This is a genomic window from Streptomyces sp. NPDC043854 (assembly GCF_056436005.1).
Genome location: NZ_JBWKDK010000016.1, coordinates 55,147 through 110,078 on the forward strand (window position 1 = coordinate 55,147; position 54,932 = coordinate 110,078).

General features: G+C 70.3%; 55 protein-coding genes and 5 pseudogenes (1 of these 60 running past the window's edge). 29 read left to right on the forward strand and 31 right to left on the reverse strand.

Features of this window, described 5'->3' with window-relative positions:
* Positions 1–38 precede the first annotated feature (38 nt).
* Positions 39–350 (forward strand): annotated as a pseudogene (locus AC068A_RS16660) (TetR-like C-terminal domain-containing protein); the annotation flags it as partial.
* Between the two features lie 132 nt (positions 351–482).
* Here the strand turns inward: AC068A_RS16660 and AC068A_RS16665 are convergent.
* The gene (locus AC068A_RS16665; protein WP_478585488.1) at positions 483–2,021 is read right to left on the reverse strand and encodes a YVTN family beta-propeller repeat protein; all 1,539 of its coding nucleotides are present in this window, start codon (positions 2,019–2,021) and stop codon (positions 483–485) included.
* Positions 2,022–2,542: 521 nt separating this feature from the next.
* Here AC068A_RS16665 and AC068A_RS16670 point away from each other — a divergent pair.
* Positions 2,543–3,028 (forward strand): TetR/AcrR family transcriptional regulator, encoded by a 486-nt coding sequence (locus tag AC068A_RS16670; protein WP_478585490.1) that lies wholly within the window; start codon positions 2,543–2,545, stop codon positions 3,026–3,028.
* Position 3,029: 1 nt separating this feature from the next.
* Positions 3,030–3,395, forward strand: a complete 366-nt coding sequence (locus AC068A_RS16675; protein ID WP_478585491.1) for a hypothetical protein — start codon at positions 3,030–3,032, stop codon at positions 3,393–3,395.
* Positions 3,396–3,414: 19 nt separating this feature from the next.
* On the opposite strand, the gene AC068A_RS16680 is transcribed toward AC068A_RS16675, so the two are convergent.
* The 3 genes from AC068A_RS16680 to AC068A_RS16690 form a co-directional block, all read right to left on the reverse strand.
* The gene (locus tag AC068A_RS16680; protein ID WP_478585493.1) at positions 3,415–3,507 is read right to left on the reverse strand and encodes a TOBE domain-containing protein; all 93 of its coding nucleotides are present in this window, start codon (positions 3,505–3,507) and stop codon (positions 3,415–3,417) included.
* A gap of 163 nt (positions 3,508–3,670) precedes the next feature.
* On the reverse strand, positions 3,671–3,913 hold the full coding sequence (locus AC068A_RS16685; protein ID WP_478585494.1) for a hypothetical protein: 243 nt from the start codon (positions 3,911–3,913) through the stop codon (positions 3,671–3,673).
* A 97-nt stretch (positions 3,914–4,010) separates the two neighbouring features.
* Positions 4,011–6,002 carry a heavy metal translocating P-type ATPase gene (locus AC068A_RS16690; protein ID WP_478585496.1) on the reverse strand — a complete coding sequence of 664 codons (1,992 nt, stop codon included), beginning with the start codon at positions 6,000–6,002 and terminating at the stop codon, positions 4,011–4,013.
* Between the two features lie 96 nt (positions 6,003–6,098).
* On the opposite strand from AC068A_RS16690, the gene AC068A_RS16695 reads away from it, so the two are divergent.
* Positions 6,099–6,464 carry an ArsR/SmtB family transcription factor gene (locus tag AC068A_RS16695; protein WP_478585673.1) on the forward strand — a complete coding sequence of 122 codons (366 nt, stop codon included), beginning with the start codon at positions 6,099–6,101 and terminating at the stop codon, positions 6,462–6,464.
* Between the two features lie 6 nt (positions 6,465–6,470).
* Here AC068A_RS16695 and AC068A_RS16700 read toward each other — a convergent pair whose 3' ends face one another.
* The 4 genes from AC068A_RS16700 to AC068A_RS16715 all read right to left on the reverse strand — a co-directional run bounded on the left by AC068A_RS16700 (position 6,471) and on the right by AC068A_RS16715 (position 11,441).
* Positions 6,471–7,907: an ABC transporter ATP-binding protein gene (locus AC068A_RS16700; protein ID WP_478585498.1), complete on the reverse strand. Its 1,437-nt coding sequence runs from the start codon at positions 7,905–7,907 to the stop codon at positions 6,471–6,473.
* A 119-nt stretch (positions 7,908–8,026) separates the two neighbouring features.
* The gene (locus AC068A_RS16705) at positions 8,027–8,887 is read right to left on the reverse strand and encodes an ABC transporter permease (protein ID WP_478585500.1); all 861 of its coding nucleotides are present in this window, start codon (positions 8,885–8,887) and stop codon (positions 8,027–8,029) included.
* Positions 8,884–9,870, reverse strand: a complete 987-nt coding sequence (locus AC068A_RS16710) for an ABC transporter permease (RefSeq protein WP_478585502.1) — start codon at positions 9,868–9,870, stop codon at positions 8,884–8,886. The genes AC068A_RS16705 and AC068A_RS16710 overlap by 4 nt, the downstream gene beginning before the upstream one ends.
* Before the next feature lie 23 nt (positions 9,871–9,893).
* Positions 9,894–11,441, reverse strand: a complete 1,548-nt coding sequence (locus AC068A_RS16715; RefSeq protein ID WP_478585503.1) for an ABC transporter substrate-binding protein — start codon at positions 11,439–11,441, stop codon at positions 9,894–9,896.
* Between the two features lie 322 nt (positions 11,442–11,763).
* Here AC068A_RS16715 and AC068A_RS16720 point away from each other — a divergent pair, with 322 nt between their 5' ends.
* The 11 genes from AC068A_RS16720 (at position 11,764) to AC068A_RS16770 (ending at position 20,181) form a co-directional block, all read left to right on the forward strand.
* Positions 11,764–12,759 carry a TauD/TfdA family dioxygenase gene (locus AC068A_RS16720; RefSeq protein ID WP_478585505.1) on the forward strand — a complete coding sequence of 332 codons (996 nt, stop codon included), beginning with the start codon at positions 11,764–11,766 and terminating at the stop codon, positions 12,757–12,759.
* Positions 12,760–12,792: 33 nt separating this feature from the next.
* Positions 12,793–13,818, forward strand: coding sequence for an ornithine cyclodeaminase family protein (locus AC068A_RS16725; RefSeq protein ID WP_478585507.1), 1,026 nt, complete (start codon positions 12,793–12,795; stop codon positions 13,816–13,818).
* Entirely contained in the window at positions 13,809–15,185 is a 1,377-nt protein-coding gene (locus AC068A_RS16730) for a Y4yA family PLP-dependent enzyme (protein WP_478585509.1), read from the forward strand. Before AC068A_RS16725 ends, AC068A_RS16730 begins: the two co-directional genes overlap by 10 nt.
* Before the next feature lie 44 nt (positions 15,186–15,229).
* Entirely contained in the window at positions 15,230–16,258 is a 1,029-nt protein-coding gene (locus AC068A_RS16735) for a cysteine synthase family protein (RefSeq protein WP_478585510.1), read from the forward strand.
* Positions 16,259–16,261: 3 nt separating this feature from the next.
* Positions 16,262–17,671, forward strand: a complete 1,410-nt coding sequence (locus AC068A_RS16740) for an MATE family efflux transporter (protein ID WP_478585512.1) — start codon at positions 16,262–16,264, stop codon at positions 17,669–17,671.
* 85 nt (positions 17,672–17,756) lie between these two features.
* Positions 17,757–18,320, forward strand: coding sequence for a hypothetical protein (locus tag AC068A_RS16745; RefSeq protein ID WP_478585514.1), 564 nt, complete (start codon positions 17,757–17,759; stop codon positions 18,318–18,320).
* 102 nt (positions 18,321–18,422) lie between these two features.
* Positions 18,423–18,740, forward strand: a complete 318-nt coding sequence (locus AC068A_RS16750) for an alpha/beta fold hydrolase (RefSeq protein ID WP_478585516.1) — start codon at positions 18,423–18,425, stop codon at positions 18,738–18,740.
* Positions 18,707–19,042 carry a hypothetical protein gene (locus AC068A_RS16755; RefSeq protein ID WP_478585518.1) on the forward strand — a complete coding sequence of 112 codons (336 nt, stop codon included), beginning with the start codon at positions 18,707–18,709 and terminating at the stop codon, positions 19,040–19,042. The genes AC068A_RS16750 and AC068A_RS16755 overlap by 34 nt, the downstream gene beginning before the upstream one ends.
* 5 nt (positions 19,043–19,047) lie before the next feature.
* On the forward strand, positions 19,048–19,164 hold the full coding sequence (locus AC068A_RS16760; RefSeq protein WP_478585520.1) for a MerR family transcriptional regulator: 117 nt from the start codon (positions 19,048–19,050) through the stop codon (positions 19,162–19,164).
* 20 nt (positions 19,165–19,184) lie between these two features.
* Positions 19,185–19,661 (forward strand): RidA family protein, encoded by a 477-nt coding sequence (locus AC068A_RS16765; RefSeq protein ID WP_478585522.1) that lies wholly within the window; start codon positions 19,185–19,187, stop codon positions 19,659–19,661.
* A 328-nt stretch (positions 19,662–19,989) separates the two neighbouring features.
* The gene (locus AC068A_RS16770; protein WP_478585524.1) at positions 19,990–20,181 is read left to right on the forward strand and encodes a hypothetical protein; all 192 of its coding nucleotides are present in this window, start codon (positions 19,990–19,992) and stop codon (positions 20,179–20,181) included.
* A gap of 128 nt (positions 20,182–20,309) precedes the next feature.
* Here AC068A_RS16770 and efeU read toward each other — a convergent pair whose 3' ends face one another.
* The 3 genes from efeU to efeO are packed head-to-tail and all read right to left on the reverse strand — an operon-like array spanning position 20,310 to position 23,724.
* A complete protein-coding gene (gene efeU / locus AC068A_RS16775; protein WP_478585526.1) occupies positions 20,310–21,185 on the reverse strand; it encodes an iron uptake transporter permease EfeU in 876 nt (291 codons plus the stop codon).
* Positions 21,186–21,204: 19 nt separating this feature from the next.
* Positions 21,205–22,548: an iron uptake transporter deferrochelatase/peroxidase subunit gene (gene efeB / locus AC068A_RS16780; protein WP_478585528.1), complete on the reverse strand. Its 1,344-nt coding sequence runs from the start codon at positions 22,546–22,548 to the stop codon at positions 21,205–21,207.
* Positions 22,549–22,563: 15 nt separating this feature from the next.
* Entirely contained in the window at positions 22,564–23,724 is a 1,161-nt protein-coding gene (gene efeO, locus AC068A_RS16785; protein ID WP_478585530.1) for an iron uptake system protein EfeO, read from the reverse strand.
* Between the two features lie 416 nt (positions 23,725–24,140).
* On the opposite strand from efeO, the gene AC068A_RS16790 reads away from it, so the two are divergent.
* Complete coding sequence (locus AC068A_RS16790; RefSeq protein ID WP_478585532.1) at positions 24,141–24,779, forward strand: hypothetical protein; 639 nt, start codon at positions 24,141–24,143, stop codon at positions 24,777–24,779.
* A gap of 61 nt (positions 24,780–24,840) precedes the next feature.
* Here the strand turns inward: AC068A_RS16790 and AC068A_RS16795 are convergent, their stop codons facing one another.
* The 4 genes from AC068A_RS16795 to AC068A_RS16810 all read right to left on the reverse strand — a co-directional run bounded on the left by AC068A_RS16795 (position 24,841) and on the right by AC068A_RS16810 (position 26,863).
* Positions 24,841–25,053, reverse strand: coding sequence for a DUF4287 domain-containing protein (locus tag AC068A_RS16795; protein WP_478585534.1), 213 nt, complete (start codon positions 25,051–25,053; stop codon positions 24,841–24,843).
* Positions 25,050–25,790, reverse strand: a complete 741-nt coding sequence (locus AC068A_RS16800; RefSeq protein WP_478585536.1) for a DUF998 domain-containing protein — start codon at positions 25,788–25,790, stop codon at positions 25,050–25,052. The genes AC068A_RS16795 and AC068A_RS16800 overlap by 4 nt, the downstream gene beginning before the upstream one ends.
* 175 nt (positions 25,791–25,965) lie before the next feature.
* Entirely contained in the window at positions 25,966–26,217 is a 252-nt protein-coding gene (locus AC068A_RS16805) for a hypothetical protein (protein ID WP_478585537.1), read from the reverse strand.
* A 250-nt stretch (positions 26,218–26,467) separates the two neighbouring features.
* Positions 26,468–26,863, reverse strand: a complete 396-nt coding sequence (locus AC068A_RS16810) for a RidA family protein (protein WP_478585539.1) — start codon at positions 26,861–26,863, stop codon at positions 26,468–26,470.
* Between the two features lie 117 nt (positions 26,864–26,980).
* On the opposite strand from AC068A_RS16810, the gene AC068A_RS16815 reads away from it, so the two are divergent.
* Entirely contained in the window at positions 26,981–27,952 is a 972-nt protein-coding gene (locus tag AC068A_RS16815; RefSeq protein WP_478585541.1) for a helix-turn-helix transcriptional regulator, read from the forward strand.
* A 153-nt stretch (positions 27,953–28,105) separates the two neighbouring features.
* Here AC068A_RS16815 and AC068A_RS16820 read toward each other — a convergent pair whose 3' ends face one another.
* From AC068A_RS16820 to AC068A_RS16835, 4 genes are all read right to left on the reverse strand, one after another.
* Complete coding sequence (locus AC068A_RS16820) at positions 28,106–28,942, reverse strand: alpha/beta fold hydrolase (protein ID WP_478585543.1); 837 nt, start codon at positions 28,940–28,942, stop codon at positions 28,106–28,108.
* 9 nt (positions 28,943–28,951) lie between these two features.
* Positions 28,952–29,272 (reverse strand): hypothetical protein, encoded by a 321-nt coding sequence (locus AC068A_RS16825; protein WP_478585545.1) that lies wholly within the window; start codon positions 29,270–29,272, stop codon positions 28,952–28,954.
* A 147-nt stretch (positions 29,273–29,419) separates the two neighbouring features.
* Positions 29,420–29,815, reverse strand: coding sequence for an SRPBCC family protein (locus AC068A_RS16830; protein ID WP_478585547.1), 396 nt, complete (start codon positions 29,813–29,815; stop codon positions 29,420–29,422).
* Between the two features lie 5 nt (positions 29,816–29,820).
* Positions 29,821–30,423: a CGNR zinc finger domain-containing protein gene (locus AC068A_RS16835; protein WP_478585549.1), complete on the reverse strand. Its 603-nt coding sequence runs from the start codon at positions 30,421–30,423 to the stop codon at positions 29,821–29,823.
* A gap of 21 nt (positions 30,424–30,444) precedes the next feature.
* On the opposite strand from AC068A_RS16835, the gene AC068A_RS16840 reads away from it, so the two are divergent.
* Positions 30,445–30,897 carry a VOC family protein gene (locus AC068A_RS16840; RefSeq protein WP_478585551.1) on the forward strand — a complete coding sequence of 151 codons (453 nt, stop codon included), beginning with the start codon at positions 30,445–30,447 and terminating at the stop codon, positions 30,895–30,897.
* 10 nt (positions 30,898–30,907) lie between these two features.
* Here the strand turns inward: AC068A_RS16840 and AC068A_RS16845 are convergent.
* Positions 30,908–32,148, reverse strand: a pseudogene (locus AC068A_RS16845) (RNA-guided endonuclease InsQ/TnpB family protein).
* A 27-nt stretch (positions 32,149–32,175) separates the two neighbouring features.
* Between AC068A_RS16845 and tnpA the strand changes: the two are divergent.
* The 4 genes and pseudogenes from tnpA to AC068A_RS16865 all read left to right on the forward strand — a co-directional run.
* Positions 32,176–32,604, forward strand: coding sequence for an IS200/IS605 family transposase (gene tnpA, locus AC068A_RS16850; RefSeq protein WP_478585553.1), 429 nt, complete (start codon positions 32,176–32,178; stop codon positions 32,602–32,604).
* A 239-nt stretch (positions 32,605–32,843) separates the two neighbouring features.
* Entirely contained in the window at positions 32,844–33,497 is a 654-nt protein-coding gene (locus AC068A_RS16855; protein ID WP_478585555.1) for a DedA family protein, read from the forward strand.
* Between the two features lie 355 nt (positions 33,498–33,852).
* A pseudogene (locus AC068A_RS16860) lies at positions 33,853–34,380 on the forward strand (histidine kinase); the annotation flags it as partial.
* A 193-nt stretch (positions 34,381–34,573) separates the two neighbouring features.
* Positions 34,574–34,864 (forward strand): annotated as a pseudogene (locus tag AC068A_RS16865) (response regulator transcription factor); the annotation flags it as partial.
* 193 nt (positions 34,865–35,057) lie between these two features.
* Here AC068A_RS16865 and AC068A_RS16870 read toward each other — a convergent pair.
* Entirely contained in the window at positions 35,058–36,182 is a 1,125-nt protein-coding gene (locus AC068A_RS16870; RefSeq protein ID WP_478585557.1) for a DUF6183 family protein, read from the reverse strand.
* Positions 36,183–36,237: 55 nt separating this feature from the next.
* Between AC068A_RS16870 and AC068A_RS16875 the strand changes: the two are divergent.
* A pseudogene (locus AC068A_RS16875) lies at positions 36,238–36,342 on the forward strand (IS21-like element helper ATPase IstB); the annotation flags it as partial.
* A gap of 68 nt (positions 36,343–36,410) precedes the next feature.
* Here the strand turns inward: AC068A_RS16875 and AC068A_RS16880 are convergent.
* A complete protein-coding gene (locus AC068A_RS16880) occupies positions 36,411–36,857 on the reverse strand; it encodes a DUF6228 family protein (protein WP_478585559.1) in 447 nt (148 codons plus the stop codon).
* A gap of 360 nt (positions 36,858–37,217) precedes the next feature.
* Positions 37,218–37,781 (reverse strand): Imm21 family immunity protein, encoded by a 564-nt coding sequence (locus AC068A_RS16885; RefSeq protein WP_478585561.1) that lies wholly within the window; start codon positions 37,779–37,781, stop codon positions 37,218–37,220.
* An 875-nt stretch (positions 37,782–38,656) separates the two neighbouring features.
* Here AC068A_RS16885 and AC068A_RS16890 point away from each other — a divergent pair.
* Both AC068A_RS16890 and AC068A_RS16895 read left to right on the forward strand, forming a co-directional pair.
* Complete coding sequence (locus tag AC068A_RS16890; protein ID WP_478585563.1) at positions 38,657–39,814, forward strand: globin domain-containing protein; 1,158 nt, start codon at positions 38,657–38,659, stop codon at positions 39,812–39,814.
* Positions 39,815–39,850: 36 nt separating this feature from the next.
* Positions 39,851–40,471 (forward strand): pyridoxamine 5'-phosphate oxidase family protein, encoded by a 621-nt coding sequence (locus tag AC068A_RS16895; RefSeq protein ID WP_478585565.1) that lies wholly within the window; start codon positions 39,851–39,853, stop codon positions 40,469–40,471.
* Between the two features lie 51 nt (positions 40,472–40,522).
* Here AC068A_RS16895 and AC068A_RS16900 read toward each other — a convergent pair whose 3' ends face one another.
* The 7 genes from AC068A_RS16900 to AC068A_RS16930 form a co-directional block, all read right to left on the reverse strand.
* The gene (locus AC068A_RS16900; protein WP_478585567.1) at positions 40,523–41,173 is read right to left on the reverse strand and encodes an HAD family hydrolase; all 651 of its coding nucleotides are present in this window, start codon (positions 41,171–41,173) and stop codon (positions 40,523–40,525) included.
* A gap of 238 nt (positions 41,174–41,411) precedes the next feature.
* The gene (locus AC068A_RS16905) at positions 41,412–42,428 is read right to left on the reverse strand and encodes a DMT family transporter (RefSeq protein WP_478585569.1); all 1,017 of its coding nucleotides are present in this window, start codon (positions 42,426–42,428) and stop codon (positions 41,412–41,414) included.
* A 9-nt stretch (positions 42,429–42,437) separates the two neighbouring features.
* Entirely contained in the window at positions 42,438–44,924 is a 2,487-nt protein-coding gene (locus AC068A_RS16910) for a penicillin acylase family protein (RefSeq protein ID WP_478585571.1), read from the reverse strand.
* A 1-nt stretch (position 44,925) separates the two neighbouring features.
* Positions 44,926–46,416, reverse strand: coding sequence for a pyridoxal phosphate-dependent decarboxylase family protein (locus tag AC068A_RS16915; RefSeq protein ID WP_478585573.1), 1,491 nt, complete (start codon positions 46,414–46,416; stop codon positions 44,926–44,928).
* A 91-nt stretch (positions 46,417–46,507) separates the two neighbouring features.
* Positions 46,508–48,346, reverse strand: a complete 1,839-nt coding sequence (locus tag AC068A_RS16920) for an NAD(P)/FAD-dependent oxidoreductase (protein WP_478585575.1) — start codon at positions 48,344–48,346, stop codon at positions 46,508–46,510.
* A 108-nt stretch (positions 48,347–48,454) separates the two neighbouring features.
* Positions 48,455–49,198 (reverse strand): GNAT family N-acetyltransferase, encoded by a 744-nt coding sequence (locus tag AC068A_RS16925; RefSeq protein ID WP_478585577.1) that lies wholly within the window; start codon positions 49,196–49,198, stop codon positions 48,455–48,457.
* Positions 49,195–49,926 carry a gamma-glutamyl-gamma-aminobutyrate hydrolase family protein gene (locus AC068A_RS16930; protein ID WP_478585579.1) on the reverse strand — a complete coding sequence of 244 codons (732 nt, stop codon included), beginning with the start codon at positions 49,924–49,926 and terminating at the stop codon, positions 49,195–49,197. The genes AC068A_RS16925 and AC068A_RS16930 overlap by 4 nt, the downstream gene beginning before the upstream one ends.
* 571 nt (positions 49,927–50,497) lie before the next feature.
* Between AC068A_RS16930 and AC068A_RS16935 the strand changes: the two genes are divergently transcribed.
* The 3 genes from AC068A_RS16935 to AC068A_RS16945 are packed head-to-tail and all read left to right on the forward strand — an operon-like array spanning position 50,498 to position 53,747.
* On the forward strand, positions 50,498–51,577 hold the full coding sequence (locus AC068A_RS16935) for a lysine-2,3-aminomutase-like protein (protein WP_478585581.1): 1,080 nt from the start codon (positions 50,498–50,500) through the stop codon (positions 51,575–51,577).
* A 23-nt stretch (positions 51,578–51,600) separates the two neighbouring features.
* Positions 51,601–52,857: a preATP grasp domain-containing protein gene (locus AC068A_RS16940; RefSeq protein WP_478585583.1), complete on the forward strand. Its 1,257-nt coding sequence runs from the start codon at positions 51,601–51,603 to the stop codon at positions 52,855–52,857.
* On the forward strand, positions 52,854–53,747 hold the full coding sequence (locus AC068A_RS16945; protein ID WP_478585585.1) for a DMT family transporter: 894 nt from the start codon (positions 52,854–52,856) through the stop codon (positions 53,745–53,747). Before AC068A_RS16940 ends, AC068A_RS16945 begins: the two co-directional genes overlap by 4 nt.
* 143 nt (positions 53,748–53,890) lie before the next feature.
* On the opposite strand, the gene AC068A_RS16950 is transcribed toward AC068A_RS16945, so the two are convergent.
* Positions 53,891–54,445: a DNA-binding protein gene (locus tag AC068A_RS16950; RefSeq protein WP_478585587.1), complete on the reverse strand. Its 555-nt coding sequence runs from the start codon at positions 54,443–54,445 to the stop codon at positions 53,891–53,893.
* Positions 54,446–54,598: 153 nt separating this feature from the next.
* On the opposite strand from AC068A_RS16950, the gene AC068A_RS16955 reads away from it, so the two are divergent.
* On the forward strand, positions 54,599–54,932 hold the 5' portion of the coding sequence (locus AC068A_RS16955) for a hypothetical protein (protein ID WP_478585589.1). Its footprint extends 77 nt past the window's final position; 334 of the gene's 411 nt are visible here — the first part of the coding sequence; its start codon is at positions 54,599–54,601; the stop codon falls past the right edge of the window.

The window sequence follows — 54,932 nt, forward strand, 5'->3', positions numbered from 1 at the left end:
CCGCCCCGTGTGGGTGCGGGGCTGCCGGTGGGTGAGCACTCGCGTCCGTCGCCCTCGAGGGCGCGGCCGAGATGGCTGTGGCGGTGCGTGCCGCGGCCTCCAGCGCGAACAGCCCGCGTGAGCGGGTCACCGCCCTCGCCCGTGCCTACCTCGACTTCGCCGAACGCAACCCGGCGGTCGACGATGCCTGGTTCCAGCTCTACGGCGGCCTGGCGTTCGCGGACGAGGACACCCCGGAACCTCTCAAGGATGCCTTCGCCGCGCTGCTGGAGAGCCTGGGCGAGGTCGCCGGGGACGGCGTCGACCCGGGGCTGTTCACCGAGGTGTTCTGGGCGGCCCTGCACGGGCTGTGAGGTCGAAGGTGTCGAACCCAGCCTCGGTACGGCGGGTCGGGTGCTCGAAATTGACGTACCCGTTCCTCACGCCCCGCTGCTGAACAAGGCTCCGGGCCGAGGGTCGGTGACCGTCGGCCCGGAGGGGTCTTACCTGCTGTGGGCGCCCGCGGGGTCGGGAATCCGAGGGTGCCTACGACGTCGCCCGCGAGTGCGGGCCGACAGCCGCAAGGGTGCGGGGCCGGGCCCGGTCGTAGGAGGGGTGCCCAGGCCTGCCGCCATCCTCCTTCTTGAGGCAGGCGTGGCGGTGGATGGCTGGTAGGTGTCGTCGCCGGCGAAGGTGGCGGTGTAGCAGGTGTCCTTGGGCTGCTTGCCGGGGACCTCGCAGGTGGCTTTGCCCTGTGCGTCGGTGGTGTCGGTGCACAGGGTGATCGGCGGGGTGGCGTCGGTGGTGAAGGTGATGGTCTTGCCTTCCAGGGGCTGGTCCTCGGCGGTGAGTCGAGCGGTCAGCTTGACGCCCCTGCCGCCCCGGATGTCTCGCTCCCCCTCCCCCTCCCCCTTCCCCTTCCCGTTCCCCTTGGACTCCGCCTTCAGCGTCAGCCGGGTCGGGATGACTGGTTGGGCCTCCGGCGGAATGATCGCCACGCCCTGGGGTGAGTCGCCGACGATGGCGGTGGCGACGACGGTGTTGGTGGCGGTGTCGATCACCGACACATTGTCCGAGCCGGAGTTGGGGACGTAGACGCGGGCGCCGTCCGGGGTGACAGCCGCATCAAGGGGTCTGATGCCGATGCCGACGGTGACGGTGGCGATGACCGTGTTGGTGGCGGTGTCGATCACCGACACGCTGTTCGAGGTGCTGTTCGCGACGTAGACGCGGGAGCTGTCCGCAGTGGCGGCCAAGCCGAAGGGCCTGTCGCCGACGATGACGGTCGCGATGATGGTGTTGGTGGCAGTGTCGATCACCGACACGCTGTCAGCGCTGATGTTCGTGACGTAGGCGCGGGAGCCGTTCGGGGTGACCACCACACCCTCGGGTCCGTCGCCGCCGATGATGGTGGTGACGACGGTGTTGGTGGCGGTGTCGATCACCGACACCGTGTCCGCAGAGCGGTTGGTGACGTAGGCGCGGGAGCCGTTCGGGGTGATCGCCACACCCTCGGGTCCGTCGCCGACGATGACGGTGTCGATGACGGTGTTGGTGGCGGTGTCGATCACCGCCACGCTGTCCGTCTGGAAGACGGTCACGTAGACGCGGGAGCCGTCCGGGGACACCGCCACCCCCACGGGTTCGTCGCCGACGCCGATGGTGATGGTGGCGACGACGGTGTTGGTGGCGGTGTCGATCACCGACACCGTGCCGGCGTCGAGGTTGGTGACGTAGACGCGGGAGCCATCCGGGGTGACTGCCAAGCGGAAGGGGAAGTCGCCGACGGTGACGGTGCCGACGACCGTGTTGGTGGCGGTGTCGATCACCGACACCGTGTCGTCGAAGCCGTTGGCGACGTAGGCGAAGGGTCCGGGTTGCGCGGCGGCGGGGGTGGCGAGGGTGATCGGGACGGCCAGGCCGGCCAGCACCGCCAAGCCCGCCATCCATGCCCGCAGCAGCACCCGCCACGAACCCCCGCCCCCGCGACTTCGCCCCGTACGTCCCTGCTCCGATGCCCCCCGTACCGCGACATCCGACATGAAGACCTCCTGCAGCGCACCACACCGAGGTGCGTGCGAATACTCCGAATGAACTCGGCGATCGACGACCCCGTCATGGATGCGGGGTCACTGCGGCGATGATGATCGCCGCGTCCGACGTCAGGTGCCGCGATCAGCACGAGCCCGCTGGAGATCTCGGACACGGGCCGTAGGGATGTGCGGTTCACTCGTTCAGATGTGGCGGCGAGCCACCAGCAGCGCGGGGGCCATTCCTGAACGGCCCAGCCGTTGCCGAAACGCCTGGTGCAGCGTGGGTGGGCCCTCCAGATGCACGGACGCTGGTGTCCGCAACCGGCGGGCCCGGCAGGCTGCGCGGTGATGGCGGATGGATTACCGGAGCTGTTGTGCGGCCTGCTGCACCGGATGCTGATTCCCGCAGGTGGCGGTGTTGGTCAGTCAGAAACCTTTGTCCGCAGTCGTGATGTTGCCGCGGTGCTGTCGGCGGGAATTTAGGAACGATCGTTCTTGACCGATCGTTCTTTTACTCGTAGGGTCACGCCATGGGACGACCACGCGCCTTCGACACGGATCAGGCCGTCATCGCCGCCTCTGTCCTCTTCGCCGCGCACGGCTATGAGGGCACCTCGGTGGACGACCTGGTTACCGCCACCGGCATCCACCGGGGCAGCCTGTACAAGGTGTTCGGTTCCAAGCGGAACCTGCACCTGACCGCCCTGCGCAACCACCTCGACCGCGAAATCCATCCGACGCTGGCCGTCATCGCCACCCTGACGGACGCGGCGCAGGCCGTGGCGGCGGCCGTCGCTTCGTACGACAACGGGCCGGCCGCCGGGCTCCTCCTGCTGGCCGCCGCCGAACGGGCTCCGCACGATGCGGAGGTCGCCGCGCTGGTCGCGGAAGGCTTCACCGCACTGGAGGACGCCCTGCGCCCCTCCCATGGCGACGCCGCCTCCCAGACCGCCTCCACCGTCCTCGGCACCCGCCTGCGCCTGCGGGCCCGGCCGACCGCTTCCAAGGAGCACTGACATGACCACCATCACCATCGACCGCGAACGCGCCCTGCTGACCGTCGAGTTCGAGGGCCTCGACAAGCTGTGGGCGTTCAAGAGCCGCCTGGAGATCCCCCTCGCCCATGTCCGTGGCGCCACGCACGATCCCGGGATCGTCCACGAGTCGAAGGGCATCCGGGTGGGTGGCACGCACGTTCCCGGCCTGATCACCGCAGGCCGCTTCCGGCGCGACGGTGAACGCCTCTTCTGGCAGGTGAAGAACCCGGAGAAGGCGGTCGTCATAGAACTCGCCGACGACGAGGGCTACGACCGCCTCGTCATCGAGGTGGATGACCCGCGGGCGACCGTCGCCCTCGTCGAGGAGGCGGCCGCACGGGGCTGAGTCCCGGACCCGTCGCACGTCAGAGGGTGACCTCGGTGGCCTTGACGCTGCACCACACGGGCGCGCCGCCGGCGAGTCCGAGGTCGGCGGCGGCCTGCGGCGGCATCTCCATACGCAACCAGATCGCCGGCACGGCCTCTCAGAGCCCTACGGCCCTCAACCCACGTGCCGCACGGTCCGCCCTGTTCCACCCGGTCCGCTCACGCACGCGCCTCGTCCCGGGCCTCGCATGAATCCCGTCAGCACGGCCAAGGAGAGAGCGGCAATCACAAGGCCTATGCCAGGCCGGAGACCTTGAAGACGAGGTGTGCGGCCTCGCCGTCGATCCGCTGGGACAGCCGCTGCCAGTCGGCGACCCCGGAGGTCAGGTGCCCCCGCTCGCGGGAGGCGCGAGCGCCCTGCTCCAGCAGGTTCCACAGGGGCGGATTACGGGTGAGCGCTTTGGTGGCCAGCTCGATGCCTGCGCCGTATCGGTCCTGGAGCACCAGGCGCCCGGCGACCCCGCTCGGCCAGCGCACGTGGACCCGGCGGCGCCCGCAGGCACGGCGAACTGCCCCCGGATGCCCTTGCCGACCATGCCGGGCTTGCACGCGGTGGTGTACGCCCCGGCCTCGGTCACCTTGGCCCGTTCTCCGAGCCGGCCCGCTGCCAGGCGGCCTCGCGGAGCAGCCGCAGGCCATTGAGGCCGACGAGGACCGTGGAGCCCTCGTGGCCGAGGACGCCGAGCGGGAGAGGCAGGTGCCCGACGAGGTCCCAGATCACCAGGATGGAGATGAACACCGAGGCGATCACCAGGTTCTGCACCACCAGGCGCCGGGCTGCGCGGGAGAGGGCAACCGCCTTGGGGACGGTGGCGAGTTCGTCGCGGACGATGACGACGTCCGCGGCCTCCAGGGCAAGGTCGGAACCGCCCCTGCCCATGGCGATGCCGGTGTGGGCGGCTGCGAGTGCCGGGGCGTCGTTGACGCCGTCGCCGATCACCAGCAGCCGGCGTCCGGCGTTCTCCTGCTGCCTCACCGCCGCGACCTTGTCCTGGGGCAGCAGCCCGGCACGGACATCGGTGATGCCCACTTCACCGGCGAGGCGGACTGCGGCGCGCGGGTTGTCCCCGGTCAGCAGCATCGGGGCGGTGCCCGTGAGCGCGGACAGGGCGGTGACGGTGTCTGCGGCGTCCGCCCGCAGGCGGTCCGCGATGCCGACGATCCCGACCGGCTCCCCGTCCCGCTGGACCAGCACCGCGGTGCGGCCGTCGTTCTCCAGGCCCTCGGTCACGACCAACGCCTCGGTGAACGCCGCACCTTCGCCGGCATCGGTGAGCCGGGTGGGGGCGCCGACCGCGACGGCGCACCCGCCGACGGTGGCCCGCACCCCGATGCCGGGGGCGGAGGTGAAGTCCTCGGCGAGCGGGATGGGCAGGGCGCGCTGCCGGGCGGCGTCGACGATGGCGCGGGCGAGGGGGTGCTCGCTGGGGTGCTCGGCCGCTGCCGCGAGCGCGAGCAGACCGGCCTCGTCAAGACCGCTGCCGGCGAGGGGGCGGATGTCGGTGACCTGGGGGGCGCCTTCGGTCAACGTACCTGTCTTGTCCAGTGCGGTCGCGTCGACCTGGCCCAGGCGCTCCATCGCCACGGCCGATTTCACCAGGACGCCGTGGCGACCGGCGTTGGCGATCGCGGACAGTAGCGGGGGCATGGTCGCCAGCACCACCGCGCACGGAGAGGCCACGATCATGAAGGTCATCGCCCGTAGCAGCGAGCCGGTCAGGTCGCCGCCGAAGGCGAGCGGGATGGCGAAGACCGCGAGGGTGGCGAGCACGATGCCGATCGAATACCGCTGCTCGACCTTCTCGATGAACAACTGAGTCGGGGCCTTGGTCTCCGAGGCTTCCTCGACCATCGCGACGATGCGGGCGATCACGGAGTCGGTGGCATCCCGCTCGACCTTGACGCGGAGTGCGCCCGTCCCGTTCAGGGTGCCGGCGAAGACCTCGTCACCCGCCTCCTTCGGCACGGGCAGCGGCTCCCCGGTGATGGTGGCCTGGTCGACCTCGCTGACTCCGGCCAGGACCCGGCCGTCGGCCCCGACTCGCTCTCCTGGGCGGATCAGGACGGTGTCGCCGACCAGCAGATCCTCGGCGGCGACCGTCTCCGTGCTGCCGTCGTCGAGCAGCCGGGTGACGGTGGTCGGGGCGAGGTCGAGCAGGCCGCGTACCGAGTCCGCGGTGCGGGCGGTGGCCAGCGCCTCCAGGGCGCCGGAGGTGGCGAAGATGACGATCAGCAGCGCGCCGTCCATCACCTGTCCGATCGAGGCGGCGCCGATCGCGGCGACGATCATCAGCAGGTCCACGTCCAGGGTCTTCTCCCGCAGCGCCTGCACACCGGCCCAGGCAGGCTCCCAGCCGCCCGTCACGTACGCGAGCGCGTACAGCGGTCCCCACAGCCAGGCGGGAGCGCCGGTCAGCTGGAGCGGGAGGGCGATCAGGAACGCGGCGGTCGCGGCAGCGGCCCAGCGTGCCTCGGCCAGTGCAAGCACCCGCGTACGGCGGCGTGGCGGGGCCCCCGCACGGCCGGCAGGGGCGGCAGGAGGGCGCTCGGTGAGAGTGGAAGGCATGGCGAAGAGACCCTTCACGGGCATGGGGAGGGGCAGCTCCTCACCATACAGGAATGAATGAACATCTCTTCATGTGTCGCCGGTAAGATGGTGGTCATGGGCCACGGAGTCGACTCGAAGAGCATCGTCAGCACCCGCGAGCGCCTGGACGCCGTGGGCGCCTCTGATGTCGCCGCAACGCTCCAGGCCCTGGCCACCCCGTCGCGGCTGCACATCCTCGCCCGGCTCCAGGAAGGCCCCTGCTCGGTCGGTGAACTCGCCGAGGCGGTCGGCATGGAGCAGTCGGCCTGTTCCCACCAGCTGCGGCTGCTGCGCAATCTCGGGCTGGTGACGGGTGAGCGCCGGGGCCGCTCCATCGTCTACGCGCTGTACGACGGCCATGTCGCCGAGTTGCTCGACCAGGCTCTTTTCCACGTCGAGCACCTGCGTCTCGGCCTGCGTGACGCCCCCGCCGAGGCGTGACCCGGATCAGGGGGTGGGCATGAGCATTGAGGTCAGGCCGTGCCGGGTCAGGTGGCCCGCCTCCAGGATGTGCACGGTGTCGGTGTAGGCGCTGATCAGGTGGAGTTCGTGGGAGACCATGGCGATGCTCAGGGCGTGCTCGGCACGCAGGCGCATCAGGAGCTCCATGACGGCGGTGGCCGTGTCGGGGTCGAGGGCGGAGGTGATCTCGTCGCAGAGCAGGATGTCGGGGCCGGCGGCGAGTGCGCGGGCGATCGAGACGCGCTGGCGCTGGCCGCCCGAGAGCTCGGCGGGGTAGCGGTCGGCGAACTCGGCCGGGAGCTCCACTTGCTGGAGGAGTTCGGCGACCCGGCCGGGTAGGGCCGTCCTGGAGAGGCCGCCGTGCAGGCGCAGGGGCCGGGCCAGTGCCGCACCAACGGTGCGCGTGGGGTTGAGTGCGGCCAGTGGGTTCTGCGGGACGAGTTGGATGCGGCGCTGGTCTTGCCGCGTGCGCTTTCGCGCCAGAGGTGCAAGGGGTCGGCCGTCGAGCTCCAGGCGGCCGGTGTCGGCCGGGTGCAGCCCGGCCAGCACCCGCAGGAGGGTGGTCTTGCCGGATCCGGACGGGCCGACGATGCCGGTGGCGGATCCGGGGGACGCCGTGAAGTCGACCGCGTCGAGGACCTGGTGGCGACCGCCGAGGTGCCGGAAGGTGACGCTGACGGCGCGGGCGGTCAGCCCCTGGCCCGCCTCCTGGACCACGCCGGGACGTACGGGAGGCGAAGGCGGCGGGGTCCGGGGTGCGGGGACGGGCCGGGGGCGGGTGGGCGTCAGGCGGACCGTGTGGTCGGCGCAGGCGCTGACGAGTTCGGGGTCGTGGGTGGCCATGACGATGGCGAGCCCTCGGCCGGCGGCGAGGTCGCGGAGCAGTTCGGCGATCTCGTCGCGCAGGGTGGGGTCGAGTCCTGCGGTGGGTTCGTCGAGGAGGAGGATGTCGGGGGTCCGGGCGAGGGCGCGGGCAAGGGCGACACGCCGTTGCTGGCCGCCGGATATGGCGGTGGGCCGTCGGTCGGGGAGGCCGTCGTCGACCGGGAGCCGGCATTCGCGCAGGAGGCCGAGGATGGTGTCGTCGCTTCGGTCGGAAGCCATTTCGGCGACGAGTCGGCGGATCCTCATCCGCGGGTTGAGGGCCGAGCCGGGGTCCTGTCCCACGTAGGCGATGCGCGAGCGGCGCAGCTGCCGCAGTTGTTCGGGGTCGAGGGCGGGCGGGTGGTGTCCCAGGACGTCCAGCGTGCCGGCGGTGACGGCAGCACCGGGCGGGAGGTGGCCGATGAGGGCGCGGAGCAGGGTGGTCTTGCCGGAGCCGGAGGGGCCGGTGAGGGCGGTGACGCGGCCGGCATGGATGCGTACCGAGGTCGGTTGCAGCAGGACGGTGCCGTCCGGCATCCCGACTTCGAGATCGGCCACCGTGACCAGGGCCGACGAGGCTTCCGCCTCGGTCCCGGGGAGCGAGATGTCCGGGACGGTTCGGGTTTCTGCCTGACGTGCGTCTGCCTGACGTGCGTCTGCCTGACGTGCGGCATCGCTCACGAGGTGGTCACCGCCTTGCGTACGGAGTGGGGAGCCAGCGAGGTGGAGGCGAGGTTGACGCTGATGGCGAGCAGGGCGATGGCCAGGCTCGGGGCGAGTACGCCCCAGGGGTTGAGGAGGATGCCGGGGGCGTTCTCACGGACCATCAGGGCCCAGTCGGCCGCGGGTGGCTGTGGGCCGATCTGGAGGAAGCCGGCCATGGAGATCACGTAGACGCCCTCGACGAACCGCAGGCCGAACAGGGCGAGAACGGTGGCTCGGAGGTTGGGCAGCAGCTCCCGCACCGCGATGTACGGGAGGCTCTCGCCGCGTGTGATGGCGGCTTCGACGTAGCCGGAGTTCGCCAAGGGTGCTGCCGCGCTGGCGACGATGCGTACCGCGTAGGGGATGCCGAGGACGGTGGCGGCCATGACGACGGGTCCGCGGCCGCCCCCGGGCCAGGCCAGGGCGATGAGCATGATGCCGAGGACGGACGGGAGCAGGATGGATACGTCCGCGGTGCGTTCGACGGCTCGGCCGAGAGCCGGGCGCAGTACGGCGGCGCAACCCAGCAGGGTGGCCAGCAGGGTGACGATGACGGCCACCAGCAGGGCGCTGCCGATGAGTGCGGTGCCGCCGTGCAGCAGTCGGCTCAGTACGTCCCGTCCCAGCTGGTCCCCGCCGAGGAGCGCACCCTCGCCAGGGGGTGCGTAAGGGGCGGTGACGGGGGTGTCGATGGTGTGCGGGGCGAGGAAGGGCCCGCACAGGGCCAGGAGGACGAGGAGAGCCCCGGGTGCGATGCGGCGCACGGTCCGGGCCCGCCCGGGTATGGACCGCGGCCTCTTGGTGGCGGTGGTGGCGGTAGCGGCGGCGCTCATGCGGGGGCTCCCACGACGCGGGCGCGGAGCAGGTCCGCGGCCAGCAGGACGAGGCTGATGGCGGCACCGGCGCAGATGACGACCCCGGCGATGAGCGGGGTGTCGCGTGCGGCGACGGCGCCGGCCAGGACGGTTCCGATGCCCGGGTAGTTGAAGAGGGTTTCCACGACCACTGCTCCGCCCAGGAGCATGCCGGTGGAGGTGGCGATGCCCGTGGCGATCGCCGGTATCGCGCCGGGGAGGGCGTGACGAAGCAGTACGTGGCGGGTCGGGAGTCCGTCGAGGAAGGCGGCTTCCACATGGGGGGTTGCGGCCTGGTCGGCGAGGGCGCCGCGCACGATGCGGGTGTTCCATCCGGTCTGGGGGATCACCAGGGCGATGACCGGCATGATCAGCATGGTCCAGGCTGCCGGAGATCCGTCGGCGCCCGTGACGGTGACGGCGGGCAGCCACCCCGTCCACAGCGACAGGAGCAGCAGGAGCAGGACGGAGATGACGAATTCGGGTACGGCGAAGGAGGCGGTGGCCGCGTGGCCGATGATCCGGTCGGTGAGCCGGCCCGGGCGGGCAGCCGCCCAGCAGCCGAGGGACAGTGACAGGAAGACGGTGAGGAGGAACGCGCTCGCGCCCAGCAGCAGGGTGTTGGGGAAGGGGTCGGCCAGCAGCTCGGTGACCTTCTGGCCCCGCGCCGACGTGCCCAGGTCACCGGTGGGCAGGGCGGTCATCCACTCCCAGAAGCGTTCCCACAGCGGCCGGTCCAGACCGAGCAGGTGCCGGCGGGCCGCCAGGTCGGCGGCGCTCTCGCCGCGCTCGGAGGCGGCGGTGGCCGCGTCGCCTGGCAGTGCTTCGACGGCGGCGAACACGACGGCGAGCAGTACGACGAGCAGCAGGGCCCGCCGGGCCGCCGCCCCGGCCACCTGGGCGGCCAGTGCGGCGGTACGACGCGGCGCGGCGGCCGCCCCCGCGCGGGCAGGGGCGGTCACCACGTCGTCTTTGGCCGAGTGGCTCAACGCAGCCACACGTTCTCGAGCTGGACCCGGCCGTAGCCGGCGAGCTTGGGCAGACCCTGGACCTTGGCCGCGGCGAGGTCGATGCCGTCGGCCATGCCCCACAGCAGGTAGCCGGACTTGTCGAACTCGATCTGCTGGAGCTCCTTCAGGGCCGCGGCGCGTGCCGTCTCGTCGGCGGTGCCGATGACCTTGAGGTAGGCGGCGTCGAAGTCCTTGTCGGCCCAGCCGGCTTCGTTCGTGGCGGCCTCGCTGACCATGGTCTTCGAGGCGAAGAAGACGACCGAGTCGTTGGTGCCCCAGTAGGTGGTGTAGAAGTCTCCGGTCTTCCAGGTCTTGTCCCAGAAGGCGCCGGACTCCTGCTTGACGACCTGGACCTTGATGCCGGCTTCCCGGGCCTGGTTCGCGAAGAGGGTCGCGGACTCGGCGAGTCCGGGGATGTCCTCGGTGGTGACGAGGTCGTAGGTCTTGGACAGGTCGAAGCCCGCCTCGGCGAGCAGCTTCTTGGCCTTCTCGAGGTCCCGCTTGCGCTGCGGGATGTCCTTGGCGAAGTTGGGGTCTCCGGTGCCCAGGATGTCGTTGGCGACGGTGCCGTAGCCGGAGAGGACCTGCTTGACCATGGCGTCGCGGTCCACGACCAGGCGCATCGCCTCGCGCACGCGCGGGTCGGCGAAGGGGCTGCCCGCGGCGGTGCGCATGACGATCGGCATGGCCATGTCGTTGGGGCGGCGCAGGACCTGGATGTCCTTGCGTGCCTCGGCGGTGCGGGCGGCGACCGCGCCGGCGTTGGAGGCGACGTCGATCTGCCCGGCGAGGAGGGCGTTGGCCATCGCCTGGGGGGTTTCGAACATGGTGACCTCGATGGCGTCGAGGTGCACGGTCCCGCCGTACCACTTGTCGTTCTTCACCAGGCGGGCATTGCCGCCGCGGTACCACTCCAGCTTGAACGGGCCGGTGCCGGGCGCCTTTTCCAGCGCGTTGTCGGCGGTGTCCTTCTTCAGGACGAAGGTCGTCAGGCGGGTCAGGAGGGGCAGTTCGGCGTTGGCGTAGTCCGAGACGAGGACGACGGTGTCGGTTCCCTCGGCCTTGATGTTCTCCGGCTTGATGCCGGGCAGGCGCGAGGCGCCGGAGGGGGTGTTGCGCAGGCGCTGCAGCGACCAGACGACGTCGTCGGCCGTCACCGGGCTGCCGTCGTGGAAGGCGGCGCCCTTGGCTATCTTGAACTTCCAGGTCTTCAGGTCGGCCGACGGCTCCCATGAAGCCGCCAGGCGCGGAAGCGTGTTGGGCTTGGCGCCGGGGACCGTGAGGGTGTCGTAGACCAGGGCGAGGATCAGGTAGTCGCTCTCGTTGGCCTGAGAACCGTGCGGGTCCCGGGTGATGGCGCCGGCGCGGCCGAGCGCGCCGATGCGGAGGGTGCCCCCGCTCTTCGGCTTGTCGTCGCCGGCGGCGGGCTTGGCCGCGGTGTCACCGGACCCCGAGGAGCAGGCGGCGAGCAGTGCCGCCGCGCCCATCGCTCCGCCGGCCCACAGCACTTGGCGCCTGTTCATGTTCACGTACTTCCTCGATCCACTGAGCAATCCGGGGGTGTGCTTAGGGTTGCCTACCCTAATGACAACCATTTCCGCAAGCCGGTGCCCGCGATGGGACGCATGTCCGGATCGGCGCACCATTCAAGCCACCAGTAAGGTTTGCCTTACCTAAAAAAATCTTGCTAGTGTTCGAGCCGTTCGCCGGTCCCGCAGGTTCACAGCGGGCCGCCAACAAGCCGTTCCAACAGGCCAGTTACGCGTTCTCGCCCGCCATTACGAGACGAACCACGCCAGAGCACCGAGTTCCCCTGCCATCCGAACGAAACGGATCTTTTTCGCCATGAGCACGGCAGCCGCGCCAGTCCGCCAGCTCGACGCCCGCACCGTGGGCGAACTCCGCGAGGCCGCGGAGAAACTGCTCGCCGAGTTCGGTACGTCCGCCACCAGCCCCGAACTCCTGGCGCGTGTCCAGCAGGTGGCCGGCGGGTTCAGCGACACCCTGCGCCACCACTGCCGCCCCGTCGACACCGCTGACGGCCTGTTCGTCCTGCGCGGCCTCGACGTCGACGACGAGGCCATCGGCCCGACCCCCACCAGCTGGGCCACCGCGGGCGACAGCGGCGCCGTGTACGACATCACGCTGCTCCTGCTCGCCACCGTGATGGGCAACCCCATCGCCTGGGAGGGCCAGCAGAACGGCCGCTTCGTCCACAACATCGTCCCGTCCCCGGGACACGAGAGCGAGCAGACCGGCGCCTCCAGCACGGTGCTCCTCAGCCCGCACACCGAGGACGCCTTCCACCCCGGCCGCGCCCACCTGCTGATGCTCGGCTGCATGCGCAACCACGACGACATCGCCACCACCGCCGCCAGCATCCGCAAGACCCGCCTCGCGGACACCGACATCGACCTGCTGACCCGGCCGGTGCTGCCGATCCTCCCCGACGACGCCTACGAGGCGGCGCAGGGGTACGCCGACGAGGCCCCGCCGGCCGTACCGGCTCTCTACGCGACCGAAGACGGGATGACCCTGCGCTACGACCCCGCGTACACGCCGCTGGACGACGCGGACGACGCGTACCGGGCCGCGTACGACCGTCTGTCGGACGAACTCGCCCGCGTCTCGGTCGCCGTCAGCCTGAGCCCCGGCGAAGTCCTCGTCGTGGACAACGACCTGGTCGTCCACGGCCGCGTGCCCTTCCAGGCCCGCTACGACGGCACCGACCGCTGGCTCAAGCGCGCCTCGGTCCGGGTGCCCGGACGCCGTACCCGCCCCGCGGCCGAAGCCGGCGAGCACGGTTACGGCCAGGCCGCCCTCGAAGCACACGCGAGCTGAACACCCGCCCCGTACCGGAAGAAACGATCCACCATGACGGACACCCCGGCCGCCCCCATCGGCACCCCGATATCCGGCGACGACAAGCACCTGCGCATCCTCTCGACCACCGACCTGGCCGGGATCGACATATCCCTGTCCGACGTGGTCGCGACCGTGGAGGGCGCCTACCGCACCCTCCACGCCGGCCAGTCGGACAACCCCCGCAAACTGACCGTCAAGCCGCAGGACGGACACTCCGTCTCCTACGCGATGCTGGGCCGCGACGGCTCGCGCAACGTCGTGGCGATCAAGACCTCGTACAAGCACGGCCTGGACAAGGGCCGCGAAGAACAGCACTACTACACGGCGCTGACCATCTACGACGACGTCACCGGGCTGCCGGTGGCGATGATGGACTGCTCCCGCATCGGCTCCCTGCGCACCCCCGCCGTCTCCGCCCTGCTGGCGCGCGAATGCGCGGCCCCCGGCGCCCGGTCCGCGCTGGTCATCGGCACCGGGACGCAGGGCCGCCTCGCGCTGCCGTTCCTGCTGACCACGCTGCCGGAGCTGGACCGCCTGATGGTGTTCGGCACCCACTCCGAGGGCATCGAGGCCGTCCGCGAGCAGCTGCACGCGTACTTCCCCGACCGCGAGGTGGAGATCGTCACCGATGTGCGGGCCGCGGCCGCCGACGCGGACGTCATCGTCGCGACCGCCGGCGCCCACACCCCGGCCGCCGTCGAGGCGGACTGGCTGAAGCCGGGCGCGCTGTCGATCCTCGTCGGACACGGGCTCGCGCCCTCGACCCTGCACCAGGCGGACCGGGTCATCGCCACCAGCGAAGCGCAGATGAACGTCACCGGCACCGACATGGCCGACGCCGACGGCAAGCTCCCCGCCGTCGACGCGGAGCTCCCGCCGGTCCTGGCCGGCGTCGCCGCAGGCCGCCAGAGCGACACCGAGCGCATCTTCGCCTACAACAGCGGGCTGGTCGTCACGGACATCGCCCTGGGCCACCGCTTCGCCCAGCTGGCCATCGCCCAGGGCCTGGGCACCGAGGTGCCGCTGTGGCAGTGACCGCCGGCACCGGCTCCTGGCCCACCCTCCCCTCCCTCCCCGATGCCGCGACGGACGCGGTGCTCGCCAGCGGGCTGCTGCCCGAACTCGCCCACGCCTTCGGCGGCCCGTTCCACTTCCTGCTGCCCGACGCGTTCGACGCCAACCTGCGGGCCATGCAGGACGCCCTCACCTCGGCCGGCGTGGACGGCTTCGTGTACTTCGCGAAGAAGGCCAACAAGGCCGCCCTGTTCGTCGAACGGGCGGCGGCAGGCGGCGCCGGGGTGGACGTCGCCTCTGCCGGCGAACTGCGCGAGGCCCTCGGACACGGCGTCCGCGGGGAGCACCTCGTGGTCACCGGCCCGGCCAAGGACCCGGCCCTGCTCCGCCTGGCGGTCCAGCAGGGCGCCCTGATCGCCGTCGACGCCCTGGACGAGCTCGATGCCCTCGTGACCATCGCCCTGACCGGACGGGTGCGTCCCGCCCGGGTCCTGTTGCGCTGCCTTCCCCCGGCACAGCCGAACAGCCGCTTCGGAATGACCGAAGCCGAACTGGCGACCGCCGTGGACCGCTGCGTCCAGGCCGGCGACGCGGTCCGGATGGAGGGCTTCAGCTTCCATCTGTCGGGCTACGCCCTCCAGCCGCGTGCCGACCTCGCCGGCCACCTGGTCGACCTGTGCCTCAAGGCCCGCGTCCAGGGCCTGGAGGCCAGCCGGATCAGCATCGGCGGCGGCCTGCCCATCAGCTACACCGACGCCGACAGCTGGCACACGTTCCTCGCCCAGCACCACAGCCGCTACTACCACGCGGGCAAGACGTTCCAGACCGGCGACTTCTACCCCTACCACTCGCCGAACGCCGGCCCCGACGCGCTGGCCGCACTGCTGGCGACCCGGCCCGAAGGCCACAGCCGGCCGCTCGCCGAGCTCCTGAAGGACTCCGGCGTGGTCCTGCTCCTGGAGCCCGGCCGAGCCCTCCTCGACCGGGCGGGTGCCACCGTCTTCCGCATCCAGGGCGTCAAGGACCGCGACGGCTACCAGATCCTCACCGTCGACGGCACCAGCCTGAGCCTGTCCGAGCAGTGGTTCAACAGCGAATACCTGCCCGACCCCCACCTCCTGCCCCAGGACACCAGCGCACCCGCCGGCGTGTATCCGGCGAGCGTCGGGGCGGCCACCTGCCTGGAATCCGACATGCTCACCTGGCGCAAGGTCGGCTTCACCCGCCGCCCCCGTACCGGTGACCTGCTCGTCTACCCCAACACCGCCGGGTACCAGATGGACTCCAACGAGTCGCCCTTCCACGACCTGGCCCTGCCGCCCAAGGTCGTCGTCGACCACACCGACCGCCCCCGCCCGCGCTGGCGCCTGGACCGTCACTTCACCTGACCAGGCCCACCCAGCCTGGCCGACCCCCCTCACAGGAGCTTTCGATGCCCGGAGCACTTCAGCGCCCCGCCGTGGTCTCCCGCGTGTCCGACCTCATCGGCTACACCCCCCTGCTGGAACTCGCCAGCACCGAGACCGGCAGCCGCCTGCTGCTGAAGCTGGAGATGTTCAACCCGACCGGCACGGCCAAGATCCGCATGGCCCGCGCCATGGTCGACGCCGCCGAGGCCGCGGGCGAACTGCGCCCGGGGGGCCGGATCATCGAATCCACCTCCGGCAACACGGGTCTCGGGCTCTCCGTCATCGCCGCCGAACGCGGCTACACCTTCACCGCCGTCGTCGACAACCACGCCTGCGTGGACAAGCTCCGCGGCATGAAGGCCCTGGGCACCGAACTCGTCTACGTCGTCGACGACGGCACCGAAGAACTCGCCACCGCCGCACGCGAGGAACTCGCCGAGGAGATGGCCCGCGGCCAGGACAACACCATCTTCACCGAGCAGCACAACAACCCGGCCAACGGCGTCGGCTACTTCCCCGTGGCCCACGAACTGAACGAGGCCCTCGACGGCAGGCTCGACGTCCTGATCGGCGCCGTCGGCACCGGCGGCGCCCTGTGCGGCACCAGCCGGGAGCTGAACAAGCTGATATCCGGCTTCACGGTCATCGGTGTCGAACCCAAGGGATCCATCGCCTTCGGCGGGCCGGCCCACGACTACTACCAGTCCGGCACCGGCACTCCCGAAGGCGCCGAGATCGGCGCGCTCGTCGACTTCGACCTGATCGACGAAGGCGTCAAGGTCGGCGACGTCGAGGCGTTCGCGACCTGCCGCGCGGTCGCCCGCACCGGTCTGCTCATCGGCGGCTCCGCAGGCGGCGTCGTCTACGAGGCCCTGACCCGCCTGTCCTCGCTGCCCCCGGGCACCACTATGGTCGCCCTCGTCAACGACGGCGGTGAGAAGTACATGGACACCGTCTTCAACGACGAGTGGATGCAGGAACGCGACCTCCTCAACGGCGAGGTGGAACGCGAGATCGACGAACTTCTCACCAAACTCCGCAGGAACCGGTAACCCATGCTGACCACCCTCCTCCGCGACAGCCGCGCCCTGGCCGCCCTCGCCGTGCCGCTCGTCCTCACCCAGCTCGCGCAGGTCGCGCTGACGACCACCGACACGGTGATGATGGGTTTCCTCGGTGTCGAGGAGCTCGCCGCCGGCGGCCTGGCCATCGTCATCTTCAACCAGCTCCGCACCATGGGCGTCGGCCTGGTCACCTCCGTCGGCAACCAGGTGGCCGCCGCGGCGGCACGAGCCGAGCAGGCGGAGAAGGACGGGGCGAGCGGAGGAGGCCAGGCGAACGAGGAGGTCCGGGGCATCGTCCGCGCGAGCATGGCCGTCGCCACGCTCGCCGGCATGGCCGGCGCCGTCCTCATGATCCTCATAGGCCAGGCCCTCACCTGGCTCGGTCAGGACGCCGCGGTCGTCGACCGCACGCAGACGATGCTCCTCGCCCTGGCCCCCGGCCTGCTGCCCTGCCTGTGGTTCCAGGCCGTCCGCCAGTTCACCGTCGGCATGCGCCGCCCCCAGGCGCTGCTCCAGATCACCATCGCGTCCGTGGCCGTCAACGCCGGCCTGAACTGGATCCTCATCCACGGCACGTGGGGCCTGCCCCGGCTCGGCCTGACCGGCATCGGCATCGCCACCTCCACGGTCTACCTGCTGTCGTTCCTCGCCCTGTACCTCTTCGCGAAGAAGGACAGCGAGCTGGCGCCGCTGCTCACCCTGAACGCGGCCAAGGCCGACCCCGCGACCGTGAAGCGCCTGGTCGCATTGGGGATACCCATCGCCGCGACGTACGGCTCCGAGGCCGGGTTCTTCTCCATCACCGCGCTGATGGCCGGCTCCTTCGGCCCGGATGCACTCGCCGCGCACACGGCCGTCAACCAGCTCGTCTACATCGTCTTCCAGGTCGCCGTCGGGCTTTCCCACGCCGCATCGATCAACGTCAGCCGCGAACTGGCGCTCGGCCGCATCGACGACGCCCGGCGCATCAAGAACACCGCGCTCGCATGCGCCGCCGCCGTCATGGCAGTCGTCGGCATCCTCTACCTGACGCTCCCCGGCCTGGTCCTGGCCCCCTTCCTCGACTCCGGTTCCGGCTCCGGGCAGGCCCTGACGATCGCCACCCAGTTGCTCATCGTCACCGCCTTCCTGCAGTTCTTCGACTGCGCCCAGAACATCGGCGTCGGACTCCTGCGGGGACTCGACGACACCAAGAGCGGCTTCCGCATCACCGTCATCGGCTACTGGGCCGTCGGACTGCCCGCCTCCTGGCTCCTCGCCTACGCACTCGACCTCGACATCCTCGGCATCTGGCTCGGCCTGCTCACCGGGCTGGCCACCACCGCCGTCCTCCTGCTGCGCCGCTACTCCGCCTCCCTCGCCCTCCGCGGCGGCACCACAGCCATGACCGCCTCCGCGTAGCAACCCCACCTTGCGCGCGGGCCCGTCGACCCGCCCTCACAGGCTTGGCCGTCCCACCTCAGGAGCCCGAACGAAGGCAGGTCCGGTGCCCGGCACACGCGACGAAGAGTCTCACCACGACCAGGCGTGGGCGGCCGACATGATGGCCGCCTCGGACACCGCCGAACTCGCCCAACGCGCCCTGTTCGCCGCCTGCTATCCGGTCGCGGACCTCAAGGCGGAGACCGCGTTGTGCCGGGCCGAGGCACTGCGTGGGGCAGCCATGGGGCTGCCCCACGCCGCCTGCGCGGAGGCCGCGGGAATCCCGGAGAACGCCCTGATCCAGTGGCTGGCGGACGACGTCTCCTTCGCCACGGCCATGCGGGCGGCTCAGGCCATGGCCGAGCATCACCACCTCACCGGACGCTCGGTCAATCCGCTGGGTCTCGCCCTGGTGCTGAAGGCCATCCGCCACGGCAGGACCACCTGGGACGCCTCCGCGCTGATCGGATTGCCCCGCTCGGCATTCCAGCGCCTGCGCCGGGACAACTTCCGCGTCGACCGGCTCGTCACAGCAGCGCAATCGTTCAGGGACAACGCGGCCCGGCGCAGTACGGGCGCAGGCCGAACGTTCAGTTACCGGCTGGTACGCCGCGACGGCGGACCTTAGCCGGGGCAGGCAGTTGAACCACGCCCTCGGCGGCGGCTCGGCCTTCTGCCACCGGCCGAGGCGGGCTCCCCATCCCCGGTCGCCATCGCGTCGACCCCCTCGATGCGATGGCGCCCGGCCGTTCGACGCGGGCCCTGGCGTACAGGGCCCGGCCACAGCCTCGGCTCCCGGGGCGCAGGCGGTCACCAGGGCCTCGCCTACTACGAGCGGGGCCGGGGCCGGTCGAAGCAGTCGGCGGACCACTCGTTCGAGGCGTGCGTCCGGGATCTCGACGCCGTCCTGAGAGCCAGGGGCCTGGAGCGGCCGCTTTTGGTGGGTTGGTCCTACGGCGCGTTGCTCGGGGTGCACTGGGCCGCTCGGAATCCGGGATGCGATGGATGTTGCCGGTGTTGCGCCTGGTCGGCAACGGGGCGCGGATGAGTGCCGAACAGCATGCCGACAGCGCCATCGAGTCCCACAAACTCCACGCTGCCCTCGAACCGGTCCTTGAGAGTGTGACCGTCCCTGTCCGCTACGTGGTCGCCTCGGGTGAGGCCTTTGGAAGCAGGATTGGTGAGCGAGAACAGATGCGCACCACCCTCAACCCGTTGCTCGCCCGCAACCCGAACCTCAAGATGAGCGCGAAGGTCGCCAGCAACCACGGCACGATCGTGCGCAAGGACTTCCGCGCCGTCGCCAAGGCCACGCGCGAGCTCGCCGCCCGCGCCCGCGAAAGTCGCTGACGACCATGACCAGCGGCGTCACGATCGGCCAGGCGGCGGCTTTCGTCGGCGTCACGGTCAAGACCATCCGCCACTACCACCGGCTCGGCCTGGTCGACGAAGGAACCGAAAGCGCCCCCTGAGCCGGATCGGGCATCAGAGCATGCCATCGATCACCGGATCGCTGACTTTGACTGAGCGTCTTGGGGCGTGTATCGAAAGTGCGGTGCTCTGGGAGCATGGTGCGATGGAACATGTTCGACAGATGATCAGTTCTGGCTCGCCACTTGAGCCACAGATCGGATTTTCCCGGGCAATCCGCAAAGGGAAGCATGTCGCGGTTGCCGGCACTGCGCCCATCGGGGACGACGGGACAACGGTGGGGCAAGGCGACGTCTATGCCCAAACCGTGAGGTGCCTGGATATTGCGGAGGCCGCGCTGAAGGCAACAGGGGCGTCACTGGAGGATGTCGTACGGACCCGCATCATGCTGACGGACGTGACTCGATGGAGAGAAGCCGCGCAAGCGCACGGAGAGCGGTTCTCATCGGTCCGTCCGGCATGCACCTTTGTCGAGGTGTCGCGTTTCATCGACCCCGACTGGCTCGTCGAGCTAGAGCTCGACGCCATCCTCGACTAACCCGCGAGAGTACTGGTCACAGCAATGCTGGCGAGTGAGGACATTTCCGCAGGTGAGGAACGCATTGATGGCTGCCCTGGGCGTGTAAGTCCCTCGTGCGGTCGCCAGGCGACCTCGATCTGATGATTCGCCAGTTGATATCGGGACAAACGGCAACGGAGCTCCCCGGCAGGACAGGAGATCGACCAAGATCCGCATGTCCGAATGGGAGCTCCGTTGGACCCTCAGTCTGCCGTCGCTTGCCACGACGGCGGCTCATCCGAGTTCTGGACAAGGCCATCGAGCGCCGCCAGTGGCGCCCCGGTTCGGGGACGAGATCCTGCTCGGTGTGCTGACCGAGCAGATCAGCCATGAAGTGATCGACGACATATATTGGAGTTGCCCGGACGTGCTGAGCGCCGCCAGCGGCTGCTGCCGCGCCCGGGCAGTGGTGTCCTTCGTTCTGGCGCTGTGTCTGTTCAGCAGCTCGGCAGCCCTGCAGCACACCCGGACCGTCGAATCTCGCACATGGCCTCCATAACCAACCGCGTTGGCGGCTGCGGGTGTCGTCGGCTCACCCCCTGATCCACCGTGCCGTGAACGCGTCACGAGGCCCGGCAGCGGCTGCTGCCGCCACCGGGCCTCGCTGGGTACCGCGTGGATACCGCCTTACAGCGGGCGATCACCGGTCTGGGACACGGAAGTCCCCTGCTGCTCCGGGACCGCCACCGGCTTGGACTGCCCGAGTCCTGCCGGGGCCAGGAACAGGGCCAGCGTGGGAATCAGGTACAGCGCCCATGCCACGACCTGGTACACGGTCGGGTCGGGCTGGAAGTTGAAGACGCCCTTGAGCAGGGTGCCGTACCAGCTGTCCGGCGGGATGGCCGTGCTGATGTCGAATGCCTTGTCCTGCAGACCGCTGAGGAACTCGGCCTCCTGCAGGTCGTGCACGCCGTACGCGAGCACGCCCGCGGCGACGACCACCAGCAAGCCGCCGGTCCAGGTGAAGAACTTCGCCAGGTTGATCTTGAGCGCACCCCGGTAGAACAGCCAGCCCAGGACGATCGCCGTCGCGATGCCCAGCAGCACCCCGATCAGCGGCGCGGAGGAGCCCTCACCGCTGGCCCGTACCGACGCCCACACGAACAGCGCGGTCTCCAGGCCCTCCCGGCCCACCGCCAGGAAGGCCGTGGCGACCAGCGCGCCCTTGCCCATCTGCAGGGCACTGTCCAGCTTCCCGTGCAGCTCCGCCTTCAGATGGCGCGCGGTGCGCCGCATCCAGAAGACCATCCAGGTGACGAGGCCCACTGCGATGATCGACAGGGTGCCGCCGATCAGCTCTTGCGCCTCGAACGTCAGCTCCTGCGAACCGAACTCGAGGGTCGCGCCGAAGGCCAGCGAAAGGGACACTGCGACCCCGATACCGGCCCAGATCGGGCGCAGCGCATCACGCCGGCCCGTCTTGACCAGGTAGGCGACGAGGATGCAGACGACCAGGCTGGCTTCCAGCCCCTCGCGCAGGCCGATCAGATAGTTGCCGAACAAGCGGTGTTCTCCCTTCTGGTCACGCGAACAGGGTCCGGCCCCACCAGTCGTCCTTGTCGCGGACGCCCGGCGGGACGGCGAAAATCGCCGAACCCACGTGCTGGATGTACTCGTTCAGCACGTCGGCGCGTGCCAGGTTGCGCTGGACCGGAATGAACCCCTTGTGCACGTCGCGCTGGTAGGCGAGGAAGAACAGGCCCGCGTCCAGCCGGCCGAGGCCGTCAGTGCCGTCGGTGAAGGAGTAGCCGCGGCGCAGCATCATCGCACCGCCGGTGGTGTCCGGGTGTGCGAGACGGACGTGCGCCTCGGGCTTCATGGCCGGCAGGAAGGGCTCGTCGCGCTCCTTGGCCTTGCCGACGGGGGCGCCCTCGGCCTTGTCCCGGCCGAAGATGTCCTCCTGCTCCTGCAGCGGAGTGCGGTCCCATATCTCGATGTTCATCCGGATCCGGCGGGCGACCAGGTAGGAGCCGCCGGCCATCCACGCGGAGCCGTCCTTCGCGGACGCCCAGACGTGCTTGTCCAGGGCGGCGGTGTCGGTCCCGGCGATGTTCCGGGTGCCGTCCTTGAAGCCCATCATGTTCCGCGGCGTCTGCTCCTCGGGCGTGGTCGAGGAGGTCTTGCCGAAGCCCAGCTGCGACCAGCGGACCACGGTCTTGCCGAAGCCGATACGGGCGAGCTGGCGGATGGCGTGCACCGCGACCTGCGGGTCGTCCGCGCATGCCTGCACGCAGATGTCGCCGCCTGAGCGGGCCGGGTCGAGGTTGTCGCCGGGGAACAGCTCCAGGTCGACCAGGGCGGCGGGGCGCTTGTCCTCCAGGCCGAAGCGGCCCTTGGCGAAGAGGGAGGGGCCGAAGCCGATGGTGAGGGTCAGCCGGGAGGGCTTCAGGCCGAGGGCCTCGCCCGTGTCGTCCGGCGGGGCTTCCGGCAGTCCGCCGAAGGCACCCTCGCCGACCGTCAGACCCGCCGTCATGCGCTCGGCGGCACGGGTCCAGTCCTTCAGGAGCTGGATGAGCGCCTCGCGGTCCTTCGTCTTCACGTCGAACGCGGCGAAGTGCAGCCGGTCCTGGACAGGGGTGGCGATACCCGCCTGGTGGGCGCCGTGGAAGGGCACGGCCGCACCGGACAGGGCGGCGGACGTGATGGCGCCGTCCCCCTTGCCACCCAGGGCCGCCGCCGCGCCGCCTGCCGCGGCGGCACCGACGGCCAGCCCGGCGCCCGCGTAGGCCAGCAGGGAGCGGCGGGAGGGCGCGGTCGCGGCGGTACCGGCCTGGGGCACGGCCGCCGGCTCTGCTGCTTCCCCGGCGTCCGCTGCTTGCGCTGCTTGCTCTGTTTGCGTTGCTTGTGTGGGCTTGTCTTCAGCCATCGGTCTGCCTCCCCTTTACTTCACGACGGCGGCGGCGAGCTTGGACAGCGGCTCGCCGAGGGCGCTGACGGCGTCCGAGAGCTCCTTGCGCTGCGGCTCGGTGACCTTGTCGTAGGAGGTGAACACGTAGGTGTTCTTGTCCTCGCGGTACGTGTCGAGCAGCGTGTTCATCGCGGCGAACTGCTTGTCCAGTTCCTCGGCCAGCTTCGGGTCGTTCTTCGACGCGACGGGCTTGAGCAGCTCGTACGCCTTCTGCGCGCCCTCGACGTTGGCCTTGAAGTCGACCAGGTCGGTGTGGCTGTAACGCTCCTCCTCGCCCGTCACCTTGCCGGAGGCGACCTCGTCGAGGAGCTCCTTGGCGCCGTTGCCCATGGAGGTCGGGGTGATCTCGGCCGTACCGACGCGCTTCTGCCAGTCGGTCAGGTCGGTGACGAGCTGCCCGGCGAGGGCCTTCTCCTCGTCCCCGATCTTGTTGTCCTGCCACAGCGCCTTCTCCAGGCGGTGCCAGCCGGTCCAGTCCTTGGCCGGGTCCTGGCCGGCCTCCAGGCCGTCTTCACGGACGTCGACCTTCGGGTCGATGTCGCCGAAGGACTCGGCGACCGGCTCGGTGCGCTCCCAGCCGATGCGCGAGTCGGCGTACGCCTTCTTCGCGGCTTCGATGTCGCCCTGGGCGATGGCGTCGGTGAAGACCTTGACCTTCGGCAGCGTCTCGTCGGCCTGCTGCTGCACGTAGGCACGGTACGCGGCAACCGCCGCGTCCAGCTCGGGGCTGCGCTTGGCGACCGCCCCGTCACCGGTGAAGGTGACCTTCTGGCGGATGCCGTCACCCTTCATGCCCGGCTTGCACGCGATCTCGTACGAGCCGGGCTTGACCTCGGCGGTCAGCTTCTGCTTGGTGCCGGGGCCGATGTTCTCGCGCTCGGTGACGATGCGGTCGTCCGGGAAGAGGATGTAGACCTCGGTGACCTTCGAGCCCTTGTTCTCGATGGCCAGCTCGACATGACCGGCCTTGATCTCCTTCTGGGAGACCTCACAGGAGTCATCCTTGGCGATCACCTGGACCGGACCGCCATCCGCCCCGTTCTTCGAGTCGGCTTTCTGCGTGCAGCCCGTGACGGCGGCCAGTGCGGCCACTGCGGCTGCGCTCACGACGACGGACAAACGGACGGGACGCATAGGGGACTCCTGGGGGGGGCGACGGCAGAACCTCGGAAAGTGAGGCTGGGCTAACTTAGCTGAGCCTTACCTCGCCGCAACCCGCAGGAAATGTGATTCAGCTCGCAACCGGGCAGTAGCGACACGGCGCCATTACGACTGACTCACGAGCCACTCAAGGAAAGGTCAAGCAGGAGTCAAGGATGGGGGTGCCGCGGGGCGGCGGTCCGGGCTCAACCCGCACTACAGCCGAACTCCCGGGCTCCGCGGGAACGGAGGTCCAGGTTCCGGTCTCACGTTCCGGGACGAGTTGACGGCGGACCGTCAATCAAGTTTAGGTACGCCTTACCTAACCCGCTGTGTTGGTCCGCTCGCCCTGGAGGAAGCACCCATGCCAAGACCCACCCCGCCCTCGCTCAAGAACGGAAGCTGAACCCATGGCTTTCGCCACCGAGCCGGCGCTCGTGCCCGTGCCCGTGCCCGTGTCCGCGTCCGCGTCCGCGTCCGCGTCGAGCCTCGCCGAGAGCGGGGGTGGGCACCCGCAGGAGCGCCCGACGCCGCCGTGGGTACTGGCCGTCCTCGGCCTGCTGAGCTCCGCCGTGCTGGCCGGAGTCTGCTGGACCTCCGGCCACATGCACGCCGACCCGGTGCTGCAGGCCGTGGCCCGCTTCGTGCACGTCGCCGCCATGGTGGTCGGCCTGGGCGCAGTGCTCGCCGTGGACTGGTTCGCGCTGCTCTGGCTGCTCGGCAAGCGCCGCCTGGGCGACATCCTGCACACCGCCTGCACCCTCCAGGTCCCCATCTGGGCGGGCATGGCCGGGCTCGTGGTCAGCGGCCTCTTCCTCCACCCGAACCTGGCCTCCCCGCTCACCCAGACCAAGATCGCCCTGGTCCTGGCGGTCACCCTGAACGGCTTCTACGCCCACTGGCTCGGCCAGCGCCTCACCCCTCACAAGGACGCCCCCACCGCCGAGGTGCCCCGCCGCCTGCTCGCCCAGTCGGGCCTCGCCGCGACCATCAGCCAGGCCGGCTGGTGGGGCGCCGCCCTCATCGGCTACCTCAACGCCCAATCCTGACCACGACCCTCACCTCGGTGAACCTGCACAGACGGTGGGTCAAGGCGCGCCGCACTCCAGGTCAGTTGCCGCTGTCCTCTGCGAGGGTGTGGGCAACGAGGGCGTTGGCGTGGCCGTGGCCCAGGCCGTGTTCGGTCTTGAGCCAGTTGACGAGCTCCATGTGCCTGGTGAGCGGGGAGGAACGGATGAGGTCCTTCCACTCGGCGATCGGTCGGCCGTACTTCTTCTCGATGGAGGGGAAGTAGCTGGCAGGACCCTTCACCGCGTCGGTCATGAGGTGCCCCCGTTTCGCATTGAAATGATCTTGACGGTTTCGATGATGCCTGCGGGAGAGGCGGTCCGCCAGCGCTTGGCCGGGGGGCCGGCCAGCCGGGCCGTCACCGCCGCCAGCCACAGAAGGCCGAGACCCGCACCCGCGGTGAAAGCCAGGACGGAGGCGGCCGAGGCCATGAACCCCGCGAGGACGACCACCGGCACGACGCGGGAGACGACGGCCCAGCCCCGCAGGCCCTTGGCGGCGAGCGGACGGGCCAGGACGACGAATGTGGCGCACAGGGCGAGATAGCCGACCATCCCGCCGAACATGTGGACCGCCCCGTGCCCGCTCATCTCGGTCGCCTCGGGTGCGCCGGCGGGAAAGCCGGCCCCGGCGTCGGCCGGGAAGGCTGCCGCGACCCAGAAGGAGACGCCGAAGACGCAGACCATGACGGGGGCCCAGGTCCCGCCCGGTGCGCCGCGAAGCACATGGCGCAGTCCCGTCGCACCGGCGATCAGCAGGGCACCGGTGACCAGGAAGTTCACCGTCTGGATCCAACCCGACTCGCCGAGGGCCAGCTGGCTGATGGCGTTCCGGGTGAAGTCGAAGTCGTCCCGTGCGAAGCCTTGGACGAGTCCGGCAGTCAGGAACAGCGGGCCCGCCACCATGCCGCCGATCGGAGCACTCCGCGCCCAGGATCGTGACGCGGGCACGGCAGAAGCGAGGTGGCGAGTTGTGCTGAGAGTGTCGGTCATGGCCCGGCCCTTCTTGCGTCGGCGTTGTCGCGGATATGACCTTCCGCAGGAGACAAAGTCATCGCCCCGTCCGACGTGTGCTGCATCACAGGCGCTCGACGGCGCCGCGGCGGCGGCTCCTTGCCCGCCCTCGAGCCTCAACGGCCTTGGACGTGCGACGTGCCGCTCTGCGACGTCAGCGCTGGCGCCGGCGCCGGCGCCAGCGCGATGCGTCGGCGGCCGGCCCCGGGAATCGATGCACCTTCCCGTGCTCGTCGCTCCACAACCTCGGCCCCTCCGAGGCCGCGCTCTGCTCGTCGGCGCCTCGCCGCTCGGTGTAGAGGTGCCTCCGGCGTTCGGCCGCCTGGACCAGATCCTGACCCACGTGGTCGAGGAAGTTCCCCATGCCGTTCAGACGGCGTCCGGCCGGCGAGTGCACACCGAGCATGGCGGCGCCGTCTCCCCTTCCCCGCCTGGCTCCGCCCCCTCGTCCTGACCCGCTTCGCCCTCGCCACCCTGGGCTCCGCCCTCGTCCTGGTCCTCCTCTGGGTCTGAGCCGCCGCCCACGATCCCGGGCATCGACAGGCCAACGACGGAGGGCCGGGCGATGTTCGGGATGCCGTCCGTGCTCGCCGAACTCCAGCGCGGGCTGCTCGTGCCGGTTCAACGGCACGAGCAGCAGAGGCGGCGGGGCCGCATCACGCGACGGCGGTCCCCTCGAGCTCGACCATCTGGCCGGGGACAGCCAGCCGTGTCACCCCAAGCATCGTGGTGGCCGGTGCCACCCCGGCCGCACCCAACCGCGACGCCAGCACCCCGTAGTGAGGGAACAGCAGATCGACGTCCGTGGTGTAGACGTTGAGCCGCACGAGGTTCGCGAGGGACATGCCGGCCTCGCCGAGCACCGCCTCCAGGTTGTCGACGCTCAGCGACAGCTGCGCGGCCATGTCACCGTCGTGCTGGGGCGTGCCGTCGGCGGACATCGCGGTCTGTCCGGAGCAGTACAGGGTCCGGGTGTGCCCGGAGACGAGCTCACCCTGGTTGAATCCCAGCTCCGCAGACCAGGCCACCGGGTTGACTGCCGTTCGTTCCATCGCCACATCAGCTCCATTCGATCCAACGGCGCGGTAGCCGCCGTCGCTTACTTCGGTGCACCCGAGCCTGCCAACCAATCACGACAACCTTTGTCGTGTATTCGTTAGGCTTCCCGAATGCGCGCCGATCGGCTGGTCTCGCTGGTACTGCTGCTGCGTCAGCGCGGTCGGCTGACTGCGGACACACTGGCCCGAGAGCTGGAGGTCTCCCCCCGTACTGTGCTGCGCGACATCGAGGCGCTGTCCGCAGCCGGCGTCCCGGTCTACGCCGAACGCGGCCGGCACGGCGGTTTCGCGTTGCTCCCCGGTTTCCGGACCGAGCTCACCGGACTGAACCACGACGAGGCACTTGCCCTGCTGGCCACCGGATCAGGGCGCGGTGAGCAGGCGTTCGGCCTCGGCTCGGCGCTCGCTTCGGCCCTGCGCAAGGTGGTCGACGCGCTGCCCGAAAGCCATCAGGCCACCGCGAGCGGCGCGGCCCAGCGGTTCCTCGTCGAGCCGGAGACCGACCTGCTCTCACGCCGGCCAGTCACCGACGAGGTCCCCGAAACGGCAATGGCCGAGATCCGGCGCGCGGTGCTCGCCGGACACAGACTTCGCATCCACTACGCGGCCACCGACCAGACTCCGCAGTGGCGCACGGTGGACCCGATCGGCCTGGTCACCGTACGCGACCGGGGCTATCTGCTGGCGACGCGAGCGGGCGCGGACCGCACGTACCGGCTGTCGCGGGTACTGGCCGCCGAGGAACTCCCCGAACCGGCACAGCGACCGGACCGTGTCGACCTGGACCTGGCCTGGCAGGAACGCTGCGCACGATTCCTGTCCAGCGACCACATCGCCGTACTGGTACGGGTGAACCCGCTGCGACGGGAGGAACTGCTGAACTCCGCAGTGGCCGTCCGCGCCGCCGAACCCGACAGGGACGGCTGGCTACGGCTGGAGGCGACGTTCCAAGACCTCCGACACGCCGAGTGGGCGCTGTGGCAGCTCAGCACGGACGCAGAGGCCCTGGCCCCGCAGTCGCTGCGCACCTCCCTGCACCATCGCGCCGCCACGATCGCCGCGCGCTACGACGACTCGTCCTGAGAGTCGGTGAGGCGGGGCGGGGCCCGCCTGCCGTCCACGCCATCGCCCAGCACTGAGAAGGTCGCGCCACAACCTGCCCCCAAGACGGCCAGATGCTATGCACAGGCCCGATGCCGGGTGATTCCCAAACGTGTAGCGCGGGTTCGAATCCCGTCATCCGCGCCACTGCAAGGCCCCGCAGTTGGGAGGTTCGGGGACGTCTCGGAGGAACCGCCTGAGCTCCTCTTGCAGGACGTCGGGGTGTTCCAGGTGGAGGTCGTGTCCCGCCCCCGGGATGCTCAGGGCCGCCGTTTCGGGGCGCTGTTGGAGCATCCGTCCGGATTCCTCCAGGGTGATGATGCCGGACTGGCCGAGGACGACCAGGGTCGGGCAGGTGATCCCGGCCCACTCCTCCCAGTAGGCCCGCCGGGCGTTCTCGGACAGGGAGTCGACCATCACGTCACGGTCGAAGCGCGGCCACCATCCGCCGTCGCGTTCCTCCAGTCCGGCGGCCCAGCCCTCACCGACCGGGCCGCTGCCGAGGAACTCCACGGCAGCCTCCCTCGACGGGAAGGGCGTTGGCCACGAGTCGAACCAGGCGCCGATGTCGGCGACGACCTGCGGACTCGACGCGCCGGGACCGGCTTCGACCAGGATGAGCGCACGGACGAGGCCGGGGTGTGCGGCGGCCGTGAGCATGGCCGTGTGGCCGCCGAGCGACTGGCCGACGAGCACGGGCTGCCGGAGGTCCAGCTGGTCGAGGACGGCGACGACGTCCGCGACGTACGCGGCGCGGGTGCGGTCGCGGGGGTGCCGCTCGCTGGCCCCGTGACCGCGCTGGTCGACGGCGACGACGCGGTGTCCGGCACGGAGGTGCCGGGCCGTCGTGTCCCATTCACCGGCGTGCCCGGCCAGGCCGTGCAGCAGGACGACGGGCGGTCCCGACCCGCCCCAGTCGCGGCAGGAGATGCGTACGCCGTCGCGCACGACGGTGTGCTCGGACCATGTCATGGGGGCTCCTCAGGGTTGTGCCCTCGCGGCGAGGAAGGCGCGGATGCCGGCGGTGGCGTAGTGGTCGAGGTCGGCTTCGGTGTGCTGGGGCTGCCGTGGAACATGGCCTGGTTCACGGGGATCCACAGCAGCAGCCCGGCGAAGTGGTGGGCGGGCGGCCAGGAGAGGGTCGTCGGCCTTGAGGAGTCCCTGGCCGGTGAGGCGCCGGAAGGTGGCCGCCAGCGCGGCGATCGCGGCGGCCGGCTCGTGGCGGGGCACGACCGCCTCGATCCGCTCCCACATCGCCTCGAACGCAGTTGCCGGTTGCGGGCGGTCGCGGTCCGGGCTCACATTGCGTGAGAACGAGTTGTGCGAAACGGTTAAGGATCGGGCGGACTCTTCGGCCCCTCAAGTGATCCTGCTCGCGCAAAGGAACGTTCGCGAGAAGCGGTCGGCATCTCGGGGCACGTCGGTCGCCCATCAGGTGCCGCGCGGTCGTCAGCTCCGGTCGACTGCGGCAGCGACCAGGTCCATGACGCGCTGCCAGTACTCCCGCTGCCGTTCGCGCTCCTCGGCACTTGCGAGGTGCTCCTGGTGGAAGCGGAGCATCGTACGTGCCCCGTCGGCGGCCGAGGTGAGAGCGACCTGGACCGTGGTGGTGCCGTGGGTGACGCGAATCTTCTTCCCGTGGTGGTAGCCGCGCACCTCACCTGTCACTCCTTCGGCCGTCCGGTAGGAGGTGCCGCGTTCGGGAGTGAGGGCCGCGCCGGGGCCGAGCCAGAGGGCGCTCCCCTCGGGGCTGCTGACGAAGTCCCAGACGACGGGCCCGGGGTGGGGCAGCGTGCGGGACACGCCGATCTGCCAGCCGGCGTCCTTGGTGAGTCCTGTGGGCACGGGGATCATCCTTCCTCGGTGTGGCGGGCACGCAGCGCCCTGACCTTGTGGCGGTTGCCGCAGTGCTCCATGGAGCACCAGCGGCGGCGGCCGGGGCGTGAGGTGTCGACGTAGACGAGGTGGCAGTCCTCGGCGGCGCAGATGCGAATGCGGTGGGCGAAGGGGCCGGTCAGCAACTCGACGGCGTCGCGTGCGACGGTGGCCAGCAGGTGTGTGCCGCTGGGTGTTCCGGCCCACCCTCGCTTCCCGGTCGGCGTGATGGCGGGGGCCAGGGCCGGGCGGGCGGCTGCCTCGTTGATGGTCTCCAGGTCGCCGGGCGGGTGTGGCTCGCCGTGGGTGTCGGCGATGACCACGCGGTACAGCGCGTCGCGCAGTCTGCGCGCGTCGGCCACCTCGGCTTCGGAGATGTCCAGTGCGGGTGTCGGGGTCAGCCGCGACCGGGCTGCCCAGGCGGCCAGGTCGGCGGGCTCGTACAGGACCTCGTACCGGCGGTAGGGGCCGGGGCCGCCGGTGGGCAGCAGTTCCAGGCACAGCGCGCCGGGGTCGAACCGGTAGGCGGCGCCGGTATGGGAGTGCAGCGTCAGGCCCTTGGTTGCGGAGGAGTCCATGTAACCACTATAACCGGTTACATGGCATTGAGTTGGAAGCTGGTCATCGACAGTGCGAACGCCCCAGCCCTCGCGGACTTCTGGGCCTCGGCCCTGGGATACGAGGTGGAAGACCCCACCGCTCTCATCGAGCAACTGCTGGCCGCCGGCCACATCGGCGAGGAGGCAGTCACCGAGCACCGGGGCCGCAAGACCTTCCGCGGCTACGCTGCGATCCGCCACCCCGAGGACCCGTTCGACGAAACCAGCGGCGTCGGCCGCGGCCGACGACTGCTCTTCCAAGACGTGCCTGAGGGCAAGACGGGCAAGAACCGCCTGCACCTCGACATCCACAGCGAACCCGGCGGCCTCGACAAGCTGGTGGCCCGGCTGGAAGACCTGGGGGCCACCCGCGTCCGAGAGGTGAACAAAGGGCCAGCCGGGCACTGGTGGATCATGCAGGACCCCGAGGGCAACGAGTTCTGCGTGGCATAAGGCATAAGCGTCAACTTGACCCGGTCCTGAAGGACCGGGCTTGGAGGTAGGGCGCGGCTGGCTGTCGCGTGGCCTCCTCCGTCTGAGCCACCTGTGGGATGGCTGGGACGCGTGACTCACGCCCCGCGGTCCACACGGTCTCGCCCTTGTGGGCGAGGTTGTGGGACGCGTTGTCGTCCGCGTGCATGAGGGCCCCGCAGGACCGGCATGCGAACGTCGCTTGATCGACGCGGTTCTTCCGGTCGATGTGGCCGCACTCGGAGCATTGCTGGCTGGTGTACGCCGGATCGACGTACACCAGCGGTACTCCGGCCCGCTTGGCCTTGTACTCGATGTACTGGCCGAGCTGGTGGAAGCTCCACGAGTGCAGGGAAGTCCGCTGGTCCTTGCGGAGCCGTACCCGGCTGCGGATGCCCGTGAGGTCTTCGAGGGCGATGCCGGAGCCGGTGCGTTCAGCGGTGGTGACGATGGTCTTCGAGATGATGTGGTTGACGTTGGCGGTGTGCCGGGCTTCCTTGCGGGACCGCTTCTTGAGCAGCCGCTTGGCGGACTTGGTGCCCTTGGCCTGGAGCTTCTTCCGCAGGTTGAGCTGCCGCTTGCGGTGTCGGTTCAGGCCGCGCCCGGCGGCACGGTAGCCGGTGGACGTGGTGGCGATGTTGACAATGCCGAGGTCGACGCCGACGAACCCGGACGGGTCCTCGTTCAGCGGGGCCTCGGGGATTTCACATACGGCGACCAGGTAGAACACACCGTCGCGTTCGATCAGGTCGGCCTCGCCCTTGCGGTACTCCCGCAACGTCTTGAGCGCGCCGGGCGAGCAGGCGAAGCGGACATTCCTCAGTCGGCCGGCGGTGGTCCAGATGCTGACGGTCTGCTGGTCGTACTGCCACGACAGACACCGGTCGTCATACGGATGCGCGGCCTCGTGCCGGAACGTGATCGGCTTGGACTCTGCCTTGCCCCGGCGCTTGGAGCCCGGCTTCCCCAGGTTTCCCGCCCGGATGTTGGCCTTCAGCGTCGTGTAGGCGTCACGGGTCTTCTTGATCACATGCTGTGCGGCTGCGCGCCCAGACCCCGGGCCTTCAACTCCGCATAGGTGTGCTTGCGCAGCTCGTACTCACGGGGAACGCCGCGCTCGAACGCCACACCGGACACCCAGTTCGCCGCGTCGTTGACCGTGTGCAGGGTCGCGAGAAGCGCGGCGGCCTGGCTGGCCTGCGGCATCAGCTTCACCTGCGTCACGATCTTCATGCGGGCCATCGTACTTACGGTTGGCCTATGTCACCACGATGGGAACCAAGCCCCAATATTCGCAGGGGTCGTACAGTTGTCTACACCCTCCATGCTCATTTGGTCTTTACACCCAGGTACCGGCGCGGCCCGTTCACCAGCGAGATCCTGGAACGCTGCGAAGAGATCATGCGAGCGGTCTGCGCCGACTTCGAGACCGAACTGGTCGAGTTCAACGGCGAACGCGATCACGTCCACCTTCTGGTTCACTACCCGCCGAAGGTGGCCCTGTCCCGTCTGGTCGGTTCCCTCAAGGGCGTCTCTGCCCGCAGACTCCGCCAGGAGTTCCCCGACCACATCCACAAGTACCTGTGGGGCGATCACTTCTGGTCGCCCAGCTACTTCGCCGCCTCTGCCGGTGGCGCACCGCTGAGCATCATCAAGGAGTACATCGAGAACCAGAAGCGGCCCGACTGACCGTCACGACAGAGGCGTAGGGAACTCCGGCGCTTCGCGCCTCCGAAGCATTGAGGCGTCCCGGGAGAGCGTCACAGGTTATGGGAGGAAGGACATGTGGTTTTCCGCAGGGTCGGCACCGCGGAAAACACCACCAGGTCGGACGGCAACCCTCATACCGCCGCTGATCAGCGGTTTCTAGGTTCGAAGGGACCGGGGCAACTGCTCCGGCGACCGACCCGCCGTCTGGAGACGACATCATGCACCTCATGTATCTGGCGCTTCCGCAGGAGCCCACGGGCGGCTTTGCGGGCTGGGCCGCCGACCTCGTCGACACGATGGGCGGCCCCGGGGCCGGCTTGGCCATCGCGCTGGAAAACCTCTTCCCGCCGCTGCCCAGCGAGGTGATCCTGCCGCTGACCGGCTTCGCCGCAGGACAGGGTGTAATCAGCCTTGCCTCGGCACTGTTCTGGACCACCCTCGGCTCGGTGGTGGGAGCCGTCGCCCTGTACTGGCTCGGCATGCTCTTCGGCCGCGAACGCATGCACGCGATATGGGCGAAGCTGCCGCTGGTGAAGACCTCCGACCTGGACCGGACCGAACAATGGTTCGCCAGGCACGGTACCAAGGCCGTCTTCCTCGGCAGGATGGTGCCGATCTTCCGCAGCCTGATCTCCCTACCGGCCGGCGTGGAACGCATGCCGATGCCCGTCTTCCTCATGCTCACAGCCCTTGGCAGCCTCATCTGGAACAGCATGCTGGTGATGGCGGGCTACTGGCTGGGCGACCAGTGGGACGTGGTGGAGACCTACGTGGGCATCCTGTCCAAGGCCGTCCTGGTGCTTGTCGTGATCGCCCTGGTCGCCTACCTCTCCGTCCGCGGCCGCAAGGGCCAGCACCGCCGCACTGCATGACCGCGGCCGCCCGCTCGAACGGGACGGCCTCACTCCCGCCGCTCTGCCCGGGCGATCTTGCCCGGGCAGTGTCGCGGCACTAGGCTCGGGCTCCGTGCAAGGGGACTTGGCGGGAGCCGCCTACCACCGCCGCCCGGGAACGCCAGGCCCGGAATCCGACGAGGACGCGGCGGTCGAGCGATCCCCCTCGTGGCCGCGTCGGAGCCTGGGCGTCCTGATCGGCTGCGCGACGGCCCTGCTCGGTCTTGCGTACTTCCTCCTCGCGGGAACCGCCCTCGGGCCCTTCCTGCTCTGGCCGCGCACCCGCCGGCACGCCCTGGCCGCCATGATGGCCGGCGCCCGCCGGCTGACCGCAATGGAGCAGAAACGCCGCTCCGCCTTCTTCGGCGACCGCTTCCCCCAGCACTACAAGGCGTCCGACCCGAAGATCCTGCGCTACCTCGCGGTCCGCAGCTATACGGGACTGCTGGGCGCGGTCGTGATCGGGCTGCTGGGTTTCGGCGCCGTGCTGGCCGGTCTGCTGGTCACGGGGGTCGTCCGGGGCACGCTCGGCTGGAGCGAGCTCCTGACGCAGGCGCTGCTCGGCGGCGTCCTGCTCTTCCTGGACGTACAGGGCCTGTTCTCACTGGCCGCTCTGGACACGCGGATCGCCCGCGAGTGCTTCGGGCCCTCCGAGCGGGAGTTGCTCCAGCGGCGAATCGACGAGCTGGCAGCGAGTCGGGCCGCGGTCGTGCAGGCCGTGGACGCTGAACGTCGGCGCATCGAACGGGATCTGCACGACGGGGTCCAGCAGCGCCTGGTGGCGCTGGCCATGCTGCTCGGCCGGGCGCGCCGGGGCCGCAATCCCGAACAGGCGGAGGTCCTGCTGCGGCAGGCGCACCAGGAGGCCCAGGACGTGCTGACCGAACTGCGCGAAGTGGCCTGGAGGGTCTACCCGTCGGCGCTCGACAGTCTCGGTCTGGAAGAGGCACTGGGCGGGGTGGCCGAGCGGTGCAGCATCCCGCTGCGCATGGAGTTCGAGGCCGGCGGGCTGTTGCCCCAAGCGGTGGAGGCCGCTGCCTACTTCGTCGTCTCCGAGTATGGAGCGCATCCACGGGGGTGGGGCGGCGATCGACCCCGAAGTCGTGCGACAGCTGGTCATCCGCAGCACGCACGGCGATCCGCTGGCCCGGCTGACGCCGCGCGAGCGCAGTGTGCTGGAGGCGTTGGCCCAGGGGCACACGAACTCGGCGATTGCGCAGAAGCTGCACATCTCGCTGAGTTCGGTGGAGAAGAACCTCAATGCGGTATTCGACAAGCTGGAGCTGACCCACACCACCGGCTACAGCCGGCGCATCCTAGCGGTGCTGCGGTACCTGGAATCGTAGCGCGGGGTGCGCATTCCAGGGCCGGGGTTGATGCGAAATGGGCGCGGGCGCAATCCCACAGGCCCTGCGCATGGCGGTGGGGTGGACAAGGGGATTGCCGGCCTGGCCGGTCAGGGCTGCGGGGATGGGGGCGGGGACTCCGTACGGCCCTCCCACCCGCCGGTGCATCCGAGCCCGCTGTCGGAGCGGGCGTTCAGTCGGTGTCGGTGGCGGCGAGCACCGCGATTTCCCGCCCTCCGGGGCGCAGTGCGGTGATGGCGAGGTCCCACGCGACGTTGTCGAACCAGTCGGCCTCAGTGTCGAAACGGAACCAGTGCGTCTGCTCGGCGCGCCGTGCGATGTCCGGGACCGGGGTGTGGGCTGCGAGGCCGACGAGGCCGGCGAGAGACTGCCAGGCGGCGAGGCGGCCGTACGCGCCGAAGTGGCCCATGGTGTACGCGCCACCGCTGGCGGCAGCCGCTCGCAGGATGCCCAGCACGGCGTCAGCGGTGGTCGTCCACAGGTCGGGGTTGTCCCTGCGGCATCCCAGGGGCAGCCGGGCGAAGAGTGCGCCGAAGTCCCCGGCGTCGAGTGGCGGGTCAACAGTGAAGACATGGGCGGCAACCCGCCCGTTGGAGGCCGTGCGCCAGTCCTCCGTGACCGTGCTCATGGCGATGTCCTGCTCCCAGTCGTCCACCTCGGTCACCTTGGTGTCGGCCACCCGTCGACGGGCGGCCAGGGTGGTGGTCAGGGGGTCCTCCGGGACCCGGGAGTCCGGGCCCATGCGCATCCAGACGAAATCGCGTTCGATCTGCTCCAGCGGCAGCAGGTGGCACGGCAGCTGTGCGAGGGGGTGGCTGTCGGCGGCCAGGACGGAGGCGAAGGGCGGCAGCGCCGGGTACTCGTCGACGGACACGGCAAGCCGTACGAGCTCGTGCAGCAGGCAGGCGCGGAACTCGTACAGGACATCCTGGCCGGGTACGGCTTCGAAGACCTCCCGGGCCAGGTCCTCGGCGGACTGGTGGACAGCCAGCTCCATGGCCAGGAGCCGGGTGCGGACCTCCTCGCCCCGGCCACCAGGCCTCAGGGCGAGGGGCAGGCTGAGGAGCTGCCGGATCGTGTCCCGGCCAGGAGTCCTGGCGAGCACGCGCTGGACGTGGTCGTACACCGACTGGTACTGCCATGCCTCGGAACCTGTCGCGCCGACCATCGCCGCTCCGAGCGCGCCGACCCAGTCGAAGTCGCCGGCGGCGACGCGCCGGTCGACCTCGTAGGTGAACGCCTGCGTGCTGTCTGCATGCGCCAACGCGTGCATGAACTGTCGAACTGAGGATTCCATGGTCGCCCCACCCTGTGACGGCGCCCCCTCGGGGCTGCACCCGGTAGGCGGCGAACTGCTCGACCGCCTCACCTTCGGCGGCAACATCATCGAGACCTGCACCGACTCCTACCGCCTGGCCACCGCGCGTGCCCGCGCAGAACAGCAAGCATTCAGCTGACGTCTGCCACTCGCTTCTGCCAACGGCACCCGGGAACAGCCCGCTTCCGTTACGACGGCGAGGCGGGCCTATCCCTGGCGGACGAAGCTCCGCACGTCAGAGGCGAGCCTCGACATCTGCTCTCCTCCTTCGAGGGTCGTCGTCACAGAGCACTCCCACTCATCCTTGGCGAACACCCCAGCGCGCAGCCCCCAGCTCAGCTGCACGTGGCCACCGGCCTGGAACGTCGCAGTCAGGACGAGCCGATTGGTCACCCACGACCTTTCCCCTTCCCAACCCCGGAAGTCCCCGGCCAGACCGTCCAGGAACTCGGTCAGGTCTCCGGCCCTGTCCCACACCGAGATGCTCACCGAGTCGAGCCGCGCGCGCAGTCCATCCGCCACAGCCTCCACCGCGAAGGCGACCTCGTGTTCGTCCAACCGGGCCCAGTCGAAGAGCCGGACATACGTCGACGGCGTGCTTGGGCTACGCACAACGAGCTCGGACAACTCCGCGGGCACATCGAACACACTCACGCGCCAAACAATACGGGGCCCGCAGAGCAGTCGTCACTGCGGTTCTCACGCCGCAGCAACGTTGCTACTTCTCGAACCGATGGCGGCCCGGCTCGGCGAGGACGGGAACCGGCAGGCCCTGGTGCACTTCATTGCCTCCAGTCCATGGGACCCGGCATTGAGTCAGAGATCCGCGGCGGGTCTGCACCAGCACGCTGCCGCCCGGCCCGGCCCGGGTGAATACCAGGGCCCGATGCCCGCTGTTCTCCAGATTTCGGTGTGTCTCATGAGACATCAAGCTCATCCACCGCGGGCACCTGAGGAAGTCAAGGGGGATCGCGACGGCAGAGTGACGGACGGCTTGTGATGGAAGGCCTTCTTCTACTCGGTCATATCCGCCGGCAAAACTCCAGGCCCGTCGGGTGAGAGCCGCGTGAGCCCGACAAGGACCATGGTCGTCCTGGGCGCGGGCTTGGCATACGCAGCGCGGACCAGATAGCGCCCCGCCTCCAGGTCGATGCGCAGCCGGTCGCCCTCGTCGTCGGCGTTGTGCCCGGGAACGCCGGGCCAGCCGGAGTCCAGCAGGACCACCGGGCCCGGAACCTCCCAGAGCACCTCCGCCTCCCACGACGCGGCCTCAAGCGCCTGTTCGACGCTGCCCAGCATGGCGTCCTCGGAGTCGGCGCCGATCGAGCGCACGAAGCAGCCGTGCTCGGGCAGGTAGGTGGTTGTCCAGGGCTCCCCGAGAACCAGGGCCTCTGCGTGTCCGACGGGGATCACACCGAGGTAGCCCTCGACCTCGCAGGCCCTGTCGTAGTCGTCTTCGCCCGTGGTCGACTCGAAGTCGCATCCCTGCCAGGACGTCAGGACCTGTTCGGGGACCACGATGAGCGACCCGCCCCCGGACTCGATCCACTCCTGTGCCCCGTTGTCATATCTGACCATGTGGTCAAGCTACAGCAGGGTGGTGACATCGGAACGGCAGCGGGAGACCGCCTTGGTCCGGCCTTGCCAGCGCACGCGGCGGCGGTCAGGGCCCTGCTGGACGACATGCCCGCCACCGTCCGTGACGCCGTCCCGTAGTCCGTCACAGCGGTTTCGTACCGGCCCCGGCGCCGTCAGGTCGGTCCACCGCCGGTGGCTGTGCGTCGGAGATCGATGGAAGCCGCCGGTTCGGGATGGCTTGCCCAGGCACGCCTTGGGCTTGCCCACGTCGGAAGAGCAGAGTGCGCAGCGGGCACGGCACCGTCGATCTGGCCCGGGGGAGGCTTCCCGCCCCGCCCAACGACTTCGGAGACGCCGGGTCCTGCCGCCGGCCGGCGGTTGGACCCGCACCGGTAGGCGCGATCGTGGGAGATCGATCACGACCTGCGTGACGGCGCATCACTGCAGGGGCGGCCAGGCTGCACCGCACACCGTCGGCAGCGAGCGCCACCAAACGGGCATACCCACCTGGGCAAAAGGGGCGTATCAGCTATATCCATTAGCTACTTCTGAGTCACCCTCGAGGTCATGTAGCGTCCGGAACCGATTAATCCGCTTCAGTGCTGCCGCCCCGGATGAGGACTCATGCAAGCCAATGCTGCTGCCCCGATCGCTGCTCTCATGCGACGCAGGTTCGGTGAGGACCCCGTCCGCAGCGCGGTCCGGGGACGAAGCCCCATGACCGGTGCCGCATCTTGTTCCGCCGGTGGGAGGCAGTCCCGCATAGCGGCCGGAGGGGCGCTGGCCCCTTGAGGTTCCGGATCGGTCACACGAGCAGCACCTCAGCACACCCGTATCCGGAGCCGTCGGCCCCCGTCACCGAAGCTGCACCCGTCGTGGAACCGAAGGACGTCGAGGCGCCGCTGTCGGATCACGAGATACAGCTCATCAGGGCTTCCGTATCGGTGGTCGAGCCCCTTGCCTCGGAGATGACGGTCTACTTCTACGCGATCCTCTTCGCCCGCTACCCCGAGGTCCGTCCGATGTTCCCGCCGGGAATGGACGCCCAGCGCGGCCGCCTGCTGCGCGCGCTGCTGCGCATCGTGGACCTGGTCGACGCACCCGAGAGCCTGGTCCGCTTCTGCGCGCACCTCGGCCGCGATCACCGGAAGTTCGGCACTCTTGCCGCGCACTTCCCGGCCGTGGGCGAGTGCCTTCTCGCCTCCCTGGCCCGCTACGCCGGCCCCGCCTGGACCGCGGACATCGCCGCCGCCTGGACCAAGGCATACGGCGTGGTCTCCCAGGTCATGATCAGTGCGGCCGAGGAGGACGCAGCGGTACGGCCCGCCGTGTGGCCCGCCACGGTGGTGCACCGCGTCTCGCGCGGACAGGGCATCGCCGAGATCACCGTACGCCCCCACCTGCCCTACGAGTACGCCGCCGGCCAGTACGTGAGCATCGAGACCCCGTGGTGGCCGAAGCGCTGGCGCTACTACTCCCCCGCCAACGCGCCCAGGGAGGACGGCACCCTCACGTTTCACGTGCGCGCGGTGCCCGGGGGCACGGTCAGCAGCGCGCTGGTGCACCGTGCGGCCGTGGGCAACGTGATCCGGCTGGGCTCCCCGATGGGGGACATGGTTCTGGATGCCGCCGTCCACAGCGATCTGCTCTTCGTGGCCGGCGGCACCGGTCTCGCCCCGATCCGCGCCCTCGTCGAAGACGTGGCCCGGCGCGGCGGACGCCACCAGGTGGACCTGTTCCTCGGCGCCCGTACCGGCAGCGAGCTGTACGGCATCGACGACATGCTCCGGATGTCCCAGCGGCACCACTGGCTGACCATCAGGGGCGCGGTGTCCCACGAGTACATCCCCGGGCTCCGGGGGTCCCTGCCGGACGTACTGGCCGAGTACGGCCCCTGGTACCAGCACGACGTCTATCTCAGCGGACCGCCGGAGATGGTCGTCTCAGCCACCAAGACGCTCGGACTCAGCGGCACCTCGCCCGACCGCATCCATCACGACCCGTTCGAGACGCCCGTCCTGTCCTTCCCCTGAGCCATGCCCTCCCCTTCCTGCCAGGAGAACGTCCCCGTGACCTTGCCTGCGTCGCCTCCGCCGTCCTTCGGATCGACAGGCGAACACCAACTGCAGCAGCACCTGGGTACCGCCGACCGTGCCGCCCGGTTCTACGACCAACAGGTACGCCCGTACCTCACACCCCAGATGCGGGACTTCATCGGCCGACAGGCCATGGTCTTCCTGGCCACCGCCGACGCCCACGGAGAATGCGACGCCAGCTTCCGCGCCGGGCCGCCAGGATTCGTCCACGTCATCGACGACCGCACCCTCGCCTACCCCGAATTCCGCGGCAACGGTGTCCTCGCCAGCGCCGGCAACATGGTGGAGAACCCCCACCTGGGCATGCTGTTCGTGGACTTCACCCACCACCATGTGGGCCTCCACGTCAACGGCGCCGCCCGGCTCTACACCGATGCAGGCCTGCGTTCCCTCCACCCCGGCCTTCCCACCGACGCCGCGCCCGGACGCAGCCCCGAGATGTGGATCCACCTGACCATCGAAGAGGCCTACATACACTGCTCCAAGCACATACCCCACCTGGAACCCGCTCCCCGCTCCACCCGCCATGACCCCGCCCGCCCCAAAGACGCGAACTACTTCACCGGCCCCGACACAACCCCGTCCAAGCCCTGAGTGAGCTTGTTCCGCTTTGACGGACACCATCGCTCAAGGGGCAGGGGGCGATTACTGCTCGGTGATGAGGGTGGGGAGTTTGCGCATATCGTGGAAGACGGTGGTGCCAGGGCCTTCGAGCCGGTCGGCCGGGGTCAGTCCGCCGGCATAGCCGAAGGCGCGCATGCCGGCTGCGCGGGCGGCCTGGACGCCGGGCTGGCTGTCCTCGACCACCACGCAGGCGGCGGGATCAACCCCCATCTGCCGGGCGGCGTGCAGGAACAGGTCTGGGGCAGGCTTGCCGCGGGCGACTTCGGTGGCGCTGTAGATCCGGCCGGCGAACCGGTCGTAGAGGCCGGTGCGGCCCAGGGTGTGGCGCATCTTGCCGTGGGAGCCGCTGGAGGCCACGCAACTGGGCAAGGTGATCGCGTCGAGTGCCTCGGGCAGTCCCTCGACGGGGGCCAGACCGGCGTCCACGGCCTCGCGGTGGAGCTGCTCGAACCGCTCCGCCCAGATGGCGGCGGTCTCCTCGTCGAGCCGGGCGGCGACCTGCTCGCGGATTGAGGCATGCGAGCGCCCGATGAACCGGTCGACGACTTCGTCCTCGGTGAGGGGCCAGCCGAGCTCCGCGCCGAGGGCGACCTGGACGCGGGCGGCAATGCGTTCGCTGTCGACCAGTACGCCGTCGCAGTCGAATATGACGAGTTCAATCGGCTTGATCATCCCCGCAGCATAGGGGGCACGCCCGGTCATGCGGCTATGACGGTCTCGGGGCGTTCGACGAGGTGACCGTTTTCGAAGAACTTCAGGCTCGCCGTCCTCGGGTATGACCTCGCCGTCGGCGATCGCGTAGAGGTGCTCGACGCGGGCTTGGCGGCGTCATCCGGGTCACCCGCGTTCATCCCGGGGGTATGGCGTCGAGTGAAGTTCCTCCCTGCCTTCGTTGCCTCCTGGCTCACCTTCAGGGCGTCGTCGATGACGGTTCCGGGGCCGGGGCGTCCCGTTCGGCGGCGTCGTGCTGCTGCGCCTGGGCGCGGGTGAGGCCGGCGTGGTTGAACAGGTACGAGGCCAGCAGGACGCCCGCCACCACCAGGAGCCCGCCCCACAGTTCGTGGAAGGTCGGGGTCCGGCCCTCCCACAGCAGGTTGAAGGCCGCGCCCCAGACGGCCTCCATGCCGATGACCGGCCCCATCACCGTGGCCGGCAGCCGCTTGGAGGCGAGGTTCCAGGACCAGGTCGCGCACCACGACCCGAGGACGGCGAGCGTCACGCACCAGGCCAGGAACGGCCACAGGGTGTCGCCGTCCGCGAACGGCGACGGCCCGCCGCCGGTCAGCGCGAGCGGCAGCAAGAACAGCGATCCGAGGCAGGCGCCGACACCGATGCAGGCGGTCCAGGTGGTGCCGTCCACAACGGGCCGGGCACGCTCCAGTGTCCTGCGGTTGACGATGACGAAGTAGGACCAGGCGGCGGAGGCGAGGAATCCGAGCACGGCGCCGAACGCGAGGTCGCTGCCGTCGGAGGAGCGGTCCGCGGGCGCGCCGCTGTTGACCAGCAGGAGGCCGACGGAGATGACGGCGATCGGGAGGAGGAGTCGGCGCCAGGCGAGCACCTTCTCCAGCAGGTTGGAGACCACGGTGACCATGAGCGGGATCAGCCCGGTCATCGTCGACGCGAGGACGCCGCCGCCGAGTTCCGCGGACATCGCGAGCAGCAGGTAGAAACCGATGTAGCCCACCACGCCGAGGTGCACGGCAGTCAGCAGGCGACGGGTGCCGAGGCCGCGCAGGCCGTCGCGGTGCGCGAGCAGCACGGCCAGGGACATCAGCCCGAAGACGGCGTACCGGCCCACGACCAGGTAGTAGACGTTGACGGGGGCGACGGCGGCCGGTCCGAGGAACGTGAAGCCCCATAACGCGGTCGCCGTCAGTGCCGCTGGCAGGCCGACGGAATAGGATCGGTATGCCCTGACTGTCATCGGTGCACCTTACTCGTTTCTCGTTTCTCGTTGCCCGCGGCTCGTTGACCGCGGCTCGTTGCCCGTTGCCGGGACCAGGACGACACGGGTGCGGGTGTGGGCCTCGACCGCGGCGCGGCTGTAGTGCAGCGGGAACGATTCGTCCCGGGCCCACGCGTCGTACAGGTCGTCCCAGTGCGCGCTGTCGGGGCGGCCGGACTGGCCGGGGGCGTTGACCACCCGCGAGCGGTCCCATGCGCCGACGTCGACGACGATGCGGAAGCTCGCCCCCTCCTGCTGGCGGAAGTCCCTGTCGTAGCCGGTGTTCAGCACCGTGTCGCCGCTGCCGCCGCGTTCGCGGCGGGGCAGGCGCGGGAGGGGCAGCCGGTCGCCGAGCAGGCCGGTCAGCGGGTGGGCGGGGGCCGCGTGGTGCAGGCTTCCCCAGCGCCAGCGCGCCGTGTCGTCGCCCAGCAGGGCCCGGGTCTCGGCCCAGGCCGCGGTGAGCGAGTCCGCGAGGATGCGGTCGAGGGCGGCGGAGCCCGCTGGGTCGGCGGCGTCCGCGGCGTCCGCGGCAAGTGCGGCGTCCGCGGCAAGTGCGGCGAGCAGGGCGAGGTCGGTGCGTACGTCGGCACCGAGTTCTTCGTCGACGAGGAGGCGGGCGAGCGCGTCCGGCAGGGCGGCGGGCGGGACGAGCGGGGTGAGGGCGTGGCGCAGGAGGGCCGGGCGCAGGTGGCGGCGTTGCCAGACCTGGTGGAGGGCTGCCGCGGCGGAATCGGTGCGTTCGTCGGCGTCCCAGGTGCTCAGGAGGGTGACGGCGGCAGCCAGGTCAGCGTTCGTGTCCCGGTCGTCCTCCCTCTCGACATCCTGCCCCGCCCGTTCGGCCTTGCCGCCGAGGCGGTCGAGCAGGGTGGCCAGGATGTGCCGCGCGGCGCTGTTCACCGTGTCGCCCTGGAGGCCTACGCAGTCCTCGACGGTGACGTCCTTGGCGTCGCGCAGGACTTCGGCGATGCGTTCGTAGCGGTACCGGTGGTCCCAGTCGAAGCCGACCGTGCAGCGGTCGTGGGGGAAGCCGTCGGGGAGGTTCATCTCGTTGGCACTGGCCAGCCAGCCCTCGGGCGGGTCGATCACGGTGGGCAGCGCGTCCGCGGGGTGACGGCCGTCCCACTCGTACCGTCCGTCGCCGGGGACGGGCAGCAGCCCGTCCCAGTTGGGGCGCATCGGGATCCGGCCCGCGGGGCGCAGGCCGATGGTGCCTTCGGCCGTTGCCCAGACCATGTTCTCGCTGGGTGCGCCCCAGCGGTCGAGGGCGTCGAGGAACTCGTCCGTGGTGCGCGCCCGCAGGAGCTCGAGGCCGCCGAGGTACGGGGCCATACCGGGCTCGAGCCAGGCGGCGCGCACGGCGAAGGCCTGGTGGTGGTGGGGGTCCTGGTGGACCACCGGGCCGTGCCGGGTGAAGCGGAGCTCGATGTCGACCGGGTCCGCGCCCGCTACGGGAACCCGGTCGCGGACCACGCGCATCGGCTCCCAGCCGTCGTCGTGGCCGTCGCTCGAGCGGTAGCGGTAGCGGTCCGGGTCGTCCGGGTGCGTGTCGTAGACGTACAGGTCTTCCTGGTCGATGGCGAAGATGGTCAGGCCGAACGCGAGATGCCCGTTGTGGCCGACGGACAGGCCCGGCAGCGCGGGCTCGCCGGCGCCGATCGCGTCGAGGCCCGGCGCGGACAGGTGGACCAGGCGGCGCAGCGAGGGCAGGGTGAGCGCGCGGTGCGGGTCGTTGGCGAGCAGGGGGCGGCCGGTGGCGGTGCGCCCCGGACCGATCACCCAGTTGTTGCTGCCCTCCGGCCGGATACGGGGTGCGGGCGTGCCGGGAGCGTCGAAGTCGACGGGCGCGGTGGCGAGCCGGTAGACGGCGAGGACGTCGTCGGGGATGACGGCCGGGTCCAGGCCGTCCGGGACATGGAGGGCGCGGGCGGGTTCCCGGACCCGGCGCAGGTCCTCGACGTCGGGCCCGAAGTCGCGGAGCGTGAGGGCCCGGGCGACCTCCTGCTCGACGTTGCCGGACAGGCCGTGGCTGCGGATGACCGCCACGTCCTCGGGCCGCCATCGGCCGGGGCGGTGGCCGACGGCCTGGAACTCGGGCGGGAGCAGGTCGGGCCGCTGCTCGCACAGGTCGATGTACGCGTTGACGCCCGCGGTGAAGGCGGCCGCGATGCGGGCGGTGCCGGACCCGTAGGACCGCCATTCGGTGTCGAGGTCGCCGCGGTACACGAAGAGGCGGGCCGCCCGGTCGTGGGCGGTGAAACGCTCGCCGAAGGCCTCGGCGAGCAGTCCGAGGCCGCGGCGGCGCCACAGGTCGAGCTGGAAGAGCCGGTCCCGGGCGGCGTCGAAGCCCTGGGCCAGGAAGAGGTCGTCCTCGCACGCCGCGTACAGGTGGGGGACGCCGTGGGTGTCGACGAGGATCTCCACGGGTTCGGTCAGACCCGCAACGGTGTACTGCTCATGTCCGGCGTGCCGGCTCATGTCACCGGCCGTTTTCGGCAGCGGTGGTCTCGGCGGCCGCGGATTCGGCGGCGGCGTACTCGGCCCCCAGGCGGCGCACCTGGGCGACCAGTTCGTCGAAGTCGGCGAGCGAGGAACGGTGGTTGTTGTTCGCGACGCGCAGGACGAACCTCCCGTCCAGGACGGTGTGCGACGGCATCGCGATACCCTCCGTCTGCAGCCGGTCGAGCACGGCACGGTTCACGCGGTCGAGCGCTTCGGGCGCCGCGCCGGGCCAGACGTAGCGGAAGCAGGCCACGTTCAGGTCGCTGCGGGCCGCGAGTTCGAGGTCGTCGGCAGCCTCGACCAGCTTGACCAGGTGCGCGACCTGCGCAATGTTCCCGGCTATCGAGTCCGCGAACGGTCCGATGCCGTACGTCTTGAGCGCGAACCACACCTTCAGCGCGCGGAACCGGCGCGACTGCTCCACCCCGCGGTCGGAGAAGGCCAGCGGGAACGCGGCCGGCCCCTGCGTCGTTTTGCTGATGTAGTCCGCGCCGGATCGGAAGGCGGCCTCCAGGTCGCCGTCGCGGCGGGTGAGGATGCAGCTGACGTCGAAGGGCATGTAGAGCCACTTGTGCAGGTCGAGGACGAGCGAGTCGGCCTCGGCCAGGCCTGCGAGGAGGGGGCGGTGGGAGGGCAGGAGTTGGGCGAACGCGCCGAACGCTCCGTCGACGTGGTACCAGAGGTCCTCCTCGCGGGCGATGGCGAGGAGCTCGGCGAGCGGATCGACGGCCCCGGTGTTGACGGTTCCGGCGTTGCCGACGACGCAGAGCGGGTGCAGGCCCGCGGCCCGGTCGGCACGGATCGCGGCGCGCAGCGCGGCGGTGTCGATGCGGAATCCGGCGTCGACGGGGATGCGGCGGAAGAACCGTCCGCCGATGCCCAGCAGTTCGACGGCCTTCTCGACGGAATGGTGGGTCTCGGTGGAACCGTAGACGGTGAACTGGATGCCGGTGGCGGCGGCGCCCTCTTCGCGGAAGCCGGGTGCCTTGGCCGCACGGGCGGCGGCCAGCGCCGTGACCTGGCCCATGGAGGCACCGCTGGTGAGCAGGCCGGAGCCGGTCCCGGGCCAGTGCAGGGCCTGCCCGAGCCAGGCGATCACCTGCTCCTCGACCATCATGGCGGCGTTCCCGCCGGAGCCGAGGGTGCAGTTGATCACCGAGGCCAGGAGGTCTCCGTACGCGGCGACGGGCACGCCGGAGCCGTTGGCCCAGCCCCAGAAGCGGGGGTGGATGTTGCCCCGGGGGAAGGGCAGGACTGTACGGCGGAACTCCTCGTACACCTCGGCCATCGGCAGCCCCTCCTCGGGCAGGCCCGTCCGGAACGAGGCCGCGACGGCGTCGGGGACCTGCTGCCAGACCGGCCGGTCCCGGAGGCCGGCGAGGTGGTCGGCGATGTCATCGATCATCTGCTTGCCGAGGGCCCGGAACTCGTCCCAGTCGGCCGGGTCCAGCGGGGGGTGGGGGTGCATGGCGTGTGGTCCTTGTCTCCTGGTCTGACGGCGGGCGGCGGGCAGGGCAGAGGGCGGGGCGCAGGGCGCGGGGCCCCTGCGGTGGTGCGGCCTAAGTACGGGAGGACAGCGGCCAATGCGCCGCGCCGGGGCGGGTCCCGGAGTCGCAGGTGAAGGCGGAGAACCGCTCGGCGTGGTAAAGCGTGTGCATCGGGTGGGCCTCACCGCGCAGCGAGGCCAGGACGGCGCGGGCGATGGCGGGCGACTGGGCGAAGCCGCCGGTGTTGTGCCCGCCGTTGACGACGTAGAGGCCGCCGGCGGGGCCGAGCGGCTCGGCGTGGTAGAGGCCGAGGGACGTCGTGGTCCACGGGCGCACGCAGTACTTGAAGCCGTGGTGATCGTGGTCGTTGCCGTACGGCTGTGACGAGGCGGCGGGTTCCTCACTGTCGGGGAAGAGCCGTTCGATGGTGTCGGCGATACCGGCGCGCATCGCGGCCAGCTGCCGCTCGTCCGGTGTGCCGTCGGCGCCGGTGTAGCCATACCCGGATCCGACGATCAGGATTTCCCGGCCGTCTCCGTCGCGGGCCACGGTCACGTTGGCGTCCTCGGTGACGTGGCCCCGGCGTGCGACCTTGAGCGAGTTACGCAGGGCCGGGGCCCGGTTCTCGACGCGCATCCAGCCCCCGATCACCCCGTGGACAAGGCCCTCGCAGGGGGTGCCGCGCAGCAGTTCGGCGCCGCGAACCCCGGGGGAGGCGACGACGTGGGCGTGCTCGGGCACTGGTACGGCGCAGTCGAAGCCGGTCACCGCACCGTCCGCGTCACGCCGTACACCGGTGACCGGGGTGTCCCAGTGGAAGCGGGCTCCGAGTTCCGTCAGGAGCTCGATGGCACGCTCGGTGAACTTGTGGACGTTCACGGTGAAGCCGGGGACCAGGATGCCGCCGGCCAGGGTGCCGCCGCGGGCGGGGGCGGCCAGGGCGGGGTACTCGCGCGCGAGGTCGGCTGCGGACAGCTCGCGCAGTACGGCGCCGATGGCGCGGTGCCGGGCCAGGGACGCGCGCAGGTGGGCGGGGTCGGAGTAGACGCGCAGGATGTCGTCGGCGAGCAGGACGTCCTCGAAGAGGCGCGGGAAGCGGGCACGCAGCGCGGTCCACTCCTGCCCTGCCTCGGCGTTCAGGGAGAAGATGTCCGCGTTGTAGGCGCGGGCCAGCCAGGACGGGATGCTCTCGAACTCGTCGATCCAGGCTTGCTCCTGCGGGGTGAGCGCCTGGGCGTCGCGGGCGAGCCAGCCGTGCTTCTCGACGGGCTGCCGGAACCAGTCGGGGGCACTGCCGCGGAAGTCCTGGTTGCCGTAGTTGTCCATCTCGGTGTACGTGAACATCCGGGCGTCGTCACCGGCGTGCGTGCAGCCGTACGCCTCCCAGTGGGCCGTGCCGGGAGCGGGCGAGCGGTCGACCACGGTGACGCGGTAGCTGTCGTCCGCCAGGTAGAGAGCGGTGACGAGGTTGACGACACCCGCGCCGATCAGGAAGACCTCGCGGGGACCGCCCGCCTCGGGGGCGGCGCCGGCCGGCACGGGGCGGGCACTGGCGGCGGTGCGCTCGCAGTGGGCCAGGGCGGCGGCGACGGCGTCCAGGCCGGTGCCGTCGAGCAGGAACTCGTGGACGGGATGGACCGGATGCACGGGTAAGTCCTCGGCCGCCGCTGCCGCGGCCCCGTCGGCGTACGCGACGTGGACGGGGCCGGCGGTGTGCTGCGCCCAGCTGCGCAGCTGGGCGTCGTCGGGTCGGCGGGTGGTGATGAGGGCGGTGGCGCCGTGCAGGAGCAGGATGTCGAGCAGCCGGTCTGCGGGGGCGGAGTCGGCCGAGGGGTCGTGGATGACGTTGCCGGAGCGCAGGAAGTCGGTGGTGGCGAGGTCGGGACTGGGCAGGGTGAGCAGAATCTTCATCTCGCGGAGGTTCCTGTTCGAGCCGGTGGGTGCGAAGGGAAGGGGGGCCGGAACCGGTGCGGGCTGCGGTGCCCGGGACGGCGGGGCGGGGCGGGGCGGAGGCGGCCGTCAGCGTGGCCCGACGCGGAAGGCCAGGGGGCGGCGCACCATCCGCAGGCGGGCGCTGTCGTTGCCGGCCGGGCCATCGAAGCGGAGGCCGACTCCGCTCCAGCCGTCCCGGAAGGCCCGGGCCAGCTCGTCCGTGGCCGAGAACGGGACGATGCGCTCGGCGGGTCCGGCGGCTTCGGTCGGGCCGGCCGGTCGTGCGGGTGGTGCCGGTGGTGCGAGTGGTGCCGCCCAGGGCTCCGGATAGGGCCGGTAGAGCAGGAAACGCAGCTTGCCGCCGAACTTCTCAACGAGGCCGACGGGTTGGAAGCCAGCCTCCATGAGGGTGCGCACGCCGTGGGGATTGGCGGGCGAGCTGGTGGCGAACAGGTGCCGAATGCCCGTGTCCGCAAGGTCGGCGAGGGCGCGTGCGTTCATGAGCCCGGCCAGCCCGTGTCCTCGCCACTCGGGCATGACCGCAACGGTGTCCCAGTGCGCGACGGCGTCGTGGCGCGCCGCCGGAAGGGTGGTGTCCTTGGCCAGGTTGAAGGCGCGGTCGCGCGGAAAGTAGACCATGCGGTAGGCGACGGCCTCACCGTGGTGGACCACCCGGTAGCAGCGTCCGCCGTCGGCGAGGCAGTAGGCGACGAACTCGGCCGTGCTGGTCTGGAAGACGGACGGGTCGGGCAGAGCAGAGCGGATCCGCTCCTGAAGGTCCAGGATGAGGCCGAGGTCGGCGGGGCCGAGGCGTTCGACGGCGAAGGTCACGACGTACCCGCCGCCGACACGAAGGCGGCGACCAGCGGGTCGGTCCGGTCGTCGTCGGCCGGCAGCTCGGGGTGCCACAGCACACCCACGACCCAGGGGGCGTCGGCGTCATCGCGCTCGAAGGCCTCCGTGAGGGAGTCCTCGGAGCGGGCGGTCACCTGCCAGCGGAGGTCGCCGGGAGCCTGCTCGCCCAGTCCCTGGTGGTGGTAGGAGGTCACCTCGATCTTCGACTCGCCGTACGCGTCTGCGACTTTGCTTCCGGGTATCAGCGACACGACGTGCCGGGAGGCTTCCGTGAGGGAGGTCCGGTGGAGTACCAGCCCGTCGTTCACGTCCGGAATGTGCGGGATCAGGGAGTTTCCGGTGGCGGTCCAGAGGATCTGCGAGCCCCGGCAGATGCCGAGGACGGGCAGGCCGCGGTCGAGCGCCAGGCGCGTGAGGCGTAACTCGAAGGCGTCACGGCGCGGGTGGTACGTGTAGTCCGGCTGCAATGTGGTTCCGCTGCAATATGCGGGAGCGATGTCCTCACCGCCGGTGAGCAGCAGACCGTCCACCGCCTCCGTGAATTCCTCGCAGAATTCAGGGCCGAGGGTCGGGATGGCGATCGGCAATCCGCCGGCGCGAACCACCTGGTCTATGTACCCACGATGAATACTGTGACTGTCGATCGCGTGGCGAAATCTTGATGTCACCCCTATTCGGGGCCGCCCGGACGAGGATGTCACCATTGCCCAACCCCCGATTGGAGTGCACGACGTCATGACGTGAGGAATCCTTCCCGTCTGCGAGGCCCCTACCGGGACGGCGCCAATGACGCTTCGCAAGACGAACCGGACGGAACGCTAGTCGACCCCCGGACTCCGGCGCAAGATCGAAGACCGTCAATATGCCTGCCCTGCAAGGCCTGGACAGAAGGGTCTGCGGCGGCCTGGGCCGCATACACAAAGATCACCGCACCCATCCCCGCCTGGCCTGTCTCGCGGAATTGGGCGCGGCCTCCCGGCTCCGGGTAGTTGGTCATGCCACGAACCGATTCGTGCAGGGAATCCCGCAACCACTCTTCCCCCTGCACGAACTCCCACACCCCCTTCTTCTGTTTTCAGTCAACCGGCCTCCGATTTTCGGCCAGATCGCCTCTGGTTGATCGCCAGGAATTCACAACGGTGACAGGCTCCGACGAGAACGCTGCGACAGCCAACGATCTCGCGTCTCCACACCCGACCACGCCGCTGCGCACTCCTGCACGCCACTCCGGCCGGCATTGCGACGACGCGACACCACCACGGGAGAGACACCGAAATGGGCCAGCGATCCGCCCGCACCCCCAAGGACCTCTTAGCCGCCAAGCTCATCGACGAGAGCGACCTTCCGGCCATCGCCGACGTCGCCCAGCGCTACGCGGTGAGCATCACCCCCGCCATCCAGGACCGCATCTTCGAACCCGACGACGCCGTGGGCCGCCAGTTCGTCCCCACCCACCTCGAACTGATCACCACGCCCGAGGAGAACGACGACCCCATCGGGGACGACCCGTTCACACCCGTGAAGGGCATCACCCACCGCTATCCGGACCGCGTGCTCTTCAAGCCCGTCCACGTCTGCCCCGTCTACTGCCGGTTCTGCTTCCGCCGCGAGGTCGTCGGCCCCGGCGACCAGATGCTCAAGGACCAGAGCCTGGAAGCGGCCCTGGACTACATCCGGGCGCACCCCCGGATATGGGAGGTGATCTTCACCGGCGGCGACCCCCTGATCGTCGCGCCGACGAAACTGCGGCCCATGCTGGAGGCGCTGGACGCCATCGAGCACGTGAAGGTGATCCGTTTCCACACCCGGGTGCCCGTGGTGGACCCGCGCCGCGTCACCAATGACCTGGTCGACGCGCTGCGCCTGTCGACCCCCGTCTGGGTCGTCGTCCACACCAATCACAGCCAGGAGATCGGCGACGACGCCCGCACCGCGCTCGCCCGACTGGTCGACGGCGGTATCCCCCTCGTGAGCCAGACCGTGCTGCTGAAGGGCGTGAACGACACCCCCGAGGCCCTCGAAGACCTCTTCCGCACGCTGATCACCCACCGGGTCAAGCCGTACTACCTACACCACGGCGACCTCGCCAAGGGCACCGGGCACTTCCGCACCACCATCGCCGAGGGGCAGGAGCTCATGAGGAGCCTGCGCGGCCGGGTCTCCGGCATGTGCCAGCCCACGTACGTCCTGGACATCCCCGGCGGCCACGGCAAGGTCCCGATCGGACCGGTCTACCTGTCGGACGACGCCGGGCGGGTCACGGACCCGTGGGGCAAGGAGCACGCCTACCCCCCGAAGCCTGCAACCGCAGCCGCCGACGCCGGCGCCCGCACCGACGCCGGCTCCGACGCGTAAGGCCGGGAAGGAGCCGCACACCGATGACCAGTCGAACGAACCGCACCATCCTCTCGAACCTCAACAGCGAAACCATGGTCGAGAACCCCACCGACCGCTACCTGCGGGCCATGGCCGTCCCCACCCCCCGCATGCTGTGGGAGGCCGAGCCCGGCGACTGCGTCGTCACACTCGCCCCGTGCCCCGCGCGCTTCCGGGAGTACGTCGCCCGCACCCTCGACCTCGACGTGCAGCAGGTCGACATCGTCGCGCCACCGGAGACGGCCCTCGTCCATCCCCTGGCCATGGCGGAGGCGCTGCGCGCCGGCGACCTGCTGACCGCCCGACCGGTCCTCGACCCGTTCGCCCTCGACCGCCCGGTGCTGGACTTCGCCCGGCGGTCGGGCGTACGGCTCCACCCGTACGGCGCCCTGCCCGACGACGACCTTCTGGACGTCGTCCGGCACGTCAACACCAAGGCGGGCATCCGGGAGACGGCGGTGGCGCTGGGCCTTCCGGTCGCGGCCGGCGGATTCGCCGCGACCCGCGCCGAACTGGTGGACCGGGTGGTCGCCTTCCTCGACGAGCACCCGGCCGCCATCGTCAAGGCGAACCGGTCCTCGACCGGCTTCGGCAACATCGTGATCGAGGCGGGGCCGCATTCCGCGCGGGAGCAGCGGGTCGCCGCGACGCTCGCCGACGAGACCGACCGCGCATCCGGCTGGATTTACGAGGAGTTCCTGCCGCTGACCGCGTCCCCGAGCTACGAGATGACGATCGAGGAGGCCGGGGTCGCCGACTACTACAGCTGCGACCAGCGGACGGTGAACAACGGCTGGACCGGCATGGTCACGCCGGCGGCGGACGGCCCGTCGTCGTCGGCCATGCGCAAGGCGGCCCGGACGATCGGCGAGTGGCTCCACACCCGCGGCTACCGCGGAATCTTCGACGTCGACTGCGGTACGCACGCGGGCGGTTACGTCGTGACCGAGGCCAATGTGCGGACGACCGGCGGGACTTACCTGGAGAAGCTGGCGCGCCGGCTGCGGCCGGGGACGGCCGCCGTGCACTGGCGTGCCGACGGCCGGCTCGGCGACGAGACCGGTGGCCCGGACTTCGCGGAGGCCGTGCGCCGGATCGACGCGGAGGGGCTGGGCGACCCGGCCGGCCCTGTCCGCGCCGTCCTCACCACGGACACCCGCGACATCGACGGCAAGTGGCGCTACCTGGTGGTCGGAGACGGCGCCGACTCCGTGGCCGAGGCAGAACAGACGATCGAGAGGGTTCTCGAACTCCCATGAGCACAGTGATCACCCGAGGACAGCGCGGCCTACTGCCCTTGCTCATCGCCTCCATCCTGTGGGGCGTCTGGACCACCGGTGAGAAGTTCGGCCTCGGGGGCATGTCCGTCGTCACCCTGCTCGCCGTGACGCTGGCGTCCGCGACAGCGCTGCTGTGGGCGATCCTGCTGTACCAGGGGTACGAGCGCCCCACGCGCGAGCAGCTCAAGCTGCTCGCCGTGCTGGGGCTGTTCGAGCCGATGCTCGGCTACGGGGCGATCGGCCTGGGCCTGGCGTACATCAACGCCGCCGATGCGGCCCTGCTGGACGGGACCGAGGCCGTCTTCATCGTCGCGCTGGCAGCGTTCCTGAACCGCAGGATGCCGACCGGCAGGGCCATCGCCGGCGTCGTCCTCGCGGCGGTGGGCGTGGCCCTGCTGGGCGGCCCCCAGGCCGACCTCGGGCTCTCGCTCGGCTCCCTGCTCGTTCTTACCGGCTCGCTGGCCGCCGCCATCGCCACCATGATCGCGGGCCGGGCGGTCGTCGACATGGACCCCATCGTCGTCACGGCCTATCAGTTCGCCTTCGGCCTCCTCTTCACCGTCCCCCTGCTGGCCTGGCAGTGGGCCACGGGCGACAGCGCACTCACCCCGTCGGTACACCTGGGCCACTGGCTGGTGGTGATCGTGGTCTGCGGCTTCGGCCTGGGCATCGCCTATCTGCTGTACAACCGCGCCATCACTCAGGTCTCGGTGAGCGCGGCGGGCATCATCCTCAACATCATCCCGGTCTTCGGCGTGGCCGCCGCCATCACGTTCCTCGGCGAGGCGATCACCCTCTGGCAGTTCATCGGAGCCTCCCTGATCATCGGCGGCATCTTCCTCTTCACGGAGGCAGACCTGGACGAATGACGCGGGAAGCGGCACCGGCCGGTCTGCCGGTGTCATCACTCTCCGGTGGCGTACAGGTGCTGGTCAATCTGTCGTAGAAGGGCCTGCACGGTCGGTGGTCGGCCCGGGCTCCTGCGTGTGTGTGAGGGCGTTGGACCGGGCGCTCAGAGGGGGATGTTCAGGCGGCGAATGAGAGTGAGGGCCTCGTCCGTGCGGCCCGTGCCGCAGGTGCGGAGGAGATGGGCCAGGGCCGGGTGGTGGGGTTCCAGGAGGGTGGCGGCGGAGAGGAGGTCCACCGCGCCGGCCGTGGCCGTGAGGACGTCGCGTAGGGAGCGGACGAAGCGGAGTTCGGCGTCCTGGGGCGAGCGGGGGGCGGTTGGGGGGACCGGGCTGCCCAGTGAGTCCTGGCCCGGGGTGCTGGTGCTGCGGATGTTCTCCAGGAGGCGGGGCACTGCTTCGGGGGGCACCACGCCGCCGCGCACCTCGTGGGCGAGGTGGAGGAGTGAGGAGAGGCGGGCGGCGGCGTCCGGGTTGGCGATGCGGGCGCGCTGGGCGCGCATCACCAGGCTGAGCATGGCCGGCGAGATGCCCAGGATCTCGGCCAGTGCCGACTGGGTCACGTCGAAGAGGGTGCACAGGTCGCGGCAGAGTTCGCCCAGTGGGGCTCCGTACCACTGTCGTTGGAGCTCCAGGTTGCGTGCGGTGGGCGAGCCTTCCATGGGGTCATGGTAGGTGAGTGTTGACACTTGTCAAAGAAGTTTTCATGTGTCAATCTCGCTGTCGGTTTTTCCGATCCTTGCTGATGGAGAGTCAACATGCCTCGTACGCACGCGACTTCGCTTGTGGTGGCGGCTACCGCTGCTGTCGGTCTGATGCTCACCGGCTGTCAGGCCAGCAGCGGCAACGCCGCTGGTAACGGGTCGGCTGGATCGGCGCAGCCGCCCGCGCAGTCCTCCGCCGCCCCGTCGGCGCCCGCCCAGCCGAAGTCGCAGGCCCCGGCCTCGGACGCCGCGGGCGGCGTCAGCAAGCCCACCGATCTGCCTGCCGGGCTGCCGCTGCCGAGCGGGAAGCTGGTTCAGGTCGCCGGGGCCACTGGCGCGTACGTCCTGACGTACCGCACCGACGACCCCGCGGCGGTCCTCAAGCAGTACCGGACGGCCCTGGAAGGCTCCGGGTACACGGTGGTCGATGTAGCCGGCGTGTTCA

What these genes read in the sequence shown, in the direction of transcription:
- AC068A_RS16815 (WP_478585541.1), top strand. Translation starts at nt 26,981, where the DNA reads ATGCGCGCCGATCGGCTGGTCTCGCTGGTACTGCTGCTGCGTCAGCGC.
- AC068A_RS16900 (WP_478585567.1), bottom strand. Translation starts at nt 41,173, where the DNA reads ATGATCAAGCCGATTGAACTCGTCATATTCGACTGCGACGGCGTACTG.
- AC068A_RS16800 (WP_478585536.1), bottom strand. Translation starts at nt 25,790, where the DNA reads ATGACCGACACTCTCAGCACAACTCGCCACCTCGCTTCTGCCGTGCCC.
- AC068A_RS16820 (WP_478585543.1), bottom strand. Translation starts at nt 28,942, where the DNA reads ATGACATGGTCCGAGCACACCGTCGTGCGCGACGGCGTACGCATCTCC.
- AC068A_RS16935 (WP_478585581.1), top strand. Translation starts at nt 50,498, where the DNA reads ATGGGCCAGCGATCCGCCCGCACCCCCAAGGACCTCTTAGCCGCCAAG.
- AC068A_RS16810 (WP_478585539.1), bottom strand. Translation starts at nt 26,863, where the DNA reads ATGGAACGAACGGCAGTCAACCCGGTGGCCTGGTCTGCGGAGCTGGGA.
- AC068A_RS16885 (WP_478585561.1), bottom strand. Translation starts at nt 37,781, where the DNA reads ATGGTCAGATATGACAACGGGGCACAGGAGTGGATCGAGTCCGGGGGC.
- AC068A_RS16715 (WP_478585503.1), bottom strand. Translation starts at nt 11,441, where the DNA reads ATGAACAGGCGCCAAGTGCTGTGGGCCGGCGGAGCGATGGGCGCGGCG.
- AC068A_RS16840 (WP_478585551.1), top strand. Translation starts at nt 30,445, where the DNA reads ATGGCATTGAGTTGGAAGCTGGTCATCGACAGTGCGAACGCCCCAGCC.
- AC068A_RS16855 (WP_478585555.1), top strand. Translation starts at nt 32,844, where the DNA reads ATGCACCTCATGTATCTGGCGCTTCCGCAGGAGCCCACGGGCGGCTTT.
- AC068A_RS16870 (WP_478585557.1), bottom strand. Translation starts at nt 36,182, where the DNA reads ATGGAATCCTCAGTTCGACAGTTCATGCACGCGTTGGCGCATGCAGAC.
- AC068A_RS16690 (WP_478585496.1), bottom strand. Translation starts at nt 6,002, where the DNA reads ATGCCTTCCACTCTCACCGAGCGCCCTCCTGCCGCCCCTGCCGGCCGT.
- efeO (WP_478585530.1), bottom strand. Translation starts at nt 23,724, where the DNA reads ATGCGTCCCGTCCGTTTGTCCGTCGTCGTGAGCGCAGCCGCAGTGGCC.
- AC068A_RS16680 (WP_478585493.1), bottom strand. Translation starts at nt 3,507, where the DNA reads ATGGAGATGCCGCCGCAGGCCGCCGCCGACCTCGGACTCGCCGGCGGC.
- AC068A_RS16705 (WP_478585500.1), bottom strand. Translation starts at nt 8,887, where the DNA reads ATGAGCGCCGCCGCTACCGCCACCACCGCCACCAAGAGGCCGCGGTCC.
- AC068A_RS16665 (WP_478585488.1), bottom strand. Translation starts at nt 2,021, where the DNA reads ATGTCGGATGTCGCGGTACGGGGGGCATCGGAGCAGGGACGTACGGGG.
- AC068A_RS16915 (WP_478585573.1), bottom strand. Translation starts at nt 46,416, where the DNA reads ATGCACCCCCACCCCCCGCTGGACCCGGCCGACTGGGACGAGTTCCGG.
- AC068A_RS16750 (WP_478585516.1), top strand. Translation starts at nt 18,423, where the DNA reads ATGCGATGGCGCCCGGCCGTTCGACGCGGGCCCTGGCGTACAGGGCCC.
- AC068A_RS16765 (WP_478585522.1), top strand. Translation starts at nt 19,185, where the DNA reads ATGCCATCGATCACCGGATCGCTGACTTTGACTGAGCGTCTTGGGGCG.
- AC068A_RS16675 (WP_478585491.1), top strand. Translation starts at nt 3,030, where the DNA reads ATGACCACCATCACCATCGACCGCGAACGCGCCCTGCTGACCGTCGAG.
- AC068A_RS16805 (WP_478585537.1), bottom strand. Translation starts at nt 26,217, where the DNA reads ATGCTCGGTGTGCACTCGCCGGCCGGACGCCGTCTGAACGGCATGGGG.
- AC068A_RS16725 (WP_478585507.1), top strand. Translation starts at nt 12,793, where the DNA reads ATGACGGACACCCCGGCCGCCCCCATCGGCACCCCGATATCCGGCGAC.
- AC068A_RS16920 (WP_478585575.1), bottom strand. Translation starts at nt 48,346, where the DNA reads ATGAAGATTCTGCTCACCCTGCCCAGTCCCGACCTCGCCACCACCGAC.
- AC068A_RS16905 (WP_478585569.1), bottom strand. Translation starts at nt 42,428, where the DNA reads ATGACAGTCAGGGCATACCGATCCTATTCCGTCGGCCTGCCAGCGGCA.
- AC068A_RS16735 (WP_478585510.1), top strand. Translation starts at nt 15,230, where the DNA reads ATGCCCGGAGCACTTCAGCGCCCCGCCGTGGTCTCCCGCGTGTCCGAC.
- AC068A_RS16760 (WP_478585520.1), top strand. Translation starts at nt 19,048, where the DNA reads ATGACCAGCGGCGTCACGATCGGCCAGGCGGCGGCTTTCGTCGGCGTC.
- efeB (WP_478585528.1), bottom strand. Translation starts at nt 22,548, where the DNA reads ATGGCTGAAGACAAGCCCACACAAGCAACGCAAACAGAGCAAGCAGCG.
- AC068A_RS16720 (WP_478585505.1), top strand. Translation starts at nt 11,764, where the DNA reads ATGAGCACGGCAGCCGCGCCAGTCCGCCAGCTCGACGCCCGCACCGTG.
- AC068A_RS16670 (WP_478585490.1), top strand. Translation starts at nt 2,543, where the DNA reads ATGGGACGACCACGCGCCTTCGACACGGATCAGGCCGTCATCGCCGCC.
- AC068A_RS16835 (WP_478585549.1), bottom strand. Translation starts at nt 30,423, where the DNA reads ATGGACTCCTCCGCAACCAAGGGCCTGACGCTGCACTCCCATACCGGC.
- AC068A_RS16940 (WP_478585583.1), top strand. Translation starts at nt 51,601, where the DNA reads ATGACCAGTCGAACGAACCGCACCATCCTCTCGAACCTCAACAGCGAA.
- AC068A_RS16695 (WP_478585673.1), top strand. Translation starts at nt 6,099, where the DNA reads ATGGGCCACGGAGTCGACTCGAAGAGCATCGTCAGCACCCGCGAGCGC.
- AC068A_RS16740 (WP_478585512.1), top strand. Translation starts at nt 16,262, where the DNA reads ATGCTGACCACCCTCCTCCGCGACAGCCGCGCCCTGGCCGCCCTCGCC.
- AC068A_RS16790 (WP_478585532.1), top strand. Translation starts at nt 24,141, where the DNA reads ATGGCTTTCGCCACCGAGCCGGCGCTCGTGCCCGTGCCCGTGCCCGTG.
- AC068A_RS16910 (WP_478585571.1), bottom strand. Translation starts at nt 44,924, where the DNA reads ATGAGCCGGCACGCCGGACATGAGCAGTACACCGTTGCGGGTCTGACC.
- AC068A_RS16795 (WP_478585534.1), bottom strand. Translation starts at nt 25,053, where the DNA reads ATGACCGACGCGGTGAAGGGTCCTGCCAGCTACTTCCCCTCCATCGAG.
- AC068A_RS16945 (WP_478585585.1), top strand. Translation starts at nt 52,854, where the DNA reads ATGAGCACAGTGATCACCCGAGGACAGCGCGGCCTACTGCCCTTGCTC.
- AC068A_RS16930 (WP_478585579.1), bottom strand. Translation starts at nt 49,926, where the DNA reads ATGGTGACATCCTCGTCCGGGCGGCCCCGAATAGGGGTGACATCAAGA.
- AC068A_RS16950 (WP_478585587.1), bottom strand. Translation starts at nt 54,445, where the DNA reads ATGGAAGGCTCGCCCACCGCACGCAACCTGGAGCTCCAACGACAGTGG.
- tnpA (WP_478585553.1), top strand. Translation starts at nt 32,176, where the DNA reads ATGTCACCACGATGGGAACCAAGCCCCAATATTCGCAGGGGTCGTACA.